The sequence below is a fragment of the Rhodococcus sp. T2V genome (assembly GCF_029269925.1).
In the GTDB taxonomy this organism is placed as follows: domain Bacteria; phylum Actinomycetota; class Actinomycetes; order Mycobacteriales; family Mycobacteriaceae; genus Rhodococcus_F; species Rhodococcus_F koreensis.
On the sequence record NZ_JARJBD010000085.1, the window covers coordinates 1 to 45,175 of the forward strand.

The following is a 45,175-nucleotide window of genomic DNA, read 5'->3' on the forward strand; positions in this document are numbered from 1 at the left end:
TTCTGACCCGAACACCGACGAGGGCCCGCACAGTCTCTGTGCGGGCCCTCGTCGTTTCTCGGCGGATCGGTTCCGCGATCCGATGGCGAACTGCCCGCAGCGATGGCATCGTGGAGAAGATGACCATGCCGGACAGCACGCCAGAAGGATCCGAGGGCGAGTACAGCCTGGATGAAGAAGACCAGCTGCAGCCGGAGGACACGTTGGTCGACCGAGGTGTGGACGACGTTCTCGACGAAGGGTATTCGCCGCCGGAGAAGCCGCTCGGGCTGGACGCGTTCGGAACGACGGCGGCCGAACAGCGCGAAGGCGAGACCCTCGATCAGCGGCTCGCGGAGGAGGAACCGGATCCGGCGTTCGATGAGGACGAGAACGCGGAGATCCTCGATGACAACGAGGTCGGACGGCAGCGGTCAGGCAGGCTTCTCGCCGAGGACGAGGGTGTGGGGGAGGACGCGGAGAAGGATCTCGTTGCTTTCGACATCGGAATCGACGGGGGAGCGGCATCGGCGGAGGAGGCCGCGGTCCACATCGTCGATGAAGAGTCCGACCTCGACGAACTCAGCTGACGCCGCGACCGGCGTCGTACCTTTCTTGCGCTGCCAGAACGTCGGGTACGCGCGATTCGACCAGTTCGATCAGGTCGATCAGGCGTGAACCGACCTCGGCGCCGAGCGGCGTGAGGCTGTATTCGACCTTCGGCGGGATGGCCTCGAGCACGTCGCGAACCACGAGGCCGTCTCGTTCGAGTGCTTGCAGTGTCTGCGACAGCATGCGTTCGCTGACGCCGTCGACGCGTCGGCGGAGTGCGCTGAATCGGTAGTTTCCCTCGGTCAGAGCCGCGAGCGCGAGCACACCCCAGCGGCCGGTGACGGTCTGCAGGGTCTCGCGCGACGCGCAGTTGCGTGCGAAGACGTCCGCTTCGAGGGTGCGGTCTTCGCTTTCCTGTGCTGGATGAGCGGGCTCGGACATGCGTCCAGTGTATCCGACGAAGAGGAAGTGCTTACTGAAGTATTTGCACTTACGAAAAATTAGTGCATGATGGAAAGTGAGCTTGAACAGTCAACTCGCACCACTACGCGCTAGGAGTTCGTCATGACCATCGCCGTCACGGGAGCAACCGGACACCTCGGCAGGCTCGTCGTCGAGGCACTGCTCGACAAGGGGACACCCGCCGCCGACATCGTCGCCGTGGTCCGCACCCCGGCCAAGGCCGCGGACCTCGCGGACAGGGGAGTCGAGGTCCGGCAGGCCGACTACAGCGATCGCGCCGCGCTCGAGACCGCATTCGCCGGCGTCGACAAGCTGCTGCTCGTCTCCGGCAGTGAGGTCGGGCAGCGGGTTGCCCAGCACGCCAACGTGATCGATGCCGCGAAGGCCGCCGGGGTCGGCTTCGTCGCCTACACCAGCGTTCTCGACGCGCAGAACAGCACGATCGGTCTGGCCGTGGAACACCGCGCCACCGAGGATCGGCTGGCGCAGTCCGGGATCGACTTCGCGCTGCTCCGCAACGGCTGGTACTGGGAGAACTACCTCGGCAGCATTCCCGCGGCGGGCGAGACCGGTGCGCTGTTCGGCAGTGCCGGGGCCGGTGTCGTCGCCGCTGCCGCCCGCAAGGACTACGCCGAGGCGGCCGCCGCCGTCCTGCTCTCCGACGAGCAGGCGGGCAAGGTCTACGAACTCGGCGGCGACGAGCGCCTGACGTACAGCGAACTGGCGGAGGTCATTTCCTCCGTCAGCGGAAAGCCGGTGTCGTACAAGGATCTTCCGCAGGCCGAGTACGCCGCGGCGCTCGAGGGCGCCGGACTGCCCGCACCGATCGCGAGCATGCTCGCAGACTCCGATGCGGGCGTCGCCGTCGGCGCCCTCGACACCGAGAGCGGCGACCTGCAGAGGCTGATCGGCCGCAACTCGACCCCTGCCGCCACCGCCCTCGCCGTGAGTACTTCTTAACCGCCCGCGGTTAACAAGTACTCACGGGCGTAAGCAACCCAGCTGCCGAATTCGGTGATGTCCGTGGCCCCGTCGACCGCGTCGTGGGTGCAGCTGAAGCCCACCACGGCGCGGCCGTCGGACAATTCGACGCTCGTCAGGGCCATCGGCGCGGGCAGCGCCGCGAGGAAGCTGCCCAGCCCCGCGGCGGACACGCGGAACAGTTCCCCGGAAATCGGGGAGCCCGCGCCGGGACCGCGGCGGACGAGGCCGGGCTTGGGTGGGGTGGTGTCGAGCGCGGTGAGCCGGTACGCGTCCGTGGTGGTGACGGTGTCGACGAAGCGGGCCCCGATGTCCTCGAGTTGGAAGTGCAGGGGCTGCCCGCGCAGGTGTGCGCCGAACACGGCCAGTTCCACCCCCTCCTCGACGAGGGTGGGCGCGGGCGCGCCGAGTAGCCGGGCGGCGAGGTCGACGGCCACCTGATCGGCGAACGCAGGCACCACGAACATGACCCCGAACGGTTCGCCGGCGGCGGTCGGGGCGCCCGGGACGGCGACCGCCGCCATGTCGAGCAGGTTGCAGAAGTTCGTGTAGGTGCCCATCCGCCGGTTGATGCCGATCGGATCCGCTTGCACGGCAGCGATGGTCGGGTGTTCGGTGGTGGTGGGCAGCAGGAGTCCGTCGAAACCGGCCAGCAGATCCCGCGTCTGCGCCTTGACGCGGGTCAGCGTGTCGAGGTCGGCGGCGAACTCGTGGCCCGCGGGCTTGCGCGCCGACTCGACGATGGCGGTGACCACCGGATCGGCGCCCGCAGGCGCCGTGTCGAGGAATTGCCCGACGGCGGTGTACCGCTCGGCGACGACGGCGCCGTCGTACAGCAGTCGGGCGGCATCGAGCAGCGGGGAGATGTCGACCGCCTCGACGGCGAACCCGCGGTCCGTCAACGACGCGACCGTGTCGGCGAACGCCGCGCGGTACTCCGGCGTCAGCAGGGCGAGGTTTGCTTCCGTGGGAATCGCGACGCGTGCGTGCGCGGGCGCGGCGAGCCGGACGTCGGACGGCCACGCACGGCTGCGCGGGTCCGCGGTCGCGGGGCCCGACATGATGCGGGCGGCAGTCACCGCCGTGTCGAGTTCGGTGGCGAAGACGGTGACGCAGTCGTAGTCGACGCACGCCGGAACGACGCCGTCGGCGGGGATGACGCCGAGTGTCGCCTTGATCCCGACGAGGCCGTTGAACGCCGCCGGGACCCGGCCGGATCCCGCTGTGTCGGTGCCGATTCCGATGTCGGCTATGCCGAGGGCGACGGCCACCGCCGAACCCGAGCTGGATCCGCCCGACACACGTTCGGGGTCCCACGAGCACCGGACGGCGCCGTACGGACTGCGTGTCCCGACCAGTCCGGTCGCGAACTGGTCGAGGTTCGTCTTCCCGAGTACGACGGCGCCCTGGTCGACCAGGCGGCGCACGGCACTCGCGGTGACATCCGGGAGATAGGCGAACTCGGGGCACGCGGCCGACGTCGGGAGTCCGGCGACGTCGATGTTGTCCTTGACCGCCACGACCTTCCCGGCCAGGGGCAGGTGCTCGCCGGCGTCGAGACGGGCCTGCACGGTCACGGCATCGGCGTGGACGTCCGCGGCGGGCCGGAGGGTGATCCACACCTCCGGGCGGTCCACCTCGGCGATCCGCCGGAAGGCGTCCTCGACCCGGGCGGTGGGGGACAGGGCGGCCTGTCCGCGGTTCACGGCATCGACAGTCATCAGTTTTCTGCTCCAATCACGACGAGAGGGGTGCCCGGTTCGACGATCGCGCCCGGTGACACGAGGACTTCGAGGACGGTGCCCGGCGAGGTGAACGCGACCGGCATCTCGAGTTTCATCGCCTCGAGCACCACGGCGTTCTGGCCCGCTTCCACGCGCTGTCCGGCCTCGACCTCGACGCGCCACACGCTGCCGACCATCGGCGCCTCGACGACGGCGCCCGGCGGGAGGTCACCGCGCGCGGACGGCTCGGGTGCGGGGGCCTGTTCGACACGGTCGAATTCGCCCGACGCACGCCACGCCGACTTCTCGGTCTCGAACGCCGCGGACTGCCGGGCGTCGAACTCGGCGATGGATTCGGCGTTGTCCTGCAGGAACTTCAGATGGTCGGCGAACGCGAACGTGCCGTCGGAGATCTCCGCGTCGAACCGCCCGGCCACCGCCTGCGCGCGGTACTCGAGCAACTGCTCCGGGGTGACGGGTTCCCACACGATGCGGTCGAAGAACCGGAACATCCAGGGTTTGCCCTCGTCGAACGGGCGGTGCTGCCGGTAACCCGACCAGATCGGGACGGTGCGGCCGATCAACTGGTAGCCACCCGGCGACTCCATGCCGTAAACGCAGAGGTACTTGCCGCCGATGCCGACGGCGTCGGACGGGGTCCACGTGCGGGCCGGGTTGTACTTGGTGGTGACCAGGCGGTGCCGCGGGTCGAGGGGCACGGCCAGCGGCGCACCGAGATAGACGTCGCCGAGCCCCAGCACCAGGTATTCGGCGTCGAACACGGCGTCCCGGACGTCGTCGACGCTGTCCAATCCGTTGATCCGCCGGATGAATTCGGTGTTCGACGGCAGCCACGGCGCCTCGTCGCGGACCCCGCTCCGGTAGCGGTCGATGGCCTCCGTGATGGAGGGGTCGTCGAACGACAGCGGCAACCGGACCGTGCGACTCGGCACCACCAGATCGTGCGTCGCCGGCAGCAGCTCCTCGATGTCCTGGAGGATGTCCAGCAGACTCCCGGCGGGGAGGCGGTCGGGGTCGAAGTGCAGGTGCAGCGACCGGACACCCGGCGTGATGTCGATGACGCCCGGGACGCGGCGCCGGACCAGCGCCTCCGACAGGGCGTGGACGCGCATGCGGAGTCCGAGATCCAGTTCCCGGTCCCCGTATTCGACGAGGATGTTGTCGTCGCCGGCGCGCAGGTACGCGACCTCCGGTCGGTCCAGTATCGGCGCGATGCGCTGCAGCACCCCGCCGTCGCTGTGCGCAGACCGGGTCGCCGGGGGCGGAACATCGAGTCTGCGAGAAGAATCCGAAGAACGCAGCGAGTGCGCACCGTCGTCGGAGACCGCGACGAACCGCACGCTGTCGCCGGGCCGGATCTGCCCGAGCTTCCACCGGTGGGCCTTGGCGACGGTGAGCGGGCACGCGAAACCGCCGAGGCTCGGCCCGTCGGGTCCGAGCAGAATCGGAGTGTCGCCGGAGACGTTGAGGGCTCCGACGCTGTACGGGTTGTCGTGCAGGTTCGACGGGTGCAGTCCGGCGTCGCCGCCGTCGGTTCTCGACCACACCGGTTTGGGGCCGTCGAGCCGGAGTCCGGTCCGGTTCGCGTGGGTCTGGACCTTCCAGGTGGTGTCGTAGAACTGCGCCATGTCCGAATCGGTGAAGTAGGCGGGCGCCGGCTGCGGTCCCTCGGTGACGGCGAGATGCCACACGTGCGTGAACTCCGGGCGCGAGTCCTCCGGGACGGGATGCGGCGCGCCGAGACCCGTCGTGTTCTCGAACAGCGAGTCGTCGAACAGGCCCAGCACGTCGCCCGTGGCGACGGCCTTGCCCGTGATGCCGCCGAACCCGCCGAGCGTGAACGTGGCTGCGCTGCCGTGATAGAGCGGGGCGTCGATCCCGCCCCGGAACGCGACGTACGTGCGCAGACCCGTGTCCGCCGGAGTGCCGACGTCGAGTACGGACCCGGCAGGCGCTTCCACCGGGTGCCACAGCGGGATCGGCTCGCCGTCGAGGGTGACCGGGGCATCGGCGCCGCCCACACAGATCACGGTGGCGTCCGAGAACACCAGGCGCGGCCCCTGCAGGGTGCATTCGAGCCCCGGTGCGCCGGCCGGATTGCCGACAGCCGCGTTGACCAGCTGGAACGACAGGTCGTCCATCGGCCCGGACGGGGGAATTCCGACTTCCCACAGCCCGATTCGGCCGGGGTGGTCCTGCACCGTCGTCATCGTTCCCGCACGGAGAATGTCGACGCGACGGCCGGTGGGCCGCAGATCGGCCAGCGACTGCGTGGTGTGCTCGGCGTCCAGGACGGTGTCGGCGACGCAGATCCGCCGCAGCTGGGGCAGGTTGGTCTGGATCCCGTAGATGTGGGTGTCGGCGAGCGCCTCCGCGAGGGCGGCGAACGCCGCCGTGCGCCGGTGCCCGCGGGTGATCACCTTTGCCAGCATCGGGTCGTAGAAGGCGCTCACCTCGGTGCCCGTGTCGACCCACGTCTCCACCCGCGTGTGCGCCGGGAACTCCACACCCGTGAGGCGTCCGGCGCTGGGTCGGTAGTCGTGGCCGGGGTCCTCGGCGTAGATGCGGGCCTCGACGGCGGTTCCCCTGATCTCGGGTCCGGAGTCGGGCAGCCCGTCCAGCATGGAACCGTCGCCGCGGGCGAGCCTCAGCATCCACTCGACGAGATCCACCCCGGTGACCTCCTCGGTCACCGGGTGCTCCACCTGCAGTCGGGTGTTCATCTCGAGGAACGACGCCTCGCCGCGGTCCACGTCGTAGACGAACTCCACGGTTCCGGCCGACCGGTAGTTCACCGAGGACGCGAGACCGCGGGACGTGGTCAGCAGTTGCTCCACCACCTCGTCGGAGAGTCCGGGCGCCGGCGCCTCCTCGACCACCTTCTGGTTGCGGCGCTGCAGCGAGCAGTCGCGGGTGCCGAGGCTGAGCGTGCGGCCACGGCCGTCGCCGAACACCTGCACCTCGATGTGCCGGGCGCGGGCCACGAAGCGTTCCAGGAACACCCCCGACGAGGAGAAGTTGGCCTGGGCGAGTCGCTGGACGCGGTCGTAGGCTTCGCGGAGTTCCGCGGCGTCGAAGCACGCCTGCATTCCGATGCCGCCACCGCCGCCGACCGCTTTGATCATCACCGGATAACCGATGTCGGAGGCCGCGGACAGGGCGGCGTCCGCGGAGTCGAGGAGCCCGCTGCCCGCGACGAGCGGGACGCCGACGGCGCGAGCGGCCTCGCGTGCCGTGTGCTTGTTCCCGAACGTGCGCAACTGTTCGGGAGTGGGACCGACGAACGCGATGCCCGCGGATTCCGCGGCCGCGGCGAAACTGTCGTTCTCCGACAGGAACCCGTACCCGGGATGAATCGCGCCCGCGCCCGTGGCGAGTGCGGCCTCCACGACGGCGTCGGCCCGCAGATACGACTCGTGGGCGGGAGCCGGCCCCAGCCGGACGGCGGCGTCGGCCATCTCGACGTGCGCGGCCGCGGAATCGGCGTCGGAATACACCGCGACCGTCTTCAGTCCGAGAAGATGCGCGGTTCGCATGATGCGGCAGGCGATTTCGCCTCGGTTCGCGACGAGCAGGGTGTCGAAGGAGTACTCGATCGGCGGCGTATTCATCCCTGTGGACATGGTTGTATACGCTAAGGACGGGGTGTTTCACCGAGATTTCTCGAAGTAAAGCGTGGGTTAGTAACACCTCTCACGGTGTCGAGGGCTGCACCGGGGGGACGAAGTCGAACGTCGTGCCGAGCAGCCACACCAGCAGCAGGACCACCGGCAGGTGGAACATGAACTGCAGGAAAGTGAATCCCACCAGATCGCGCGCCCTGAGCCCCAGCACCGCGAGCAGCGGCAGCATGAAGAACGGGTTGATCAGGTTCGGCAGCGCCTCGGCGACGTTGTACACCTGGACCGTCCAGCCCAGGTTCATCCCGACGTCGGTGGCCGACTGCATGACGTACGGCGCCTCGACCAGCCACTTTCCGCCGCCGGACGGCACGAACAAGCCCAGCACGACGGTGTAGAGGGCGATGACGACGGTGAACGCTCCGCCGCTGCCGATGTTCGTGAAGAACTCGGCGAGATGTTCCGAGATGGTGAGGCCGTTTCTGCCCTCGGCCTTGGTGAGGATCGCGGCCATCGCGGCATACAGCGGAAACTGGACCAGGATGCCCGCCGTGGCCGGGACGGCCAGGGCGACGGCCTGCAGGAATTTACGCGGCGTCCCGTGCAGCACCAGCCCCAGCATGAGGAAGACCAGCAGATAGCCGTTGAGGCTGCTGACAACGGTGAGCAGGGGTGTGGTCGCCAGCTGGGAGACGAGCCATCCCAACGTCATCAGACCGGCCAGCACCGGCAGGATCCGGCTGTACTCGAGCCATTCTCCCGGTCGCGATCGAGGCGGGACGTCCTTCGGCCGGTCGTCGAGGTCGACCTCCAGGTCCTGGGCGGTGGTAATGGCGGCGCCCCTCGGCGCCGAGAAGTGGGCGATCACCACGGTCAGGGCGATGATGATCACGCACATCAGCAGCGACTGCCACGTGAAGATCGTGGTCCCGAAGTCGAGGACGCCGGTGATCGTCAGCAGCGCCGGGGGCAGCGAGGCGGCGGTGGCCTGGAGTTGGGCGGCGGAGGACGACATCCCGAGCGCCCACACCGCGCCGAGGCCCATGAAGGCCGCCGCGCCCAGAGCGCGGTAGTCCACCCGCAGATCGGTTCGGCGCGCGATCGCCCGGGCCAGCAGCCCGCCGAACACCAGGCTGAGCCCCCAGTTCAGGAACGAGACCGACATGGACAGGAAGGCCACGAAACTGACTGCGCTGCGTGCAGTCCCGGGTACCGTCGCCAGACGGTCGATCAGCCGGGCCACCGGTGGGGACGTCGCGACGACGTACCCGGTCAGCACCACCATCGCCATCTGCAGGGTGAACGCGGTCAGATCCCAGAACCCGTCGCCGAACGCGTCCACCACTTCCTGCGGAGACGAACCGTTGGCCAGTGCTACCACCGCGACGACGAAGACACCGACGAGGGCGAACACGTAGGCGTCCGGAAACCACTTCTCCGTCCACCCGGCCAGCGACTGCGCGACCCGCGCCAGACCCTTCTCGGAACGGACGCCTTCGGTGGCGGAGGTCATGCAGCCGTTCCTCTTCTCTGCGTTCTCTGCGCGATGCGGGAGCCTACGAGTAGTCGCGTTCGATCCGCAGCGTCCCGATGGTGGTGGCCAGGGCGTCGTACTGGGTCACCAGAAAACAGAACTCGATCAGCCGGCGATCGTCGAAGTACGCGCCGAGCGCGGACCACGTGGCGTCGTCCAGATTGTCGGTGGTGACGAGTTGGTCGACGGCGGTGAGGATGGCGCGGCGGCGCGCGTCCCAGCCTTCCGCGTCGGGACCTTCCAGCACCTGTTCGAGCAGCGACGGGGTGACGCCGGCCCGGCGTCCGAGACGCACGTGGTGGTCCATCTCGTAGCCGCACTTCCGCAGGTGCGCCACCCGCAGGATGATCAGTTCGGTCTCGTGGCGGGAGATCTTCCCGCCGGGCATCAGCTTGCCGGAGTAGTGCAGCCACGCGCGGAAGAGACCCCCCGTGTGGCCCACTGTGCTGAACAGATGCGCGTCCGGGACGCCGGCGACGCGGGAGATGATGCGCCACAGCACCCAGTTGACCGGGCCGAGTTCCTTCAGACGTCCCGGTGGAATGCGTGCGGTCACGCCGCCCCCTCTCCTTCTACTCGCCCCCTGGCAGGAACGGTTGCGTGCGTGCGTCGTTCGATCGACCGGGACATCTCGGTCGCCCGAGATGCGAGGCCCCGAAGTGGGAGGGCCCGGAGTGCGAGCATACGCACAGAATCCGTCCCGGGTACACGGGACGGCGCGGAAATCCGGTTCTTCCGTCCCGCGATTCCCCGTTCGAGCGTGTCGACCGCCATCGTGATCGAGGACGTCCGGGCGAGTGCGCTGCCGCGGGGTGCGGGGACCGCGACGCCGTCGAAGCCGATCAGGGTGCGATCGGAGTCGACCTCGCCGAGCCGGGCGATGCCGACCCGGGTCCCCAGCGGCTTCAACTCCTCCCGCAGCGCCTCGCCGAGTTCCTCGGCGCCGCCTCTCGTCGCGCTGTGAACGCCACGCAGCGGGTCGAATGCCGCCGACGATGCGACGACCAGTGCGTACCCGTTGCGATGCCCGATGTGCGGCCCCGCGGCCCGCAGCGTGTGGTAGGTCCCCAGCACGTTGACCTCGATGGCGTAGCGCATCACTTCCGGATCACCCGCGACGATGTGCGCCGGGGGTGTCACACCGGCGTTCGCGACGACGACGTCGAGGCCGCCGAGCCGGTCGGTGAGGTAGTCGAACGAGTCCTCGACGGCACGCCGGTCGCGGATGTCGCACCGGCGCCACGGCGCCCGGCCGCAGGTGGTGGCAGTCTGTTCGAGGAGTTCGGGTTCGAGGCCGAGCAGCCCGACGCGGGCGCCCCGCTCGTGAAGTCGTCTGGCGAGTCCGGCGCCGATTCCCCGGGCCGCGCCGGTGATCAGGACGCGGCGTCCGACCAGATTCTCTTCGAGAGTGCGTGACATGCAGCGAGTTCCCAACCTGTGTTACCGAGCGGTAGCAAGACGCTAGCACCCGCTCGGTGCATTGGTGGGAAAAATGTCCCACCGAGTTGGACAACTGTCTCAATCGCGGATCGCCCAGGCCATCCGTGCGAGGGAAAGTGCCTGCTCCGCGCGCTCGATCACCACTTCCCGCGACTCGCTGATGTGCGCGAGGAGCGTGTCGTACGCGGTATCGAGCTTGCCGTCGAGTGCGAACTCGGCCACCGCGATGTGCTCGTCGACGGTCGCGCGCATGCGGTCGGGGGTCAGGTAGTCGAACATCCGGACCGGCCGAACCTTCGCGTTCACGCTGACGAGCGCATCGGACAGCGCCCGGTTTCCGGCCGACCGCAGTAGCACCGTGTGGAACTGCTCGTCGAGCGCGACGAATCCGGCATCCGGCTCGGGGTTCTCCTTCCGCAGCGCGTACCACCGCTCGAGTTCCGGTCCCAGAACGTCCGGGTCGTGCGACAGCGACTCGTCGGCACGGACCCGGGCGATGCCCTGAAGCTCGAGGGTGATGCGCAGTTCGTACAGCCCGGCCAGTTCGTCGATGCGGGGGCGGTACGGAAACAGCCCGCCCACGTCGCGCTGGACCAGTCCGTCGGCGAGGAGCCGCGCGAGCGCCTCCCGCACCGGTGTCCGCGACACCCCGTAGGTGTCGGCGAGACGTTCCTCGCCGAGCCGCTGTCCCGGCGGGATCCGCCCGCTCATCAGGTCGGTGCGCAGCGACAGGTACACGTGATCGCTGAGGGAGCCGTCCGGCGCTCGGCGTGCCATCAGATGGCCATCGCTGCGCGGACGTCGGAGACCGCGGTCGGGACGTCGGAATCGGGTGCGGCGCCGCCGTCGCCGGACGACGTGACCCGCCCGGACTCGAGGATGTAGTAGCGCTCGGCGGATTCGAGGGCGAACCCGATGTGCTGTTCCACCAACAGAACTCCGAGGCCGCCGCGTCGGGTGAGTTCCATGATCGTGCGTTCGATCTCCGTCACGACGGACGGCTGGATGCCCTCCGTCGGTTCGTCGAGGATCAGCATCTTCGGCTCCGTGATCAGTGCCCGCGCGATGGCGAGTTGCTGACGCTGGCCCCCGGAGAGGAGACCGGCGCGCCGGTCGAGCAGGCCGCGCAGCGCCGGGAACAGGTCCAGCGCTTCGCCGACGAGTTCCTTGCCGCGCCTGCGGCCGTCCGCCACCACCTGCAGGTTCTCCGCGGTCGTCAGCTGACCGAAGGACTGCTGGCCCTGCGGCACGTACGCGAGGCCGCGCGCGACCCGGGCGCTGGGCCGCAGCGTCGTGACGTCCTCGCCGTCGAACAGCACCCGCCCGGAATTCACCGTGATCAATCCGACCGCGGCCCGGAGAAGCGTGGTCTTGCCCGCGCCGTTGTGTCCCATCACCGCGGCGACCCCGTCCGACGGGACCGTCAGCGACACTCCGTGGATCACCTCGGTTCGGCCGTACCCGGCCCGGACGTCGTCAAGCTCGAGCATCGCTGTCCTCCTTCGAAACGTCGGGCTGCAACTCGGGGGCGGCGCCCGCCGCGGCGGTCCCGAGGTACACCTCCTGCACCCGTGGATCGGCCTGCACCTGCTCGACCGTTCCCTCGCTCAGCACCTTCCCGGCGTGCAACACCGTCACCGAGGTCGCGAACGCGCGCATGAAGTCCATGTCGTGCTCGACCACCACGACGGTCCGTTCACCGCCGATGCGGCGCAGCAGGTTTCCCGTCTCCTCGCGTTCCTCGTGGCTCATGCCCGCCACCGGCTCGTCGAGCAGCAGGACCGAACAGTTCTGCACCAGGAGCATGCCGATCTCGAGCCACTGCTTCTGCCCGTGCGCGAGGATTCCGGCCGGGGTGTCGCGGAGTTTGCCGAGACCCGTGACGTCGAGCGCCTCCTCGATCGCGGGGAGCGCCGTCTTGCGGCGGCGCAGCAGCGTGAGCGCGGAGCGGCCCGCGCCCGCGGCGATGTCGAGGTTCTGGAGCACCGACAGTTCCTCGAACACACTCGCCGTCTGGAACGTGCGGCCCACGCCGAGCCGGGCGATGCGGTGCACCTTCTTGCCGATCAACTCGACGCCGGATTTCGTGACCGATCCCGTCGCGGGGACGAGCCCGGTGATGGCGTCGACCAGCGTGGTCTTGCCCGCGCCGTTGGGACCGATCAGGAACCGCAGATCGCCCTGCATCAGGGTGAGGTCGACGCCGTCGACGGCCTTGAAGCCATCGAAGCTGACCCGCAGGTCCCGGACCTCGAGGTACTCACTGGACATTCCGGCGTTGCCGCCGAGCACCGGCTCCTTGGTTGTGGTGGGAATCGTCATCGCGCCATCTCCATTCGTTCCGCCGTCTCCGTCTCGTCCTCCGGACCGGGCGGTGGCTGCTGTTCGGACGCGGCCTTCTGCTTGCGCTTCAGCAGCGCGAACAGTCCCGCGACACCGGCCGGGAAGAATCCGACTACCACGATGAACAGCAGACCCTGCGCGTAGATCCAGCCGGACGGGAACGACTCCGAGAAGGCGCTCTGCGCCCACGCCACACCGATCGCGCCGAGGACCGGGCCGAGGAGTGTGGAACGTCCGCCGATGGCCACCCCGATCAGGAACGCGATCGACGGGACGATCCCGACGTCGGCGGGGGAGATGATGCCGACGATCGGCACGAACAGCGCACCGGCGAGGCCTGCGAAGAACGCTGCCGTCACGTAGGCGACGAGTTTGATGTTCGCCGGGTCGTACCCGAGGAAACGCACCCGCTCCTCCTGATCCCGAACGGCGACGAGCAGTTCGCCGTACCGGCTGTTCATCAGCTGCCGGGTGACGGCGACGACGGCCAGCAGCACGCCGGCGGCGATGAAGAACAGCATCTGCTTGTTGGCCGGATCGTTCAGGTTGAAACCGAAGAACGTGCGAAACCGGTTGAGACCGTTGCTCCCTCCGGTGCTCTGCTGACCCACCAGCAGAATGGCGAACGCGGCGGCCAGTGCCTGGCTGAGAATCGCGAAATACGCGCCCTTGACGCGGCGCTTGAACACGCCGAGGCCGAGGACGAACGCCACCGACGCGGGGATCAGGAGGATTCCCAGGATCGTCACGATCGGCGACGTGAACGGCACCCAGTAGCCCGGCAGTTCCCGGATGCCCGCGATCTGCATGAAGTCGGGCACGGTGTCGCCGCGGAGTTCGGCGTCGGCGATCTTCAGATGCATCGCCATCATGTACGCGCCCAGTCCGAAGAACACACCCTGGCCGAGCGTGAGCATGCCGCCGCGGCCCCAGGCGAGGCCGATCCCGACCGCGACGATCGCGAAGCACAGGAACTTGCCGAGCAGACTCAGCCGGAAGTCGCTGAGGACCGCGGGGGCGAGAACGAACAGAAGCAGCGCGGCCAGCGCGAACCCCGCCCACGCGCGGTAGCGGCCACTCGTCAGGATGCTCATACGAGACTCCTCGTCTTGACGGCGAACAGGCCCTGCGGCCGAACCTGGAGGAACACCACGATGACCACGAACACGATGACCTTGGCGATCGACGCCGTGGTCGAGTACTCGACGAACGAATTGAGGATGCCGAGCGCGAACGCGGCGATCACCGCACCCCTCATCTGCCCCAGGCCACCGACCACGACCACCAGGAACGCGTCGATGAGGTAACTCTGGCCGATGGTCGGGCTCGTCGAGCCGATCAGGGTCAGCGCCACACCCGCGACACCCGCCAGCCCGGAGCCGATGAAGAACGTCGTCACATCGGTTCGGCGACTGGAGATCCCGCTCGTCTCCGCGAGGTCGCGGTTCTGTACAACGGCGCGGATGCGGCGTCCCATCGACGACTTCTGCATCGCCAGCGACAGCGCGACGACGGCCACGACGGCGAGCACCAGGATGAACAGCCGCGTCTTCGGGACCACCGCGCCCAGGATCTCCACCCCGCCGGACAGCCAGCCCGGTGCGGCGACGTTGACGGCGGGCGCCCCGAAGACGTCGCGGGCCAGTTGCTGCAGGATCAGTCCCACACCGAACGTCACCAGCAGCGTGTCCAGCGGCCGGTGGTACATCCGCTTCACGAGGGTCACCTCGAGCAGCACGCCCATCGCGCCGCCGACCACGAAGCCGACGAGCAGAGAGATGAACAGCGAACCGGTCGCGCTCGAAATCACCTGCTGCACCACGTAGGCCGTGTACGAGCCGGCCATGATGAATTCGCCGTGCGCCATGTTGATGACGCCCATCTGGCCGAACGTCAACGACAGCCCCAGCGCCGCGAGCAACAGGATCGATCCGATACTCAACCCGGTGAACAGCTGTCCGATCACTACATCCATCGATGTATGTCCTCTCTCTTCCCTCGTGCTCGTCGGACCGTGTTTCAGCTACCCCAGCGACTCGGCCCACGGGTAGGACTTCAGGTACGGGTCCGGCTGAATCGGGGTGCCCGAATCCCAGACCGTGTAGATCAGTCCGTCGCCCCGGATCTCACCGATCCGCGCGGTCTTGGTGATGTGGTGATTGGACCCGTCGATGGTGACCAGACCCTCCGGTGCGGCGAACGTGACGCCGTCCGCGTTGTCCTGGATGTCTTTGGTGGCGAACGAGTTCGCCTTCTCGACGGTGTTCTTCCACAGGTACACGGACGTGTACGCGGCTTCCATCGGGTCGGACGTCGGCTTGTTCGCGCCGTACCGGGCCTTGTACGCGTCGACGAACTTCTTGTTCTCCGGCGTGTCGATGGTCTGGTAGTAGTTCCATGCGGTCAGCTGACCTTCGATGTTCTGGACGCCGATGCCACCGACCTCCTCCTCGGCGATCGACACCGACACGACGGGCATGTCGGCGGGCTTCAGGCCGACGTTCGCGTACTCGCGGAAGAACGCGACGTTGGAATCGCCGTTCAGGGTGTTGAACACGGCGTCCGCGTCGGCGGAGCGGACCTTGTTGACGATGGTCGAGAAGTCGGTGGAGCCGAGCGGCGTGTAGTCCTCGCCCTTGATCTCGATGCCGTTGGCCTCCGCGTACGCCTTGATGATGCGGTTGGCCGTTTGCGGGAACACGTAGTCGCTGCCCACCAGGTACAGCGACTTGACGCCCTTCTCCTTCAGGTAGTCGAGAGCGGGAACGATCTGCTGGTTGGTGGTGGCGCCGGTGTAGAAGATGTTCTTCGAGTCCTCGAGCCCCTCGTACTGCACGGGGTAGTAGAGCAGCGAGTTGTTGTCCTCGAACACCGGCAGCATCGCCTTGCGGCTCGACGACGTCCAGCCGCCGAACACGGCTGCGACGCAGTCGCTGCTGATGAGCTTCTCGGCCTTCTCCGCGAACACGGTGGGCTCCGAGGCGCCGTCCTCGGCCACGATCTGGATCTTCTTGCCGAGCACGCCGCCCGAGTTGTTGATCTCGTCGACCGCGAGTGCGATCGAGTCCCGGACGGTCACCTCACTGATGGCCATGGTGCCGGACAGCGAGTTCAGAGACCCGACCTTGATCGTGTCCCCGGACGTGTCCACACAGGACGCCGCGGTGGACTCGCCGGCCGTGTCGGACGCCTTGCTGCCGCAACCGGTCAGCACGAGCCCGATGGCGGCGAGCGCGGTCGGTGCAGCGAGGGCGCGCTTGGAGAAGGTGCGCATGTACGGGCCTTTCCGTCGGAGGACTTGGTGGACCTCCGCAACCCGGGACATGTATCCGCCCCACGTATACAGAGGTGTATTCGTGGGGCGAACATTAAGCGGCCGTTGTTGCGTCCGAATGTCTGCCGGTGACGTGTTCGTGACGCGAATTACGGTTGCGTGAACAACCGCTCACAGTGCCCCGGCGTGGCCGGGAACCGGTGTGCGCTAACGGATCAGATACGGGGAGACCGAACTCTGATGCTCGCTGATGTCGAGTTGTTTGCCGAGCGGCGGGAACGCGCGCTGCGGGCAGTTGACCCGCTCGCACACCCGGCAGCCGGCGCCGATCGGGGTGCCCGGGTTGGAATCGTCGAGGTCCAGACCGTCGCCGTACACGAGCCGGTGCGCGTGCCGGATCTCGCAGCCCAGCCCGATCGCGAAGATCTTGGCGGGCTGACCGTAACGCTGGGCGCGGCGTTCGACGGTGCGGGCGATCCACAGGTACCGGCGGCCGTCCGGCATCTGCGCGATCTGGTTCATGATCTTTCCCGGGTAGGCGAACGTCTCGTACACGTTCCACAGCGGACACGTGCCGCCGCTGGTGGAGAAATGGAACCCGGTGGCCGACTGCCGCTTCGACATGTTGCCGGCCCGGTCGACGCGCACGAACATGAACGGGACACCGCGCAGCTTCGGACGCTGCAGCGTGGAGAGGCGGTGGCAGATCGTCTCGTAGCTCACCGAGTAGAACGCCGACAAGCGCTCGATGTCGTACCGGAAATCCTCGGCGACGTCGTGGAACTGGCCGTAGGGGAGGACCGTCGCCGCGGCGAAGTAGTTGGCCAGCCCGAGCCGGGCGAGCGCGACGGACTCGTCGCTCGTGAAGCCGCCCTCCGCCACCAGCTTGTCGAGCAGGTCGCCGTATTCGAGGAACGCCAGTTCGGTCGCGAACTTGAACACCTGCTGCCCACCCGACAGGTGCGGTGAGATCTCCAGCAGCCGCGACTCGGGGTCGTACCGGTGCAGGACGTTCTCGCCGAGGTCGATGCGCTTGACGATCTGCACGTCGTGCACGGTCTGCAACCGGCGGGCGATCTCACCGCCGACGTCGCCGCGGTGGAACCGCATCCGCGCCGTCAGTTCCTCCGCCGCCGTGTCGAGTTCGTGCAGATAGTTCTGCCGCTGATAGAAGTAGTCGCGGACCTCCTCGTGCGGCATCGTGATCGAGCCGCTGCCGCTGCCGTCGCTGTAGCGGTCCTCCGTCGCGAGCGCCAGCTGGGCGGTGGTGTTGCGGAAGCGGCGGTGCATGTTGACCATCGCCTTCGCCAGGCCCGGATGCGACGCGACCATCTCCGCGATCTCCTGGGCGTCCGCGTCGATGCCCATCTCCTGGTCCAGCGCGACCTCGCGCATCTCCGCGATCAGGCGGGTGTCGTCTTGGGAGGAGAAGAACGTGGTGTCGACGCCGAACACCTCGCTGATCCGTAGCAGCACCGGCACCGTGAGCGGCCGGACGTCGTGCTCGATCTGATTGAGGTAACTGGCCGAGATCTCCAGCGTCTTCGCCAGCGCCGCCTGGCTCAGACCACGCTCGGTTCGGAGCTGACGCAACCGGGTGCCGACGAAGGTCTTGGACATACGGCAATGGTACCGGTGCAGGTCAGATGTGCGAACGGAACCTTCGCAAGATTTACTCGCGCGGGTCGGTGAGGTCAGGCCCTGTTCTCCGAGTGCGGCGCGCCGACGCCCGGGTCGATCCGGAACGGGCCCGACGCGGACGGTGCGACGGGGAAGTCGAACATCGCCGTCGGCAGGTACACGGTCGAGCAGGAGTTCGGGATGTCCACGACCCCGGACAGCCTGCCCTCGATCGGTGCGGCGCCGAGCAGGAGATACGCCTGTTCGGGGCTGTACCCGAATGTGGTGAGGTAGTCGATCGCGTGCAGGCACGCGCGCTGATACGACAGGTGCGAATCGAGGTACTTCTGTTCCCCGTCCAGGGTGACGGACGTCCCGGAGAACGCGAGCCACTCCGAGTACTGCGGATCCGTGTTGCCGGGCATGAAGATCGCGTTCTCGGACACGCCGTACGTGTCCATCCCGCCGGGAATGATGTCGACGCGCAGGTCGATGAAGCCGCCCATCTCGATGGCGCCGCAGAACGTGATCTCGCCGTCGCCCTGGGAGAAGTGCAGATCGCCGACCGACAGGTTCGCGCCGTCGACGAACACCGGGTAGAAGACGCGGCTGCCCTTGGTGAGGTTCTTGATGTCCTGGTTGCCGCCGTTCTCCCGCGGGGGCGCGGTGCGCGCGGCCTCGCCGGCGACGCGGTCGAAGTCGGCGCCCGACAGGGACCCGAGGACGGCGTCCTGCGGTTCGGGCGGCAGGGCGAGTGGAGGAACCCGGCCCGGGTCGGTGGCGATGAGCGCGCCCTCCCTCGCGTTCCACTTCGACAGGAGGGCGGCCGACGGCGCGGTGCCCATCAGCCCGGGGTGCACGATGCCGGTGAACGAGACATGGGGGACGTGGCGCGATGTGGCGGTCTGGCCGGCGAAGTCCCAGACGGCCTTGTAGGCGTCGGGGAACTGCTCGGTGAGGAATCCGCCGCCGTTGTGGCGGGAGAAGATGCCCGTGTAGCCCCAGCCCTGGCCGGCCAGCGGGCCGGAATCCTCCTGGGGGATGGGCCCGACATCGAGGATGTCGACGATCAGCAGGTCGCCGGGCTTTGCGCCCTCCACGGCGAAAGGTCCGGACAGGGTGTGCACGGTGGTGAGCGGTGCGTTCAGGATGTCGTCGGCGGAGTCGTCGTTGTGGATGGCGCCGTCGAACCATTCGCGGCAGTGCACCCGGAAGGAGTCGCCCGGTTTCACCGTGACCGCGGCCGGGATGTCGGGGTGCCAGCGGTTGTGGCCGACTATCGCCTGGTCGGTGAACTTCTTCGAGGAATCGAGCGGAAACAGCAGTTCGGGCATGTGCGCTCCTTCGGTGACCGGTCAGGGACGAGGAAGTCGGCGGTGCAGCGGGTTGTTCGTGACGGGTGAACGCCCGGTCGCGGCCCGAGGTGGCGGTCCGGCGACGACGGCCGGTTCGTGAGCCGACCTCTTCGTTCCGTCGAGGAGTTTCATCGCGGACGAAGATCCGTGTCCGAGGCGTGGGGAGGACACGAGCCGGGCGGCGTCGCCTTCGCATCCGGGGCAGGGGACCGATCGGGGCACGTCGGCCATGGGGAACGTTCGCTCGAACGGGCCGCAGTCGGCGGCGCATCGGAATTCGTACAGCGGCATCGTGGTGCCCTTCGCCCGGAGGAGACCATTCGAGGTCACGGTAGCCGACCCGATCCGTGATTGCAGTCACATCGGATGCGTCGAGGCTCCTGCGCAGGGGGCGAACGGCACGGTTCGACGGGAGCAACTATCTGTGTACGCCGGGTTGCGTGCATGTGGTTCACCACCTGCGTGTATTTGCTACTGGCGAGTAATTTTCCTCCCCGATCGGGCAGGTTTGGTGCTGAACTTTCTTAACAGTCTTTGCAAAGTGCTGTGAAAAGCTAGCCAAGATTGGCAGTAGCAACAGGTAGACGGCACTTTTTGCTTATGTCATTCTCGGTGAGTACATACGAAGGGCCTGGCAAGGATGTGAAGCAGTACATCCGTACCGGACCAGAAGTCGAAGAGAGTGGAGTCTTGATGTCGACCACCGGCACCCCGAAGACCGCAGCTGAAATCCAGCAGGATTGGGACACCAACCCGCGCTGGAAGGGAGTAACCCGCAACTACACGGCGGAGCAGGTCACCAAGCTCCAGGGCACCGTTGTCGAAGAGGCGACCCTCGCACGCCGTGGATCCGAGATCCTCTGGGACCTCGTGAACAACGAGGACTACATCAACTCGCTGGGCGCGCTGACCGGCAACCAGGCCGTGCAGCAGGTCCGTGCAGGCCTCAAGGCCATCTACCTGTCCGGCTGGCAGGTCGCCGGTGACGCGAACCTGTCCGGACACACCTACCCCGACCAGAGCCTCTACCCGGCCAACTCGGTCCCGCAGGTCGTGCGCCGCATCAACAATGCGCTGCTGCGCGCCGACGAGATCGCCAAGGTCGAGGGTGACACCTCCGTCGACAACTGGCTCGCCCCGATCGTCGCCGACGGTGAAGCCGGCTTCGGTGGCGCGCTCAACGTCTACGAGCTGCAGAAGGCCATGATCGCGGCCGGTGTCGCCGGTTCGCACTGGGAGGACCAGCTCGCGTCGGAGAAGAAGTGCGGCCACCTCGGTGGCAAGGTGCTCATCCCCACGCAGCAGCACATCCGCACCCTGACCTCGGCTCGCCTCGCCGCCGACGTCGCGGACGTCCCCACCGTCGTCATCGCGCGCACCGACGCCGAGGCCGCGACCCTCATCACCTCCGACGTCGACGAGCGCGACCGCGAGTTCCTCGACGGCACCCGCACCGCCGAGGGCTTCTTCGGTGTGAAGAACGGCATCGAGCCCTGCATCGCCCGCGCCAAGGCCTACGCGCCGTACTCCGACCTCATCTGGATGGAGACCGGCGTGCCGGACCTCGAGGTCGCCAAGAAGTTCGCCGAGGCCGTCCGCAGCGAGTTCCCCGACCAGCTGCTCGCCTACAACTGCTCGCCGTCCTTCAACTGGAAGGCGCACCTGGACGACGCGACCATCGCGAAGTTCCAGAAGGAGCTCGGCGCGATGGGCTTCAAGTTCCAGTTCATCACCCTGGCCGGCTTCCACTCGCTCAACTACGGCATGTTCGACCTGGCCCACGGCTACGCCCGCGAGGGCATGACCGCCTTCGTCGACCTGCAGGAGCGCGAGTTCAAGGCCGCCGAGGAGCGTGGCTTCACGGCCATCAAGCACCAGCGTGAGGTCGGCGCCGGCTACTTCGACAGCATCGCCACCACGGTCGACCCCAACACGTCGACGGCTGCGCTGAAGGGCTCCACCGAAGAGGGTCAGTTCCACTGAGCCTTGTTCTCCGAGGCTTCGACCGATCACGGTTCCACCTGATCAACCCGAACCCGGGGAGGGGCCTGTAACAGGGCCCCTCCCCGGGCGACGACTCCACTAGACGAAAAAGGAGCTGACGTGACCAGCGAAAAGATTCAGCGCGTCGGCGTGATCGGCGCCGGAATCATGGGCGCCGGAATCGCCGAGGTGTGCGCTCGCGCGCACGTCGACGTTCTGGTGTTCGAGCAGACCCGTGAGCTTGCGGCGGCGGGGCGTTCGCGCATCCTGCGTTCGCTCGATCGCGGCGTGAGCAGCGGCAAGATCACCGAGCGGGAACGTGAGCAGGCCGCCTGGCGGCTGCGGTTCACCTCCGACCTCGGTGATTTCGCGGACCGGCAGCTCGTCGTGGAGGCCGTCGTCGAGGACGAGAAGGTGAAGAGCGAGATCTTCGCCGAACTCGACCAGGTCGTGACGGATCCGAACGCCGTGCTGGCGTCCAACACGTCGTCGATCCCGATCATGAAGCTGGGCATCGCCACGACGGCGCCGGAACGGGTCATCGGGATGCACTTCTTCAACCCCGTTCCGGTGCTTCCCCTCGTCGAGCTGGTGACCACGCTCAAGACGAGCAAGTCGGTGTCCGAGCGGGCCGAGGCGTTCGCGAGCGACGTACTGGGCAAGCAGGTCGTCCGGTCCGCGGACCGGTCCGGATTCGTCGTCAACGCCCTCCTGGTGCCGTACCTGCTGTCCGCGATCCGCATGGTGGAGTCCGGGTTTGCCACGAAGGAAGACATCGACAAGGCAACGGTTCTCGGCCTTGCACACCCGATGGGTCCGCTCGCGCTGACCGACCTGGTGGGCCTGGACACGGTGAAGTCCATCGCCGACTCCATGTACGAAGAGTTCAAGGAGCCCCTGTACTCGGCTCCGCCGCTGCTGCTGCGGATGGTCGAGGCCGGGTTGGTCGGCAAGAAGTCCGGCGCGGGCTTCTACGAGTACGGCGACAACGGCCGTGCGAGCAAGAAGGCCAGCTAGTAGGTATGCGACTGCAGCTGTGCGCCTTTCACGACCTCCGGCGGTTGTGAGAGGCGCACAGGTGCATCGAGCCCAGAGGCATTCTCAGCCACCGGACCGAGCCCAGAAAGGTCGACCGCATGTCCAGCACCGCAGCATACGGATCCAGCATCCTGGGGTATCCCCGCATCGGACCTCACCGCGAACTCAAGCGTGCCCTCGAGTCCTACTGGCACGGCACGGGAACGAAGGACGAACTCGTCGCCGTCGCCCGGGATCTCCAGGAGGAGACGTGGAGTGAGCTCGCCGCGACCGGTCTGACCCAGGTCCCGGGCAACACGTTCTCCTACTACGACCACGTACTCGACAACGCGCTGCTGTTCGGTGCGGTGCCCGAGCGGTTCGGTTCGCTCGAGAACCAACTCGATCCGCTGGACTTCTATTTCACGCTGGCACGGGGCAGGCCGGACTTTCCCCCGCTCGAGTTGGTGCGTTTCTTCGGCACCAACTACCACTACCGCCAGCCCGAATTGGACGAGAACACCGAGTTCTCGCTGCGGTCCGAGATCCTGCTGGACGAGTTCGAGCGGGCGAAGGCACGCGGGATCGAACTGCGTCCCGTCGTGTTGGGGCCCGTGTCGCTGCTCCTGCTGTCGAAGGTCGGTCCGACGTCGAAGCGGCACGGCTTCTCGACCCTCGACCTGCTGGACAAGCTGCTGCCGGAATACGAGCTGCTGTTCGAGCAGCTCGCGAAGGCCGGCGCCACGTGTGTCCAGCTGGACGAGCCGTCGTTCACCGAGGACCGCACGCCGGAGGAGCTGGCGGCGCTGGCCCGGGCGTACGAGAAGTTGTCGCACGCGCCGCTGCGTCCCCGCATCCTCGTCACCGGCCCGTACGGGCATCTCGGGGAGGCCCTCGCCATCCTCGCCTCCACGAAGGTCGAGGCTCTCGGTCTCGACCTCGTCAGTCATCGGCTCAGCGCCGACGACCTGGCGAGGATCCCGGGGATGAAGCGCAAGCGCATCTACGCCGGCGTGGTCGACGGCCGGAACGTGTGGCGCGTCGACCGGTACAACACGCTGACGTACCTGAACACGCTGAAGGACGTCGTGCCCGATCTGGTGGTCTCGACGTCGACGTCGTTGCTGCACGTGCCGTACGACGTGTTGTCCGAGTACGACATCCCGGGTGACGTCGCGGACCGGCTCGCGTTCGCGAAGCAGAAGGTTGGCGAGGTGGTCTCGCTGGCCAAGGCGCTGACCGAGGGCCCGTCCGACAAGTGGCGCAAGCGTCCGACGTCGGTGCACTTCAAGCTCAAGCATGCGGTGCGCGCACGGGTCAACGCGATCAAGCCGGACGACCGCATCCGGGCGCCGTACGAGGAGCGGCGGGTCGCGCAGCAGGAGCGACTGAACCTGCCACTGGTTCCTGCGACGACGCTGGGTTCGTTCCCGCAGACGGATGCCATCAGGAAGGCCCGGTACGAGCTGGGGCAGGGGCGCCTGGAGTGGGACGAGTACTACAAGGGGATCCAGGCGGAGATCGAACGCACGATCCGGTTGCAGGAGGACATCGGTCTCGACGTCCTCGTGCACGGCGAGCACGAGCGCAACGACATGGTGCAGTACTTCGCGGAGCTTCTCGAGGGGTATGCCTTCACCCACAACGGCTGGGTGCAGGCTTACGGCTCGCGGTGTACACGTCCCCCGATCCTCTACGGGGACGTGTCGCGGCCGAAGCCGATGACCGTCGAGTGGATCGCGTACGCGCAGTCGCTGACGGACAAGCCGGTCAAGGGCATGCTGACGGGTCCGGTGACGATGATCGCGCGGTCGTTCGTCCGCCAGGATCAGCCGCTGTACGAGACGGCGGACCAGTTGGCGCTGGTGATCCGTGACGAGATCGCCGACCTGGAGGCGGCGGGAATCGCGATCATCCAGGTCGACGAGCCGGCGATCCGGGAACTGCTGCCGTTGCGCGAGAACGGCCGCGAGGCGTATCTCGAGTGGGCGGTCGACGCGTTCCGTCTCGCGACGGGTGCGGCGAAGCCGGAGACTCAGATCCACACGCACCTCACGTACACGAGCCGGGCGTCGGTGGTCGACGCCATCGAACGGCTCGATGCGGACGTGACGGCGATCGTGGCGACGCGTTCCATCACGTGGGTGCTCGATGCCATCAAGGAGCGGGCGCTGACCCACGGGGTCGGTCCGGGTGTGTACGAGAGCCGGTCGGCCCGGATTCCGGACATCGACGAGTTGGACGAACTGCTCACGGAGGCGAGCGAGTCGGTCTCACTGGAACGGTTGTGGGCCAACCCGGACGGCGGGCTGAAGACTCGCCACTACTGGCAGCTCGAGCCTTCGCTGCGCAACTTGGTGGCGGCCGCGAAGCGTCTGCGCCGGCGGTCCGAGAAGGAAGAGTCCGAGGACTGATTCCTCAGGCGTGTTCGGGGTCACCGCGGCAGTGGTGGCCCCGAACGTGCGTTCGGTCGCGCAAACATGTAGGCATGTAAGCATGGTTACCGCAGCCGCATATGCAGTCACGTCCGCCGACAGCCGTTTCGAGAAGACCACCGTGCAGCGCCGCGAACTCGGACCGCTCGATGTGCTGATCGAGATCAAGTTCGCCGGCATCTGCCACTCCGACATCCACACCGCCCGTAACGAATGGGGCAGCACGCACTACCCGGTCGTGCCCGGTCACGAGATCGCGGGCGTGGTGAGCGCGGTCGGGTCCGAGGTCACGAAGCACCGGGTCGGCGACCGGGTCGGCGTCGGGTGCTTCGTCGACTCCTGCGGGGAATGCGACGCCTGCCGGGCCGGCGAGGAGCAGTACTGCGTCAACCGGGCGACCGGGACGTACAACGCCACGGGGCGTGACGGCGAGTGGACGCAGGGCGGCTACTCGACGCACATCGTGGTGACGGAACACTTCGTCCTGTCCATCCCGGACGGTCTGGAACTGGACGTCGCGGCGCCGTTGCTGTGCGCGGGCATCACGTTGTACTCACCGCTCGCCCATTGGGGCGCCGGACCGGGCAAGAAGGTCGCGGTCATCGGGATGGGCGGTCTCGGACACGTCGGCGTGAAGATCGCGCATGCGATGGGCGCCGAGGTCACCGTGCTCAGCCAGTCGCTCGGCAAGAGGGACGACGGCCTGAAATTCGGCGCCGACCACTACTACGCCACCTCGGATCCGGGCACGTTCACGCAGTTGCGCGGACAGTTCGACCTCATCGTCAACACCGTGTCGGTGAATCTCGACATCGACGCGTACATGTCCATGCTCGCGATCAACGGCACCCTCGTCGAACTGGGGTTGCCGGAGAAGCCGATCGAGGTGCGCGCGTTCAGCCTCGCCGCGAACCGCCGCAGCCTGGCCGGTTCGATGGTGGGCGGCATCGCTCAGACGCAGGAGATGCTGAACTTCTGCGCCGAACACGGAATCGGCGCCGAGATCGAGGTGATCTCCGCGGACCAGATCGACGGCGCCTACGACCGCGTGGTCGGCAGTGACGTGCGGTACCGATTCGTGATCGACACGGCAACGATCTGACCTACGTGTCACCGAGTTGATCTCGCAGCGACGCCAGGGTCTTCGCGAGCAAGCGGGACACGTGCATCTGCGAGATGCCGACGCGGTCGGCGATCTGGGTCTGGGTCATGTTGCCGAAGAACCGCAGCATGAGGACGGTCCGCTCCCGTTCGGGCAGTGACTGGAGCAGGGGTCGCAGGGTCTCGTGGTTCTCGACGTCGTCCATCGCGGCGTCGTAGTCGCCGAGCGTCTCCACCATGGACAGCTCACCTGCCCGGTCCGAGGACGTGTTGTCTACGGAGACGGTCTGGTAGGCGTTGCCGGCGAGCAGTCCCTGCGCCACCTCCTCCTGTTCGAGGTCCAGGTGCTCGGCGAGTTCGCTGACGGTGGGGGCGTGGCCGAGGCTCTGCGACAGTTCGGCGACGGCCTGACTGAGTGCGAGATGCAGTTCCTTCATCCGGCGGGGGACGCGGACGGCCCACCCGGTGTCGCGGAAATGCCGCCGGACCTCGCCCATGATGGTGGGAACAGCGAACGACACGAAGTCCGAGCCGCGCTCCACGTCGAACCGGTCCACGGAGTTGACCAGGCCGAGGCGCGCGACCTGCACCAGATCGTCGTGCGCCTCGCCGCGGCCGTCGAAGCGGCGGGCGATGTGCTCGGCCAGTGGCAGGCAGCGAGTCACGACGGCGTCGCGCAGTCTGCTGCGCCGGGGGTCGTCCTCGTCGAGGGCTGCCATCTGTTGAAACAGTGCTGTGACGTCCTGATACTCGTCCGGCCAACGGGCCGTGTGCCCCCCACTGTGAGTATGGGACGTCACAGACTCAGGCCGTTCTTCACCTTGGTGAATTCCATGGTGGTGACGAAACCCGCGGTGGAAGGGTCGGGCTCCTGTTTCAGGTCGAGCGAATCGGTGAGGGCGTTGAGGACGTGCCAGGCGAACGAACGCTCGCCGAGGGAGTCGACCGAGGTGGTGGTGCTCGACACGTCGACTCGCAAGGTGCCGTCGAGAAATTGCAGCCGGCACACCAGAAGTGCATCCGGTGTCGCGCGGACGATCAGCTGGGTACAGATCTCGTCCATGGCCAGTTTGATGTCGGCGATGGAGTCGAGGTCGAAGTCTTCGTGGATGGCAACGGTAGCTGCCAGGGCGCGCAGTACGGAGAGCTGATCGGGCGTTGCTCGCACGCGCAGTTCGACGACGGGATGTGTGTGATCCTGGTCGGGTTCGATTGTCTTGGCGATGGCCATGAGACCTCCGGGTCGGGCGTACCGTGCTGTCGGCGAGTGGTGGGTCGGCTCGCGCTGCTGAGAAGTCAGGGTAGCGATCCGGCGACACCGCAGGTGGAATACCGCAGAACAGGACCGATCAAACCAGTCCGATCAGTACGTTTGCGCGGGTAGTGTTGGCGGCACGATCAGCGTTCCTGAGGCCCTCGGCAGGGTCATGATGGTCACGGGAGACGAGTGAGTGGGATGCCTGACGAGATTCACCTGCACACGTTGACGAGTGACGTCGATGCCGACGCGGTCACCGTCTCGCTCGACTCCGTGCTCGAATTGCTCGAGCCCGAGGACGAGTTCGAGGTCGCGCTGAACAGAGTGTGCCGTCGGATCGTGTCGACGTTCCCGGGTGCGGCGATGGCCGGGGTCACCGTTCTCCGGGCGACCGGTCCGATGACGGCGGCGGCGACCTCGGACGACGTCGTGGCACTCGAGGAGTTGCAGTACCGCTTCGACGAGGGTCCCGCGCTCGACGCGGTGCGCTCCCGCGAACCGGTGCGTGCCGACCGCGCCGCCGCGTACGAGAGGTGGCCGGCGTACGCCGCGAGTTCCGAACCGGCAGGCATCCACAGCTATCTGTCCGTGCCGCTGCCCGGCCCGGAGCAGTCGGCGGCACTGAATCTGTACGGACTGTTGCCGCACGCCTTCCACCGGATGGACGAGTCGGTGCTCGAGTTGCACGTCGAGGCGGCATCGGTCGCGGTGCGCAACGCGCGACGGTACGGCGAGGCGAGAAATCTGATCGAGCAACTTCGTATCGCACTTCGTTCCCGTTCCGTCATCGACCAGGCGAAGGGAATCGTGATGGCGTTGCGGGGTCTCGACGCCGAGACCGCATTCGACGTCCTCGTCACCCGTTCGCAGCGCGAGAACGTCAAACTTCGGGTGGTCGCAGAACGTGTCGTGGCGGCTGTTTCTGCCCGCACAACCGTGCATAACGGTTTGTAAACGCTCACCAGGGCAAATGAGGGCCCCAGTATCTGTTATTTCCTTGTGACACATCACAGGCGGGAGTAGTCTCGAACCGAGGTTGAACACACAGCCGATGTCGGGAAGCGCTGCCGTAGCAGACAGTGTCATGTGTCCGAGGTCGGGTCTGTCTGCAGGTGCTCCGCTTCCCCTCTCAATGTTCGAGATGGGGTGAGCCATGTCTGTTGGTCAAGGGGTCCCAGAACCTGAAATGGCGTGTTCGGGCACGGAGTTCGGTACCACGTACAAGCCGAGAGTAACGCTCGCGGCCGTCGGTTCCGCTCCGACACGCTGTGCGAGCGCGGAATTCACTTCCGAGCGACTCGGTTCCGGGGTGATGTTGGTAGGGGTGCGAGGCGAGATCGACCTGTTCAGTGCACCGGGGTTCCGTGATTACGTGTGCACGCGGATCTCGCCGGAGGGGCAGTTCATCCTCGACATGTCGAAGGTGGACTTCATCGGAACCGCGGGTCTGTCGGTGCTCGACATCGTTCACGAGACGAACGTCCGGGACGGGCGGACGTGGGCGATGATCTGTGGCCGGCCGGTCTACCGGCTGCTCAGGGCGGCGGGCCAGGAGTCGAGCTTCCCCTGCTTCGCGTCCGTGGACAGCGCCCTCGGGGCCTGGCACGGCCGTACGGCGTAACCGGCCGAGCCGGCGCCCGAGTTCAGTGGGCGCCGGATCGACTCGTGCGCGGAGGGGCCGACACGCAGCGGCCGTAGGCGCGGAGGGTGTCGGTGGCGACCCGGTCCCACGAGTAGCGGGCGCGGGCGCGATCGCAGCCTGCCATGCCGTATCCCGTGCGCAGGGCGTCGTCGTCGAAGATCTGTCGCAGGGCCTCGGCCAGGCGGACCGGGTTGCGCGGGGAGATCAGGCGTCCGGTGATGCCGTCGACCACCGTGTCGCGCATGCCGCCGACGGCGGACGCGACCACCGGGGTGCCGCAGGCCATCGCCTCGAGCGGCACCATGCCGAACGGCTCGTACCACGGGGTGCACACGACGGCGTCCGCCGAGCGCAGCAACGCGGGCATGGCGTTTCGCGGCACCCGCCCCACGATCCGTACCCGGTTGCGCACCTTCGTCTCACGGGCCAGCGTCAGCAGTCTGGACGCTTCGGGGTCGTCGGCGACGTCGTCGGCGGCCGGTCCGCCCGCGATGACGAGTTCGGTGTCGGGGAAGTGGGTGAGCGCCTCGATGGCAGTGTCGAAGCCCTTGCTCGGCGCCAGCCTGCCGACCATGACGAGGCGGTGGCGTTTGCCCTTCTCGTCGGCGCGGCCGTCGGGCGTGAACTCCTTGACGTCGACGCCGGACGGAACGACGGACGTGCGCGAGCGGGGCAGGCCGAGGTGGGAGAGTTCGAAGACCTCGTCCGTGCATGTCGCCACCACACGGGTGGCGCCGCGGGCGATCAACTGCTCCAGGTGAATTCGGTTGTGGGTGCTCGACGTGTCCGCGTGCTCGAACCGTTGCTCGACCACTCCCAGTGCGTGGAACGTCTGGACCACCGGAATGCCGAGTGTGCGGGCCGCGAGTTGCGTCGCGATCCCGGACATCCAGTAGTGGGCGTGGACGATGTCGGGCCGCTCGGCCTCCCATTCGGCCTTCAGGAAGCTGCCGAATGCCCCCATCAGCGGCAGGATCTCGGCCTCCGGCATCGGCCGTGCGGGGCCGACCGGAACGTGCACGACGGTGTACCCGCGCGCGGTTGTGACCCGTACCGGGGCGTCCTCGCTCTCCGCCCGCGTGTAGACCGTGACGTCGTGGCCCTCCCTCGTGAGGGCCGCCGACAGTTCGGCGAGATGAATGCTCTGCTCCCCGACTTCGGCGCCGTCCGACACGTCGAGGGGACTGGCGTTGGCGGAGACCATCGAAATCCGTAATCGTCTCGAGGTGCCGACGGCGGTCGTTCTCATCGGCTGCCCGCCGCACACGGGAGGTCTGGGTTCGCGATGAATGGCCGTCATGCCACGGGGATTCCCGAAGTTCGGGTTTGTAAACCGACCGACTCGCATTCGGTCACGGGACGGGTGACACGAACCGGCCGGTGTTGCGTTCTAGTACCACCGGCGCCTGCCGCCGACCGCACGCCCGGTCGCGCCGAGAATCCACAGGACCGCACCGATCACCACGAGGATGATGCCGATGGTCCAGAGCCAGTTGATGCCGGCCAGCCATCCGATCAGGAGCAAGATCAGTCCGAGCACGATCATGACGTTCCTCGATTCTTCATCCCACCGAAGTGAGGGGCGAGTCCGCTCGCGGACCCTCCCGCACCTCGTCGACCCCTGCGCCCATTGCGTAGGTCAGATGCCCGCCGAGCGCGCCGCCGATGCCGATCGCGAGGAGTCCCGCGGTGCTCGTGGCGACAGCGCGTCCGTCCGTCCCGTGTCTGCGGCGCAGGTAGGACGCGAGCATGGCCACGACACCGATGGCATTGGCCTCGGCGTGGATCAGTCCGACGCGGCGCTGAACAGTGTCGCGGTCGGCCCAGTCCGCCCAGCCGGTCATCAGCGTCGGGGGAGTGGCGAGTAGTCCCAGGGCGATCAGCCTGCGTGCGCCGACGTGATCGCGAAATGCCAGATCGAAAACGCTCGCGCCGACCCACGCCCCGATGGGAATGCTGACGAGAACGGGATGCACGGGGTGCCCGAGCCAGGACCCGCGCAACAACGGGCCCGCGTCGGAGGAACCGAGCGCCCCCTGGATCCGCTGCTGCAGAAACCGGCTGCCGCCGTCGAGGAATCCGGCGGCCTCCGCTTTCCGGAACACGCTCTCGAGGTTCATGGCATTCGATTACCCACCGCGGCTCGAAGAAAACCGGTCCGCCTTGTCGTCGGTGCAGGTCGGGCGTAGCGTCGGGACCACGTTCTCGAAGGTGAGGTGAGTGCAATGAAACTCAATCTCTTCGCAGCTTGGGTCAGCTTCGCACTGGTTCTGCTCTCGGTGGTCTGTCTCGGCGGGTTCCTCGTCGCCGCGGGATCCGGGCAGGGTGGCTGGGCGGTGATCTCCGGGTCTCTGTGCGTCGTCGCACTGGCCGGAGCGATGGCGCTGTACGGCGGAACCGTGCGCCACGACCACAGGTTGCATCACGAAACGCCGCACCTGTTCTGACTGCGGCACTTCCGGTCGGCGTCAGGATTCCGCGAGCCGCCGCTTCTCCGCGTCGATGTCGAAAGTGGCGGGCGGCCAATCGAGGTCGAGCTTCTCGAGGGCGTCGATCAGCAATTCGGTGACCGCGAGCCGGCTGTACCACTTGCGGTCGCACGGAACCACGTGCCACGGCGCGTAGTCGGTCGACGTCAGGTCGAGCATTGCCTGATACGCGTCCTGGTACGCCGGCCACAGCAGGCGCTCGTCGACGTCCGACGGGTTGTACTTCCAATATTTGTCGCGGCGTTCCAGACGCTCGCGCAACCGCGACTTCTGCTCGTCGAGTGACACGAACATCGCGACCTTGACCAGGGTCGTGCCGTTTGCGACGAGTTCCTTCTCGAATTGATTGATCTCGTCGTAGCGGCCGCTCCAGACTGCCTCGGGCACGAGATCGTGAACCCGGACCACCAGCACGTCCTCGTAATGTGACCGGTCGAACACGCCGAGTTGCCCGCCGCGGGGGACGGCCTTGCCGATCCGCCACAGGAAGTGGTGACGCTTCTCCTCGGGAGTGGGAACACCGAACGAGGCGTGATCGACCCCCTGCGGGTCCACGTGCCCGATGACGTGGCGGACCATCCCGCCCTTGCCCGCGGTGTCCATGCCCTGGAGCACGAGGAGCACCGACCGCCGGTCGCCGGATCGTCCGTTGGCGTAGAGCTTCTCCTGCAGGGCGGACAGCACCGCGCCGCGTTCCTCGAACAGCTGGACGCCGTCCGACTTGTCGCCGACGAATCCGGGTGTGCTCCCGCAGTCGAGTTCGGCGATCCGCCGACCCGGGTGTGCCCGTAGGGCCTCGGTTGCCGGCGTCTTCCAGAATCCGGGTGCGTTCTCTGCCATGTGCAGACAGTGCCACAGAAGCGTTACATGGAGGTGTGGGCGGCGAGGTGCATCAGTGCCGTGTCCTGGTGATCGGGACCGGGTTCTCCGGTCTGGGCACGGCCATCCAGCTACGCAAGCGTGGGCGCGACGACTTCATCCTGCTGGAGAAGGCGCGGGAGGTCGGCGGCACGTGGCGGGAGAACACGTACCCGGGCTGTGCGTGTGACGTGCCCTCGCACCTGTACTCCTTCTCGTTCGAGCCGAATGCGGACTGGACGCAGATGTGGTCGGGGCAGGCGGAGATCTTCGACTATCTGCGCGGACTGGCCGACAAGTACGATCTGCGGCGCAACATTCATTTCGGCCGCACGATGACGGGCGGCTACTGGGACGCCGAACACCGCCGCTGGCACATCCACACCGAGTCGGGTGACGAGTACGCCGCCCAATTCGTGGTGTCCGGGATCGGCTCCCTGCACATCCCGAACGTCCCGGATCTGCCGGGAGCCGGCACGTTCGAGGGCACCGCGTTTCATTCGGCGCGGTGGAACCACGACTACGACCTGCGGGGCAAGAAGGTCGCGGTGATCGGCACGGGTGCCAGCGCTATCCAGTTCGTTCCCGAAATCGTGGGCGACGTCGCCGAGTTGCAGTTGTATCAGCGGACGCCGCCCTGGGTGATCCCGGGCTTGAACTTCCGTATCCCGCAGAAGGCGCGGCGCCTGTTCGGCCGGGTCCCGCTTGCACGATGGATGGCGCGTGCCGCCGTCTACTGGACTTACGAATCGCTCGCGCTCGGGTTCAACGGGCACTTCCGCCTGATGAAGCCGATCGAGAGCGCGGCGCGGGGGAATCTGAACAGGACCGTCACCGATCCCGAACTCCGCCGCAAGCTCACCCCGTCCTACGTCATCGGCTGCAAGAGGATCCTCGGGTCGGACAGGTACTACCCGGCGCTGATCTCACCGAGGTCGGTCGTGATCACCGAGGGCATCGCGGAGATCCGGCCGCACGGCATCGTCGCGGGGGACGGGACGGAGCGGGACGTGGACGCGATCATCTACGCCACCGGATTCCACGTCACGGACGGCTTCGAGAGCATCGCACTCACCGGGGTCGACGGCAGGCGCCTCGCCGACGAATGGCAGGAGCACGGGATCCGCACCCACCTCGGTATCACCGTCGCGGGTTACCCCAACGCGTTCTTCCTCCTCGGCCCCAACACCGGGCTCGGTCACAACTCGGTGGTGTTCATGATCGAGTCGCAGATTCGCTACGCCCTCCGGCTGATGGATCTCGTCGACCGGCGCGGGGCTGACGCTGCGGTCGTCCGGCCTGCGGTGCAGAGCAGGTTCAACGCAGACATTCAGCGGAAGCTGTCGAAGGGCGTGTGGTCCCGCGGCGGATGCGTGAGCTGGTATCTGGACTCGCACGGCGTCAACCGCGCGATCTGGCCGGGCTCGACCGTGCGTTACTGGCGGCAGACGCGGGATGTCGATCCGGCAGACTTCGAGTTCACACCCGGCTGAAGGGCGGCGGGGTCACTCCGTCGACGAGATGGCTTCCCCAGAGGTCCACTCCGGTGATCCGGGCGGTGGCCGTGCCTTCCGGGCTGGTGATCCGGAGTTCCGTGCCTGCGGCCAGGTCTGCGTCCGCGCCGAGTGCGTCCGTCAGGGTGCGGACGCGGCCGTGCCAGACGTACCGACCGCTGATGGGTTCGAAGTTTCCCGCCAACTGGACCTGCACGGTCACGGCCGGACGGTCGCCTACGACGACGTCGGCGGGGCCGCGGTAGCCCTCTTCTTCTTCCTCGTGTTCGTTCACACGGGCAAGTTTACCTGTAACTGCGAGTTACACAAGAATTGACCGACGCCTAGTCGGTCGCGTCGGCAGGCGGCAGCAGCGGGTGCGGGATCGCATTGAAGCGGGCGGGCGAGCCGTTGACCGCGGCGATGCCCGTGACGCCACCCCAGGTCATCATCGTGAGGTAGTTGATCAGGTCCTCGACCGACATCGACCGGTTGGAGATCCACCAGTGGGTGGCCAGTTGCACACCGCCGACGATTCCGTACGCCCAGGGAACTGCGCCGCCGGAGTCCATCTCCATCTGCCGCAGCCGCTCGCCGAGAACGGTGGAGAGCACCTCTGCGATCATCCGTTCCGAGTCGGCGACCGTCTCGCGGCCGGGGCCGGAACCGTTGGCCATGATGTAGAGGTAGACATCCGGATCCGACGCCACCGTCTCCACGTATGCGGTGATCGTGGCGCGGGTCAACTCGAAGTCGTCGAGGTCTCCGCCGATGGCCTCGTAGATCCGGGGGGCGAGCGTGGTCTCCACGTACCGCGCCATGGTCGCGTTCGTCAGGTCGCTCTTGTCCGCGAAATAGCGGTACAGGACGGTCTTGGAGACGCCGATCTCGGACGCGATCTCGTCCATGCCGATGTCCCGTCCACGCAGGCGGATGGCGGCGATCGTTCCGTCGACGAGTTCTTCTCTGCGCGCGATCTTGTGCTCACGCCAGCGGCGCTTGCGCCCATCGGGCTTTGCCGCCTTGTCCAGCTTCGTCATCGACTCGGTCACCTGCTCGGGATCCTTCACGCCGTCGTTCGCCACTGACTCTCTTCACATCCGTTTCGTGTCGCGATCTCCTGTCAGCTTAGTGCGCGGGTCTTGTCTCACGGCACAACGCCGTCTGTGCGGGCGCGCGTCCCGCGGCTGGGCGACCGCCCCCGCGTCGACCTTGGGCACAATGGCGTCTGTGGATCAATTGAGCCTTTCCGCCTTCGACGACGATGCGAAGCGTCGCGATCTTCGCAAGATGAAGGCTGTCGCGACGGGCTTCCTCGTCTTCGCCACCGTGGTCTACCTCCTGTGCCGGTGGCAGGAATCGCGGGGCGCGGGGGCGTGGGTCGGCTACGTGCGGGCCGCGTCGGAGGCAGGCATGGTCGGCGCGCTGGCCGATTGGTTCGCGGTGACGGCCCTGTTCCGGCATCCGCTGGGGTTGCCGATCCCGCACACCGCGATCATCAAGCGCAAGAAGGATCAGCTGGGGGCGAGCCTCAGCAGCTTCGTCGGCCAGAACTTCCTGGCCCCCGAGGTGGTGTCCGCCAAGGTGGAGGCCGCGGAGATCCCGCTCCGGCTGGGCACGTGGATGGCGCAGCCGAAGCATGCCGCGCGGGTCGCCGCCGAGACGGCCACCATCCTGCGCGGCTTCGTCGAGATCCTGCGCGACGAGGACGTGCAGCAGATCATCGACAGCACGCTGGTGCGCCGGCTGGCCGAGCCCCAGTGGGGGCCGCCGATCGGACGGGTGCTCGGCGAACTGCTGCGAGAGAACCGGCAGTTGCCGATCCTGGATCTGCTCGCCGAGCGGGCGCACCAGTGGGCGCTCGGGAGTCAGGAGACCATCGACCGGATCGTCAGCCGCGATTCGCCCGCGTGGTCGCCCAAGTTCGTCGACGCCATGCTCGGCGAGAAGATCCACCGGGAACTCGTCGAATTCACCTGGAAGGTGCGGTCCAACCCGGAGCACGAGGTGCGGCAGGCGGCCAACCGCTTCCTCGTCGACTTCGCCGACGACCTGCAGAACGATCCCGCGACCATGGAGAAGGCCGAGAAGATCAAGGCCGAGATCATGGGACGCGAGGAGGTGACCGGCCTCGCCGCGGCGACGTGGAAGGTCGCCAAGCGCCTGATCATGGAGTCCGTCGACGACCCGGACAGCACGCTGCGCACGAAGGTCGCGGAGAACGTCGTGCGATTCGGCGAGAGGCTGCGCGACGACCACGAGCTGCGGACCAAGGTCGACGGGTGGGTGCTCGCAGGCACGCGCTACGTCGTGGTCCACTACACCGACGAGATCACCGCGATCATCTCCGACACCGTCGAGCGCTGGGACGCCGAGGAGGCGTCCAAGAAGATCGAGCTCCAGGTGGGCCGCGATCTCCAGTTCATCCGTATCAACGGCACCGTGGTCGGTGCGATCGCGGGCCTGCTGATCTACACGTTCTCGACGTTGCTGTTCGGCTGACGTCCCGCGGAACCGCCCGCTAGCTGGGTGCTAACAGAGTGCTTGCAATTGCTAGCACCCTGCTTTAGGCTTGGTGCTGCCCAGCAACACGGAGGATTGATGGCCAGCGATGACCGCGATGCGGCCGGTGCAGGAGATCTGGCAGCTCGCGTAGTCAGCAACGCCGCTCACGACATCGGAGGTTTCATTCGTGCCCAGCGCGAAGCAGCCCAGGTGTCGATGCGGCAGTTGGCGCAGCTGGCCGGTGTCAGTAATCCGTATCTGAGTCAGATCGAACGTGGGTTGCGCAAGCCCTCGGCCGAGGTGCTTGGGCAGATAGCCAAGGGTCTCCGGGTCTCGTCGGAGGTCCTGTACGTCCAGGCGGGTTACCTCGAGCAGCGGCCACACGGTCCCCTCCGTGACGCTCTGCTCGCGGATACGGCCATAACCGAGCGGCAGAAGCAGGTGCTGCTCGAGATCTACGAGTCGTTCTGTCGTGAGAACGAATCGGCGGAAGCGGCCGAATCCCGGACGCCCGAGCTTCGGACAGAAGAACACCAGCGTTCTGATTCCCAGACGCCGGAACCAGAACCCCCCACCGTTGAAGAGGAGAAAGCCGATGACTGACCAGAAGACCATCGACAGCGTCAAGACCTCGCTGTATGCGGCCGTAGGTGCCGGAGACGTCGTGGTGCAGGCCGTGGCCGACGTCGTCGCCCAGGTCCGCTCGCGCGCCGAGTCCACCCAGGGTGACGTCGAAGAGCGTGTCGGCGGCGCCAAGGAGCGCTTCGCCGGACTGCAGGAAGAGGTCACCGAGGGTGTCGAGAACCTTCGCGACCGCCTCGCCGGGCTGCCGTCCGAGCTGCCCGAGGAACTCGCCGAGCTGCGTGAGAAGTTCACCGCCGACGAGCTGCGCAAGGTCGCCGAGGCCTACCTGAAGGTCGCATCCGATCTGTACACGTCGCTCGCGGAGCGCGGCGAGGACACCGTCGAGCGCATCCGCAAGCAGCCCGTCGTCGAGGAGGGCATCGGCCGCGCCGAGACCGCCTTCGGTGACGCAGTCGAGCTGACCGAGGAAGCTCTCGGCACCGTGGCCCGCCAGACGCGCGCCGTGGGCGAGCAGGCCGCGAAGCTCGCGGGCCGCGCTTCGGGTCGCATCTCCGACACCGCCGAGGGACTCGGCGAGGCCATCGCCGACGCCGGCGACGAGGCTGCCCTGAAGGTTCTCGACCTGGGCGACCAGGCCGAGGAAGCGTCGAAGGGCGCTGCCGATCGCGTCACCGCCACCGCGGCCGACGTCCATGCCCGCGCCGACCAGGCGGCCCCGGCCAAGCATGCGGCCGCTCCCGCGAAGAAGGCTGCTCCCGCTCCGGCCAAGGCTGCGGCAACCCCGGCTCCGGCCAAGAAGGCCGCCGCTCCGGCCAAGAAGGCTGCTCCGGTCAAGAAGGCTTGATCCTTCACGCTTTTCGGCCCCCGCACGTTCGGTGCGGGGGCCGTTTGCGTGTCCACCTCGTAGGATGGGGCTGTGATTCAAGTTGACGGCGTCGTCTCGGTGATCTTGTTGGTGATTCGCATCGTCGCTCTGGGTGGTGCTGCGTACGCGCTGTTCCACGCGGCCCGCCAGCGCAAGGATGCGTTCACCGCCGTGGACAAATTGAGTAAACCGATCTGGCTGAGCATTCTCGCGGTCGCGTTTCTCGTCCTCCTGCTGTTCCCGGCCGTGCAGTTGTTCGGCATCGTCGCGGTCGTCGCGGTGTGCGTCTATCTCGTGGACGTGCGCCCCCGTGTCGACGACGTGCAGCGCGGACCTCGCTGGTAGGCATTCCGGCCGGACCGTTACCGCTCCTCCTCACGGCTCCGCGAAGGTCGGGGCCTTTCGCGCCCTGACGATGACAATGGACATTGTGACAATGCTATGGTGGTGTACGGCTACCGGGGGAGCTGACATGTCCGCGAAGGAATACCGGATCGACGACCTCGCACGCGAGGCGCGGGTGAGCGTGCGCAACGTGCGCGTCTACCAGGACCGCGGACTGCTCCCGCCGCCGCGGAAGCAGGGGCGCACGGGGTGGTACAACGACTCGCACCTCGCGCGGCTGCACCTGATCGGACGGATGCTCGATCGCGGCTACACATTCGCGACCATCAGCGAACTGCTCACCGCCGCGCACTACGGACTCCAGGTCAAGGACGTTCTGGAGACCGACGACCCGGGCAGCCGCTGGAAGAAGCGCAGGCGGGCGGCACGCCTGACGATCGCCGAGCTGAAACGCATGTTCGGGGCGCAGACCACCGAGGCCAACATCGCCCGCGGCACCGAACTCGGTGTGCTCGTTCCCGCCGGGGACGACTATTCGGTCGACGATCCGCGACTGATCGAGGCGGCGCAGGTCCTCGTCGACGCAGGCATCCCGCTCGAGGACGTCCTCGAGCAGACCGCGGCGGTGCGACGCGATCTCTCGGACGTCGCCGCGCGGTTCGTTGCCGTCGTCGCCGACCGCTACCTCGCCGCCGAGGGGGAGCCGCTCGAACTCGACGAGGCGAAGGTCTCGGCAATCGCGCGCCTCGTCGACCAGATGCGTCCCCTCGCACACGACGCCGTCCAGTCGCTGTTCGAAGAGGCGATGGAGGAGCAGATCTCCCGGGCGCTCGAGCGGGCGGCCCGGCAACTCGGCGAGATGGCGGGGCCGGCGTCGGGCACAGACACCAACAGAGCAAGTTAGACAGGACAGGGGCAGGAATGACCAGCAGTTCGCGCACCATCGCCGTCCGGGCGCTCGCAGGCGCAGCCGGGGTCGGCGCCGTCGTCGCCGCGGCAGCGGCGATCCGTCACAAGCGCGCTACCCGCGGGTTGACGTTGTCGACCGAGGTGGCCCCGAACGAATTGCTGCGCACCCCGGATCTGCGCCCGGACGTGACGGAGATCCTCACCGACGACGGAGCGACGCTGTACGTGCGCGCCTACGGTCCGGTGGACGGCGATCCCATTGTGCTGAGCCATGGTTGGACGTGTTCGACCGAGTACTGGTACCCGCAGGTGAATGCGCTCGCCGAGGAGTACCGCGTCATCACCTACGACCAGCGTGGGCACGGCCGTAGCTCGGTCGGCTCGCTTCCGCTCGGTCCCGACGTCCTCGCCGACGACCTGTCGGAGGTGCTGAAGGCGACGGTGCGTGAAGGCAAGAAGGCCGTGCTCGTGGGTCACAGCATGGGTGGCATGAGCATCATGGCGTGGGCGGGGCGGCACCCCGGCGAGGTGAAGAAGTATGCGTCTGCGGTCCTGCTCGCGAGCACCGCCTGCGACCGGCTCGTCGCCGAGACCACCGTCATCCCGTTGCCGAATCGTTTTCCGCGCGTTCCGGTTCCGGTCGGTCGCGCCGTCCTGAGCACGCCGGTCCCGTTGGTGTCTTCGCCGGTGATGACGCGCGCGCTGCAGTACGTGTCGATGTCGCCGAACGCTTCTCGCGCCGAGGTCCAGTTCTGCGAGAACATCGTCCGGGACTGCAAGCCACGTATCCGCGGCGGCTGGGGTGCTGCGCTCAGCGGCCTCGACATCCACGAGGCACTCGACCACCTCGCGGTTCCGACGACGGTGCTCGTCGGTTCCATGGACCGGTTGACCCCACCCGTCCATGCCCGCAAGCTCGCTCGCGTCCTGGACGAGGCCGGTCACCTCGAGCGGCTGATCGTCCTGCCGGGCGTCGGCCACATGAGTTCCGTCGAGAGCATCGATGAGTTCGACAAGGAGATCGTGCGGCTGCGCAACCTCTGACCTTTCGGCTGCCCCGCAGTCGGTCGGGCCCACACGCCGGTGGCGGGTGGGCCCGATTTTTTTGTGGCGGTGTGAGGCTTGACACACCGACAACAATACATCTAACGTAATTTGTATCACTGTAAAACGCGACGCGGTCCAGCGATCCACCGATCCGGTCATCAGGCGATAGGAGCTCACGTTGGCTCATGTAGTTACGCAATCCTGCTGCAACGACGCGAGTTGCGTCGCGGTGTGCCCAGTCGATTGCATCCATCCCACTCCGAACGAGCCCGGCTACGGCAGGGCGGAGATGCTGTACATCGATCCGGTCGGCTGCATCGACTGCGGCGCATGCATCGACGCGTGCCCGGTCGACGCGATCGTTCCCGACTACGACCTGACTCCGGAAACCGCGCGCTACGAGGAGATCAATGCGGCGTTCTACGCGGACCGGGATCAGCCCGTCCCCGTACCCGAACGTCCCGTTGCCGAGGCTGCCCGGGTGTCCGAACGCGCACTGCTGCGGGTGGCGATCGTCGGTTCCGGGCCGTCCGGCTGCTACGCGGCCGAGAATCTGTTGTCCCGGATCGGTCCCGCCGTGGAAATCTCCTTCTTCGAGAAGCTTGCGACACCGTTCGGGCTGATCCGATTCGGTGTCGCACCGGACCATCAGGGGACCAAGGCGGTCGCCTCCCTCTTCCAGAAGACGGCGTCGCGGAAGAACGTGGACTTCTACCTCAACGTCGAGGTCGGCACGCACCTGGCTCACGACGACCTGCTCGCGCATCACGATGCGGTGATCTACGCGGTCGGCGCCCCCGCCGACTGCTCGCTGGGGATTCCCGGTGAGGACCTGCCCGGAAGCCACTCGGCAACGGAATTCGTGGCGTGGTACAACGGTCACCCCGACCACGCGCACCGCACGTTCGATCTGTCCGGCGAGCGCGCCGTGATCATCGGCAACGGCAATGTGGCGTTGGACGTGGCCCGAGTGCTCGTCGCCGGCACCGCCGAGCTGACGAAGACCGATATCGCCCCGCACGCATTGGAAGCGTTGTCGGAGAGCAGGATCAGAGAAGTGGTCGTCGTCGGCCGGAGAGGTCCGGCGCAAGCGGCGTACACGAATCCGGAGTTGCTCGCGCTCGGCCACCTCCCTGGCGTGACTGTCGCGGTACGGCCCGAGGAGGTGGCGCGGGAGGCAGATGGGCGGACCGACTCGATCGAGGCGATGAAAGCCAGGATCGTCGCAGAGTTCGCCGCCGCCCCGCACACTCCGGGGCATAGGCGTATTGCGTTGCGCTACTTACTTTCTCCGGTATCGGTTCTGGGAGACGGCCGGGTAGAGGGGATCCGCCTGGTCCGCAACGAGCTGGTCCGGGATGCGGACGGCCATTCCAGGGCGGCTCCGACAAGTGTCGTCGAGGACGTCGACTGTGGTCTGGTCCTGCGGTCGGTGGGGTACCGGGGGATCCCCGTCGCGGGAATCCCCGTCTCGGGTGCACGATCCACGATGCTGAACGACGGAGGTCGTGTGCTGGAACCGAATTCGGGCAGTCCGATGCCCGGTGTGTACACCGTCGGGTGGATCAAGAGAGGTCCCTCCGGCGTCATCGGTACCAACAAGGCGTGCGCCGCCGAAACTGTCGACAAACTCGTCGACGACTTTCACTCCGGTCGATTGGCGGCTCCCGCGGGTGGCCGGCAGGACCTCCGCCGGCTGGTTGCGGATCGGCGTCCCGAGCGCATCGACTACGACGGATGGAAAGCGATCGACGCGCACGAGCGGCGACTCGGCAGGGAATCGGGCCGGCCGCGCGTGAAGCTGGTGAACACCGCCTCGATGATTGAAATCGCCTCGAGTGCATCTATTTCCGGCTGATATCACCCTGATGCGCGCCGGCTCGACGCGCGTCGAAGAAAGTGATTGACGTCTCATCGCCTAACGGTATAAGGTTTAATTGGATCGGAGATGCGGCCCGCACCCGATCCACTCGACCGGCGACAGCCCCGCCGTCGAGGATCGGAACAGTCTCGCCGCCCGACTTCGCCGGACGATGTCCCATGCACCGCAAGTCTCCGGCATCTGACGAATCATCACAGAGGAGTTCACATGAAACTTCAGGACAAAGTCGCCGTCATCACCGGAGGTGGATCCGGGCTCGGGCGCCAGGGTGCGCAGTTGTTCGCATCGGAAGGTGCGAAGGTGGCGGTCGTCGACATCGACGGCGACCGAGCCGAACAGACCGCGAAACTGGTTGAACAGCAAGGTGGAACGGCGATCGCCATCACCGCCGACGTGAGTGACGAGGCCGCCGTCTACCGCAGCGTCGAGACCACCGTCGAGCAGTTCGGCAAGCTCGACATCATGTGGGCCAACGCGGGTGTCGTCTCCCGCGGCGGTGTCCCGTCGGTGGCGGGCGGCGAACACGTGGAGTTCCAGGATCTCACGGATGCCGACTGGCAGCACGTTCTCGGAGTCAACCTCAGCGGCGTCGTGTACTCCTGTAAGGCTGCTGTACCTGCGATGCGGGCCAACGGCGGCGGCACCATCCTCGCGACGTCGTCCGCGGCTTCGTTCGCCGCCTATCACAGCATCGCGATGTACTCGGCGACGAAAGCCGGTGTCAACGGCCTGGTTCGCGGACTCAGCCTGGATCTCGGACGCTACGGCATCCGCGTCAACGCCCTCGCCCCCACACACGGGATGTCGCCGAACTTCCTGATGGGCCCGGGCACCCCGGTGATCGGCCAGTCCTACGAGGAGACCGCGGGACCGTGGGATCCGGGCGTCTCGCCGATTCCGCTCAAGCTCCAGCGTCCGCCGTCGCTCGTGGACAACGCGAAGGTCGCACTCTTCCTCGTGTCGGACGACTCCGCATATATTTCCGGTCTGACGCTGCCCGCGACGGACGGCGGCACACTGTCACGAGTCGCGATGATGTTCGAAGAGGACACACCGACTCCCACGCTTCCCGTCGACTGAGCGGAGCGTCCGTCGATGACCATTCATGCGCAGAACCGTGCGCTGTCGTTGAAGGTCGACCGATCCGCCTGTGCGGGCCACGGCCTCTGCTACGGCGCGCAACCCGAGATAGTCGACAGCGACGACCAGGGCTACCCCATCGTCGTGGCCGAACCGGTTCCCGAGAAACTCCGAGACCAACTGGGTGCCCTCCTCGAGATGTGCCCCGAACGCGCGCTGAGCGTCGAACCCCCGAATTCGGAAGGCTGAGAAGCAGTGACGACCACCCAACTACCCGAGAACCTCATCGTGGACTTCGACGTCTACGACCAGACGTTGGCGATGCCCGAGGACGTGTTCCAGGAACGCGCGGCGGCGCTGCGGGCCATCGGCCCCGTCGTGTATTCGAAGGCGCACGGCGGTCACTGGATCGTGACGCGCTACGAGGAGATCCACCAGGTCCTGCGTGATCCGGAGACCTTCTCCAGCTACCCGAACAATCTCGTGAACGCGGGCCAGGGGAAGTTCATCCCGATCGAGCTGGACCCGCCGGAGCACACGTTCTACCGGCAGGCGCTGCAACCGCTGTTCAGTCCCAAGCGGATGAAGGAACTCGAGCCCCAGATCCGGGACGTCATCAACGAGCTCATCGACGACTTCGCGGCACGCGGTGAAGCCGAGTTCATCTCGGAGTTCGCCCACGAGCTGCCGACGCGGGTGTTCCTGGCCCTGATGGGCTGGCCCCTCGAAGACGCCGAGATGTTCACCAAGACGACGGACGTCGCACTGCAGGGCATTCCCGGTGGAACGGAGGAAGAATCCGCCAAGGCCCGCGAGGATGCGGCCAACCAGATCTTCGGCTACTTCGGTGCCATCGTCGCCGGAGTGCGGTCCGGTGAGAACACCTCGGACAGTCTGACCGCGCAGATCATCAACACCCCGATCGAGATGGAGGACGGGGTACGGCTGCTCACCGACGAAGAGCTGTATCGTATGTTCTTCCTCCTGCTCATTGCGGGCCTGCACACGGTCCAGGGTTCACTGGCGTGGGGAATCATCCACCTGGCGAACAATCCGGGGCAGCGACAGGAGATCGTGGACGATCCCGACACCATCCCGGCGGCCGTCGAGGAGATTCTGAGGATCGAGGCTGCGGTGATCGCGGGCCGGCGAGCGACCCGCGACGTCGAGATCGGCGGCGTCACGATCGCGGAGGGGGAACAGCTCATCGTGCTGCTCTGCTCGGCGAATCGCGACGGCGACGAGTTCGAGGATCCGGACGAGCTGAGGATCGACCGCTCGCCCAACCGTCACCTCTCGTTCGGTGCCGGTCCTCATCGGTGCATCGGGTCTCACCTGGCACGAATCGAGCTCAAGCTGGCCATGGAGGAGATTCACCAGCGGTTGCCCGATTACCGACTGGTTCCGGAGGATCCGCCGATCCTGCACGCCACCCAGGTTCGCGGCTGCATCCGGCTCCCGATCACCTTCACTCCGTCGGCCTGAGGCCGGGCGGACGTCCGAGGCAGTTGTCCGTGGTCCTGTGGGACTTCGGGCAGCTGCCTCGCTCTTTTGGTGTAATGGAGTGGACGTGGCCCCCCGGTATGCAACAACTTACGTGTATTGTCATTTGTATCGCGACTGGTCGGGTGACTGGTCGGAAGTGACGGTGTCTGGAGCGAGGATGGCAAGAAGGAAGACCGCCGGTGTGCTGAGCCAGGACGCCGATGTCGCACGGTCTCAGATACTCGTGGCAGCCCAGACGATGATTCTTCGTTTCGGGATCTCGAAGACCACCATGGAGGACATTGCCAAGGAGGCGGGGGTCTCTCGCCCGACCGTCTACCGGTATTTCCAGGACCGCGAGACGCTCACCACCGAGTTGATCAGGTGGCGATCGCGTCAGACGCTCGAACGTGGCCGCAAGTTCCTGATGGAGTGTGCGACGTTCGAGGACAGGCTGATCGAGGGCCTCATCTACCTGGTGTACGACGGGATCAATGATCCGATCGTGCGCATCCTCGTCAGCCCCGAACACGTCGGCGGCGAGTCGTGGCTCGAGACGATCCCCCTCGCAACGAGTCTGACCACCGAACTGTGGGGGCCGATCTTCGACGACGCCAAGGCAGGTGGCGAGATGAGGTCGGATATAGACACCGACGAGGCGTGCTCCTGGATCACGCTCGTGCAGCTGATGCTCGCTCCGAGACTGGATAATTCGGATCCTGCCGATCCCTCGCACCGGCAGATGATGAGGCAATTCGTCCTGCCGGCCTTCCTGCCCTAGTCGCCCGCGTCCGAGAGAAGCCGTGTCCCCGAGGGGGCACGGCTTCTTTTGTGCATTCGCCCGGTAAATCTAATGTCCTTAAGTATGCTGGTCGACGGTTCCCGTGCCTGGTCACGGCCGAATCGGTCGGGAATGCCTATGCCGGCGCGTGTTTCGCAGGTGAGCCATTTCGCTTCCTGCTCTTGCCTGGACGGTCAAAAGCCGTATAACGTATTACGTGCGACGTAATTTGTATCACAGCTGGCGTCGTGAACTCGCCGTCCATCGCCCGCGATTCGATGAAAAATGCTGCAAACAAGCTGTATTCGACGTGCGCGGCGGGACGGCTGTGGGTTCCGGTCCGAGGTCGCAAGTGCCCTGCAACATCCGAGGCGCGTTCGACGCCTGAATACACGGAGGTAATGGTGGGAGTCGAGGTATCCGTCGAGGGACTGACCAAGTCCTTCGGCTCGCAAAGGATCTGGCAGGACGTCACGTTGACCCTTCCGGCCGGTGAGGTCAGTGCGTTGC

Annotated in this window: 44 protein-coding genes and 1 pseudogene; 22 read left to right on the forward strand and 23 right to left on the reverse strand. The window is 66.9% G+C overall.

Annotated features, from left to right (window positions below; genetic code table 11):
* The first annotated feature begins 119 nt into the window (after positions 1-119).
* Positions 120-569 (forward strand): DUF5709 domain-containing protein, encoded by a 450-nt coding sequence (locus tag P3H15_RS41710; RefSeq protein ID WP_276142674.1) that lies wholly within the window; start codon positions 120-122, stop codon positions 567-569.
* On the opposite strand, the gene P3H15_RS41715 is transcribed toward P3H15_RS41710, so the two are convergent.
* Positions 562-972 (reverse strand): helix-turn-helix domain-containing protein, encoded by a 411-nt coding sequence (locus P3H15_RS41715; RefSeq protein ID WP_072948422.1) that lies wholly within the window; start codon positions 970-972, stop codon positions 562-564. The two genes, P3H15_RS41710 and P3H15_RS41715, sit on opposite strands and share 8 nt — an antisense overlap.
* Before the next feature lie 123 nt (positions 973-1,095).
* Here P3H15_RS41715 and P3H15_RS41720 point away from each other — a divergent pair, with 123 nt between their 5' ends.
* Positions 1,096-1,953 (forward strand): SDR family oxidoreductase, encoded by an 858-nt coding sequence (locus P3H15_RS41720; RefSeq protein WP_276142644.1) that lies wholly within the window; start codon positions 1,096-1,098, stop codon positions 1,951-1,953.
* Here P3H15_RS41720 and atzF read toward each other — a convergent pair.
* The 14 genes from atzF to P3H15_RS41790 form a co-directional block, all read right to left on the reverse strand.
* Complete coding sequence (gene atzF, locus P3H15_RS41725) at positions 1,950-3,695, reverse strand: allophanate hydrolase (RefSeq protein ID WP_276142645.1); 1,746 nt, start codon at positions 3,693-3,695, stop codon at positions 1,950-1,952. The genes P3H15_RS41720 and atzF overlap by 4 nt on opposite strands.
* Positions 3,695-7,342 (reverse strand): urea carboxylase, encoded by a 3,648-nt coding sequence (gene uca / locus P3H15_RS41730; RefSeq protein ID WP_276142646.1) that lies wholly within the window; start codon positions 7,340-7,342, stop codon positions 3,695-3,697. Before uca ends, atzF begins: the two co-directional genes overlap by 1 nt.
* Before the next feature lie 70 nt (positions 7,343-7,412).
* Complete coding sequence (locus P3H15_RS41735) at positions 7,413-8,852, reverse strand: short-chain fatty acid transporter (RefSeq protein WP_276142647.1); 1,440 nt, start codon at positions 8,850-8,852, stop codon at positions 7,413-7,415.
* A 43-nt stretch (positions 8,853-8,895) separates the two neighbouring features.
* Complete coding sequence (locus tag P3H15_RS41740) at positions 8,896-9,429, reverse strand: carboxymuconolactone decarboxylase family protein (RefSeq protein WP_276142648.1); 534 nt, start codon at positions 9,427-9,429, stop codon at positions 8,896-8,898.
* Positions 9,426-10,292 (reverse strand): SDR family NAD(P)-dependent oxidoreductase, encoded by an 867-nt coding sequence (locus P3H15_RS41745; RefSeq protein WP_276142649.1) that lies wholly within the window; start codon positions 10,290-10,292, stop codon positions 9,426-9,428. Before P3H15_RS41745 ends, P3H15_RS41740 begins: the two co-directional genes overlap by 4 nt.
* 99 nt (positions 10,293-10,391) lie before the next feature.
* Entirely contained in the window at positions 10,392-11,090 is a 699-nt protein-coding gene (locus P3H15_RS41750; protein ID WP_276142650.1) for a GntR family transcriptional regulator, read from the reverse strand.
* Positions 11,090-11,803 (reverse strand): urea ABC transporter ATP-binding subunit UrtE, encoded by a 714-nt coding sequence (gene urtE, locus P3H15_RS41755; RefSeq protein WP_276142651.1) that lies wholly within the window; start codon positions 11,801-11,803, stop codon positions 11,090-11,092. The genes P3H15_RS41750 and urtE overlap by 1 nt, the downstream gene beginning before the upstream one ends.
* Positions 11,790-12,635, reverse strand: a complete 846-nt coding sequence (urtD, locus tag P3H15_RS41760; RefSeq protein ID WP_276142652.1) for an urea ABC transporter ATP-binding protein UrtD — start codon at positions 12,633-12,635, stop codon at positions 11,790-11,792. The genes urtE and urtD overlap by 14 nt, the downstream gene beginning before the upstream one ends.
* Entirely contained in the window at positions 12,632-13,750 is a 1,119-nt protein-coding gene (gene urtC / locus P3H15_RS41765) for an urea ABC transporter permease subunit UrtC (protein WP_276142653.1), read from the reverse strand. The genes urtD and urtC overlap by 4 nt, the downstream gene beginning before the upstream one ends.
* A complete protein-coding gene (gene urtB / locus P3H15_RS41770; protein ID WP_276142654.1) occupies positions 13,747-14,631 on the reverse strand; it encodes an urea ABC transporter permease subunit UrtB in 885 nt (294 codons plus the stop codon). Before urtB ends, urtC begins: the two co-directional genes overlap by 4 nt.
* Positions 14,632-14,679: 48 nt before the next feature.
* Positions 14,680-15,930, reverse strand: coding sequence for an urea ABC transporter substrate-binding protein (gene urtA / locus P3H15_RS41775; protein ID WP_072939619.1), 1,251 nt, complete (start codon positions 15,928-15,930; stop codon positions 14,680-14,682).
* A gap of 207 nt (positions 15,931-16,137) precedes the next feature.
* Positions 16,138-17,550, reverse strand: a complete 1,413-nt coding sequence (ramB, locus tag P3H15_RS41780; RefSeq protein ID WP_007301354.1) for an acetate metabolism transcriptional regulator RamB — start codon at positions 17,548-17,550, stop codon at positions 16,138-16,140.
* A 74-nt stretch (positions 17,551-17,624) separates the two neighbouring features.
* A complete protein-coding gene (gene fmdA, locus P3H15_RS41785; protein WP_276142655.1) occupies positions 17,625-18,884 on the reverse strand; it encodes a formamidase in 1,260 nt (419 codons plus the stop codon).
* 21 nt (positions 18,885-18,905) lie between these two features.
* The gene (locus P3H15_RS41790) at positions 18,906-19,196 is read right to left on the reverse strand and encodes a zinc ribbon domain-containing protein (protein WP_276142675.1); all 291 of its coding nucleotides are present in this window, start codon (positions 19,194-19,196) and stop codon (positions 18,906-18,908) included.
* A 402-nt stretch (positions 19,197-19,598) separates the two neighbouring features.
* Between P3H15_RS41790 and aceA the strand changes: the two genes are divergently transcribed.
* The 4 genes from aceA to P3H15_RS41810 all read left to right on the forward strand — a co-directional run bounded on the left by aceA (position 19,599) and on the right by P3H15_RS41810 (position 25,442).
* Entirely contained in the window at positions 19,599-20,888 is a 1,290-nt protein-coding gene (gene aceA / locus P3H15_RS41795) for an isocitrate lyase (protein WP_276142656.1), read from the forward strand.
* 120 nt (positions 20,889-21,008) lie between these two features.
* On the forward strand, positions 21,009-21,905 hold the full coding sequence (locus tag P3H15_RS41800) for a 3-hydroxybutyryl-CoA dehydrogenase (RefSeq protein ID WP_072939631.1): 897 nt from the start codon (positions 21,009-21,011) through the stop codon (positions 21,903-21,905).
* A gap of 119 nt (positions 21,906-22,024) precedes the next feature.
* Positions 22,025-24,319 (forward strand): 5-methyltetrahydropteroyltriglutamate--homocysteine S-methyltransferase, encoded by a 2,295-nt coding sequence (metE, locus tag P3H15_RS41805; protein WP_276142657.1) that lies wholly within the window; start codon positions 22,025-22,027, stop codon positions 24,317-24,319.
* 82 nt (positions 24,320-24,401) lie between these two features.
* Positions 24,402-25,442, forward strand: coding sequence for an NAD(P)-dependent alcohol dehydrogenase (locus P3H15_RS41810; protein WP_276142658.1), 1,041 nt, complete (start codon positions 24,402-24,404; stop codon positions 25,440-25,442).
* A gap of 1 nt (position 25,443) precedes the next feature.
* Here P3H15_RS41810 and P3H15_RS41815 read toward each other — a convergent pair whose 3' ends face one another.
* Positions 25,444-26,241 (reverse strand): RNA polymerase sigma factor SigF, encoded by a 798-nt coding sequence (locus tag P3H15_RS41815; protein WP_276142659.1) that lies wholly within the window; start codon positions 26,239-26,241, stop codon positions 25,444-25,446.
* Positions 26,238-26,672 carry an anti-sigma factor gene (locus P3H15_RS41820; RefSeq protein ID WP_072939637.1) on the reverse strand — a complete coding sequence of 145 codons (435 nt, stop codon included), beginning with the start codon at positions 26,670-26,672 and terminating at the stop codon, positions 26,238-26,240. Before P3H15_RS41820 ends, P3H15_RS41815 begins: the two co-directional genes overlap by 4 nt.
* Positions 26,673-26,897: 225 nt before the next feature.
* Between P3H15_RS41820 and P3H15_RS41825 the strand changes: the two genes are divergently transcribed.
* Both P3H15_RS41825 and P3H15_RS41830 read left to right on the forward strand, forming a co-directional pair.
* Positions 26,898-27,653: a GAF and ANTAR domain-containing protein gene (locus tag P3H15_RS41825; RefSeq protein ID WP_276142660.1), complete on the forward strand. Its 756-nt coding sequence runs from the start codon at positions 26,898-26,900 to the stop codon at positions 27,651-27,653.
* 358 nt (positions 27,654-28,011) lie between these two features.
* Positions 28,012-28,320: an STAS domain-containing protein gene (locus P3H15_RS41830; RefSeq protein WP_276142661.1), complete on the forward strand. Its 309-nt coding sequence runs from the start codon at positions 28,012-28,014 to the stop codon at positions 28,318-28,320.
* Between the two features lie 22 nt (positions 28,321-28,342).
* On the opposite strand, the gene P3H15_RS41835 is transcribed toward P3H15_RS41830, so the two are convergent.
* The 3 genes from P3H15_RS41835 to P3H15_RS41845 form a co-directional block, all read right to left on the reverse strand.
* Positions 28,343-29,545, reverse strand: a complete 1,203-nt coding sequence (locus tag P3H15_RS41835) for a glycosyltransferase (protein ID WP_276142662.1) — start codon at positions 29,543-29,545, stop codon at positions 28,343-28,345.
* Between the two features lie 186 nt (positions 29,546-29,731).
* Positions 29,732-29,887 carry a DUF6131 family protein gene (locus P3H15_RS41840; RefSeq protein WP_095862504.1) on the reverse strand — a complete coding sequence of 52 codons (156 nt, stop codon included), beginning with the start codon at positions 29,885-29,887 and terminating at the stop codon, positions 29,732-29,734.
* A 16-nt stretch (positions 29,888-29,903) separates the two neighbouring features.
* On the reverse strand, positions 29,904-30,461 hold the full coding sequence (locus P3H15_RS41845; protein ID WP_276142663.1) for a DUF2231 domain-containing protein: 558 nt from the start codon (positions 30,459-30,461) through the stop codon (positions 29,904-29,906).
* Between the two features lie 105 nt (positions 30,462-30,566).
* Here P3H15_RS41845 and P3H15_RS41850 point away from each other — a divergent pair, with 105 nt between their 5' ends.
* A complete protein-coding gene (locus P3H15_RS41850; RefSeq protein ID WP_025433155.1) occupies positions 30,567-30,788 on the forward strand; it encodes a hypothetical protein in 222 nt (73 codons plus the stop codon).
* A gap of 21 nt (positions 30,789-30,809) precedes the next feature.
* Here P3H15_RS41850 and P3H15_RS41855 read toward each other — a convergent pair whose 3' ends face one another.
* Complete coding sequence (locus tag P3H15_RS41855) at positions 30,810-31,670, reverse strand: polyphosphate kinase 2 family protein (protein ID WP_276142664.1); 861 nt, start codon at positions 31,668-31,670, stop codon at positions 30,810-30,812.
* A 35-nt stretch (positions 31,671-31,705) separates the two neighbouring features.
* On the opposite strand from P3H15_RS41855, the gene P3H15_RS41860 reads away from it, so the two are divergent.
* A complete protein-coding gene (locus P3H15_RS41860; RefSeq protein ID WP_276142665.1) occupies positions 31,706-33,181 on the forward strand; it encodes an NAD(P)/FAD-dependent oxidoreductase in 1,476 nt (491 codons plus the stop codon).
* On the opposite strand, the gene P3H15_RS41865 is transcribed toward P3H15_RS41860, so the two are convergent.
* Together P3H15_RS41865 and P3H15_RS41870 are read right to left on the reverse strand one after the other, a co-directional pair.
* On the reverse strand, positions 33,168-33,476 hold the full coding sequence (locus tag P3H15_RS41865; RefSeq protein ID WP_276142666.1) for a DUF4873 domain-containing protein: 309 nt from the start codon (positions 33,474-33,476) through the stop codon (positions 33,168-33,170). The genes P3H15_RS41860 and P3H15_RS41865 overlap by 14 nt on opposite strands.
* A 49-nt stretch (positions 33,477-33,525) precedes the next feature.
* Positions 33,526-34,221, reverse strand: a complete 696-nt coding sequence (locus tag P3H15_RS41870) for a TetR/AcrR family transcriptional regulator (RefSeq protein ID WP_063721440.1) — start codon at positions 34,219-34,221, stop codon at positions 33,526-33,528.
* A gap of 190 nt (positions 34,222-34,411) precedes the next feature.
* On the opposite strand from P3H15_RS41870, the gene P3H15_RS41875 reads away from it, so the two are divergent.
* The 12 genes and pseudogenes from P3H15_RS41875 to P3H15_RS41930 form a co-directional block, all read left to right on the forward strand.
* Positions 34,412-35,683 (forward strand): DUF445 domain-containing protein, encoded by a 1,272-nt coding sequence (locus tag P3H15_RS41875; protein WP_276142667.1) that lies wholly within the window; start codon positions 34,412-34,414, stop codon positions 35,681-35,683.
* 99 nt (positions 35,684-35,782) lie between these two features.
* Complete coding sequence (locus tag P3H15_RS41880) at positions 35,783-36,289, forward strand: helix-turn-helix domain-containing protein (protein WP_276142668.1); 507 nt, start codon at positions 35,783-35,785, stop codon at positions 36,287-36,289.
* A complete protein-coding gene (gene tadA, locus P3H15_RS41885) occupies positions 36,282-37,115 on the forward strand; it encodes a major lipid droplet protein TadA (protein WP_276142669.1) in 834 nt (277 codons plus the stop codon). The genes P3H15_RS41880 and tadA overlap by 8 nt, the downstream gene beginning before the upstream one ends.
* Before the next feature lie 72 nt (positions 37,116-37,187).
* Positions 37,188-37,481 (forward strand): DUF2516 family protein, encoded by a 294-nt coding sequence (locus P3H15_RS41890; RefSeq protein WP_005251878.1) that lies wholly within the window; start codon positions 37,188-37,190, stop codon positions 37,479-37,481.
* 127 nt (positions 37,482-37,608) lie between these two features.
* A complete protein-coding gene (locus P3H15_RS41895; RefSeq protein WP_276142670.1) occupies positions 37,609-38,385 on the forward strand; it encodes a MerR family transcriptional regulator in 777 nt (258 codons plus the stop codon).
* A gap of 17 nt (positions 38,386-38,402) precedes the next feature.
* Entirely contained in the window at positions 38,403-39,434 is a 1,032-nt protein-coding gene (locus P3H15_RS41900) for an alpha/beta fold hydrolase (RefSeq protein WP_276142671.1), read from the forward strand.
* A gap of 181 nt (positions 39,435-39,615) precedes the next feature.
* Positions 39,616-41,295, forward strand: a complete 1,680-nt coding sequence (locus tag P3H15_RS41905) for an FAD-dependent oxidoreductase (protein WP_276142672.1) — start codon at positions 39,616-39,618, stop codon at positions 41,293-41,295.
* A gap of 231 nt (positions 41,296-41,526) precedes the next feature.
* The gene (locus P3H15_RS41910) at positions 41,527-42,399 is read left to right on the forward strand and encodes an SDR family NAD(P)-dependent oxidoreductase (RefSeq protein ID WP_012689023.1); all 873 of its coding nucleotides are present in this window, start codon (positions 41,527-41,529) and stop codon (positions 42,397-42,399) included.
* 15 nt (positions 42,400-42,414) lie between these two features.
* Entirely contained in the window at positions 42,415-42,648 is a 234-nt protein-coding gene (locus tag P3H15_RS41915; RefSeq protein ID WP_276142673.1) for a ferredoxin, read from the forward strand.
* Positions 42,649-42,654: 6 nt separating this feature from the next.
* A complete protein-coding gene (locus tag P3H15_RS41920) occupies positions 42,655-43,884 on the forward strand; it encodes a cytochrome P450 (protein WP_172651485.1) in 1,230 nt (409 codons plus the stop codon).
* Between the two features lie 178 nt (positions 43,885-44,062).
* Positions 44,063-44,665 carry a TetR/AcrR family transcriptional regulator gene (locus tag P3H15_RS41925; RefSeq protein ID WP_072939675.1) on the forward strand — a complete coding sequence of 201 codons (603 nt, stop codon included), beginning with the start codon at positions 44,063-44,065 and terminating at the stop codon, positions 44,663-44,665.
* 401 nt (positions 44,666-45,066) lie between these two features.
* Positions 45,067-45,175 (forward strand): annotated as a pseudogene (locus P3H15_RS41930) (ABC transporter ATP-binding protein); the annotation flags it as partial.

What these genes read in the sequence shown, in the direction of transcription:
- P3H15_RS41710 (WP_276142674.1), top strand. Translation starts at nt 120, where the DNA reads ATGACCATGCCGGACAGCACGCCAGAAGGATCCGAGGGCGAGTACAGC.
- P3H15_RS41715 (WP_072948422.1), bottom strand. Translation starts at nt 972, where the DNA reads ATGTCCGAGCCCGCTCATCCAGCACAGGAAAGCGAAGACCGCACCCTC.
- P3H15_RS41720 (WP_276142644.1), top strand. Translation starts at nt 1,096, where the DNA reads ATGACCATCGCCGTCACGGGAGCAACCGGACACCTCGGCAGGCTCGTC.
- atzF (WP_276142645.1), bottom strand. Translation starts at nt 3,695, where the DNA reads ATGACTGTCGATGCCGTGAACCGCGGACAGGCCGCCCTGTCCCCCACC.
- uca (WP_276142646.1), bottom strand. Translation starts at nt 7,342, where the DNA reads ATGTCCACAGGGATGAATACGCCGCCGATCGAGTACTCCTTCGACACC.
- P3H15_RS41735 (WP_276142647.1), bottom strand. Translation starts at nt 8,852, where the DNA reads ATGACCTCCGCCACCGAAGGCGTCCGTTCCGAGAAGGGTCTGGCGCGG.
- P3H15_RS41745 (WP_276142649.1), bottom strand. Translation starts at nt 10,292, where the DNA reads ATGTCACGCACTCTCGAAGAGAATCTGGTCGGACGCCGCGTCCTGATC.
- P3H15_RS41750 (WP_276142650.1), bottom strand. Translation starts at nt 11,090, where the DNA reads ATGGCACGCCGAGCGCCGGACGGCTCCCTCAGCGATCACGTGTACCTG.
- urtE (WP_276142651.1), bottom strand. Translation starts at nt 11,803, where the DNA reads ATGCTCGAGCTTGACGACGTCCGGGCCGGGTACGGCCGAACCGAGGTG.
- urtD (WP_276142652.1), bottom strand. Translation starts at nt 12,635, where the DNA reads ATGACGATTCCCACCACAACCAAGGAGCCGGTGCTCGGCGGCAACGCC.
- urtC (WP_276142653.1), bottom strand. Translation starts at nt 13,750, where the DNA reads ATGAGCATCCTGACGAGTGGCCGCTACCGCGCGTGGGCGGGGTTCGCG.
- urtB (WP_276142654.1), bottom strand. Translation starts at nt 14,631, where the DNA reads ATGGATGTAGTGATCGGACAGCTGTTCACCGGGTTGAGTATCGGATCG.
- urtA (WP_072939619.1), bottom strand. Translation starts at nt 15,930, where the DNA reads ATGCGCACCTTCTCCAAGCGCGCCCTCGCTGCACCGACCGCGCTCGCC.
- ramB (WP_007301354.1), bottom strand. Translation starts at nt 17,550, where the DNA reads ATGTCCAAGACCTTCGTCGGCACCCGGTTGCGTCAGCTCCGAACCGAG.
- fmdA (WP_276142655.1), bottom strand. Translation starts at nt 18,884, where the DNA reads ATGCCCGAACTGCTGTTTCCGCTCGATTCCTCGAAGAAGTTCACCGAC.
- P3H15_RS41790 (WP_276142675.1), bottom strand. Translation starts at nt 19,196, where the DNA reads ATGCCGCTGTACGAATTCCGATGCGCCGCCGACTGCGGCCCGTTCGAG.
- aceA (WP_276142656.1), top strand. Translation starts at nt 19,599, where the DNA reads ATGTCGACCACCGGCACCCCGAAGACCGCAGCTGAAATCCAGCAGGAT.
- metE (WP_276142657.1), top strand. Translation starts at nt 22,025, where the DNA reads ATGTCCAGCACCGCAGCATACGGATCCAGCATCCTGGGGTATCCCCGC.
- P3H15_RS41810 (WP_276142658.1), top strand. Translation starts at nt 24,402, where the DNA reads ATGGTTACCGCAGCCGCATATGCAGTCACGTCCGCCGACAGCCGTTTC.
- P3H15_RS41820 (WP_072939637.1), bottom strand. Translation starts at nt 26,672, where the DNA reads ATGGCCATCGCCAAGACAATCGAACCCGACCAGGATCACACACATCCC.
- P3H15_RS41825 (WP_276142660.1), top strand. Translation starts at nt 26,898, where the DNA reads ATGCCTGACGAGATTCACCTGCACACGTTGACGAGTGACGTCGATGCC.
- P3H15_RS41830 (WP_276142661.1), top strand. Translation starts at nt 28,012, where the DNA reads ATGTTGGTAGGGGTGCGAGGCGAGATCGACCTGTTCAGTGCACCGGGG.
- P3H15_RS41835 (WP_276142662.1), bottom strand. Translation starts at nt 29,545, where the DNA reads ATGGTCTCCGCCAACGCCAGTCCCCTCGACGTGTCGGACGGCGCCGAA.
- P3H15_RS41840 (WP_095862504.1), bottom strand. Translation starts at nt 29,887, where the DNA reads ATGATCGTGCTCGGACTGATCTTGCTCCTGATCGGATGGCTGGCCGGC.
- P3H15_RS41845 (WP_276142663.1), bottom strand. Translation starts at nt 30,461, where the DNA reads ATGAACCTCGAGAGCGTGTTCCGGAAAGCGGAGGCCGCCGGATTCCTC.
- P3H15_RS41850 (WP_025433155.1), top strand. Translation starts at nt 30,567, where the DNA reads ATGAAACTCAATCTCTTCGCAGCTTGGGTCAGCTTCGCACTGGTTCTG.
- P3H15_RS41855 (WP_276142664.1), bottom strand. Translation starts at nt 31,670, where the DNA reads ATGGCAGAGAACGCACCCGGATTCTGGAAGACGCCGGCAACCGAGGCC.
- P3H15_RS41870 (WP_063721440.1), bottom strand. Translation starts at nt 34,221, where the DNA reads ATGACGAAGCTGGACAAGGCGGCAAAGCCCGATGGGCGCAAGCGCCGC.
- P3H15_RS41880 (WP_276142668.1), top strand. Translation starts at nt 35,783, where the DNA reads ATGGCCAGCGATGACCGCGATGCGGCCGGTGCAGGAGATCTGGCAGCT.
- tadA (WP_276142669.1), top strand. Translation starts at nt 36,282, where the DNA reads ATGACTGACCAGAAGACCATCGACAGCGTCAAGACCTCGCTGTATGCG.
- P3H15_RS41895 (WP_276142670.1), top strand. Translation starts at nt 37,609, where the DNA reads ATGTCCGCGAAGGAATACCGGATCGACGACCTCGCACGCGAGGCGCGG.
- P3H15_RS41900 (WP_276142671.1), top strand. Translation starts at nt 38,403, where the DNA reads ATGACCAGCAGTTCGCGCACCATCGCCGTCCGGGCGCTCGCAGGCGCA.
- P3H15_RS41910 (WP_012689023.1), top strand. Translation starts at nt 41,527, where the DNA reads ATGAAACTTCAGGACAAAGTCGCCGTCATCACCGGAGGTGGATCCGGG.
- P3H15_RS41915 (WP_276142673.1), top strand. Translation starts at nt 42,415, where the DNA reads ATGACCATTCATGCGCAGAACCGTGCGCTGTCGTTGAAGGTCGACCGA.
- P3H15_RS41925 (WP_072939675.1), top strand. Translation starts at nt 44,063, where the DNA reads ATGGCAAGAAGGAAGACCGCCGGTGTGCTGAGCCAGGACGCCGATGTC.